General features: G+C 63.1%; 45 protein-coding genes, 1 tRNA gene and 1 pseudogene. 9 read left to right on the top strand and 38 right to left on the bottom strand.

What is annotated here, in order from left to right; translation table 11 throughout:
• Positions 1–168: 168 nt before the first annotated feature.
• Positions 169–1,446, bottom strand: a complete 1,278-nt coding sequence (gene murA, locus ACHIRB_RS23950) for a UDP-N-acetylglucosamine 1-carboxyvinyltransferase (RefSeq protein WP_395125857.1) — start codon at positions 1,444–1,446, stop codon at positions 169–171.
• A gap of 105 nt (positions 1,447–1,551) precedes the next feature.
• Here murA and ACHIRB_RS23945 point away from each other — a divergent pair, with 105 nt between their 5' ends.
• Positions 1,552–2,151, top strand: a complete 600-nt coding sequence (locus ACHIRB_RS23945) for a cob(I)yrinic acid a,c-diamide adenosyltransferase (protein WP_395125856.1) — start codon at positions 1,552–1,554, stop codon at positions 2,149–2,151.
• A 5-nt stretch (positions 2,152–2,156) separates the two neighbouring features.
• Here ACHIRB_RS23945 and ACHIRB_RS23940 read toward each other — a convergent pair whose 3' ends face one another.
• From ACHIRB_RS23940 to argS, 24 genes and pseudogenes are all read right to left on the bottom strand, one after another.
• Complete coding sequence (locus ACHIRB_RS23940) at positions 2,157–2,579, bottom strand: DUF2550 domain-containing protein (protein ID WP_395125855.1); 423 nt, start codon at positions 2,577–2,579, stop codon at positions 2,157–2,159.
• 43 nt (positions 2,580–2,622) lie between these two features.
• Positions 2,623–2,988: a F0F1 ATP synthase subunit epsilon gene (locus tag ACHIRB_RS23935; RefSeq protein WP_395125854.1), complete on the bottom strand. Its 366-nt coding sequence runs from the start codon at positions 2,986–2,988 to the stop codon at positions 2,623–2,625.
• A 36-nt stretch (positions 2,989–3,024) separates the two neighbouring features.
• Positions 3,025–4,476 (bottom strand): F0F1 ATP synthase subunit beta, encoded by a 1,452-nt coding sequence (atpD, locus tag ACHIRB_RS23930; RefSeq protein ID WP_199706065.1) that lies wholly within the window; start codon positions 4,474–4,476, stop codon positions 3,025–3,027.
• Position 4,477: 1 nt separating this feature from the next.
• Complete coding sequence (locus tag ACHIRB_RS23925) at positions 4,478–5,401, bottom strand: F0F1 ATP synthase subunit gamma (protein ID WP_199706064.1); 924 nt, start codon at positions 5,399–5,401, stop codon at positions 4,478–4,480.
• 14 nt (positions 5,402–5,415) lie between these two features.
• Positions 5,416–7,071, bottom strand: a complete 1,656-nt coding sequence (gene atpA / locus ACHIRB_RS23920) for a F0F1 ATP synthase subunit alpha (RefSeq protein ID WP_199706063.1) — start codon at positions 7,069–7,071, stop codon at positions 5,416–5,418.
• Positions 7,072–7,148: 77 nt separating this feature from the next.
• A pseudogene (locus ACHIRB_RS23915) lies at positions 7,149–8,476 on the bottom strand (F0F1 ATP synthase subunit B/delta).
• 3 nt (positions 8,477–8,479) lie between these two features.
• Positions 8,480–9,001, bottom strand: coding sequence for a F0F1 ATP synthase subunit B (locus ACHIRB_RS23910; RefSeq protein ID WP_395125853.1), 522 nt, complete (start codon positions 8,999–9,001; stop codon positions 8,480–8,482).
• Between the two features lie 6 nt (positions 9,002–9,007).
• Positions 9,008–9,262, bottom strand: a complete 255-nt coding sequence (locus tag ACHIRB_RS23905; RefSeq protein ID WP_307829734.1) for a F0F1 ATP synthase subunit C — start codon at positions 9,260–9,262, stop codon at positions 9,008–9,010.
• A 69-nt stretch (positions 9,263–9,331) separates the two neighbouring features.
• The gene (gene atpB / locus ACHIRB_RS23900) at positions 9,332–10,099 is read right to left on the bottom strand and encodes a F0F1 ATP synthase subunit A (RefSeq protein WP_199706061.1); all 768 of its coding nucleotides are present in this window, start codon (positions 10,097–10,099) and stop codon (positions 9,332–9,334) included.
• Positions 10,096–10,605: an ATP synthase subunit I gene (locus tag ACHIRB_RS23895; protein WP_395125852.1), complete on the bottom strand. Its 510-nt coding sequence runs from the start codon at positions 10,603–10,605 to the stop codon at positions 10,096–10,098. The genes atpB and ACHIRB_RS23895 overlap by 4 nt, the downstream gene beginning before the upstream one ends.
• 11 nt (positions 10,606–10,616) lie before the next feature.
• Complete coding sequence (locus ACHIRB_RS23890) at positions 10,617–10,823, bottom strand: AtpZ/AtpI family protein (protein ID WP_395125851.1); 207 nt, start codon at positions 10,821–10,823, stop codon at positions 10,617–10,619.
• 213 nt (positions 10,824–11,036) lie between these two features.
• Positions 11,037–12,209: a glycosyltransferase family 4 protein gene (locus ACHIRB_RS23885; RefSeq protein WP_199706059.1), complete on the bottom strand. Its 1,173-nt coding sequence runs from the start codon at positions 12,207–12,209 to the stop codon at positions 11,037–11,039.
• Complete coding sequence (locus ACHIRB_RS23880) at positions 12,206–13,513, bottom strand: serine hydroxymethyltransferase (protein WP_395125850.1); 1,308 nt, start codon at positions 13,511–13,513, stop codon at positions 12,206–12,208. The genes ACHIRB_RS23885 and ACHIRB_RS23880 overlap by 4 nt, the downstream gene beginning before the upstream one ends.
• Positions 13,510–14,175, bottom strand: coding sequence for an L-threonylcarbamoyladenylate synthase (locus ACHIRB_RS23875; RefSeq protein ID WP_395125849.1), 666 nt, complete (start codon positions 14,173–14,175; stop codon positions 13,510–13,512). The genes ACHIRB_RS23880 and ACHIRB_RS23875 overlap by 4 nt, the downstream gene beginning before the upstream one ends.
• Positions 14,172–15,059 (bottom strand): peptide chain release factor N(5)-glutamine methyltransferase, encoded by an 888-nt coding sequence (gene prmC, locus ACHIRB_RS23870; protein WP_395125848.1) that lies wholly within the window; start codon positions 15,057–15,059, stop codon positions 14,172–14,174. Before prmC ends, ACHIRB_RS23875 begins: the two co-directional genes overlap by 4 nt.
• 48 nt (positions 15,060–15,107) lie before the next feature.
• Positions 15,108–16,187 (bottom strand): peptide chain release factor 1, encoded by a 1,080-nt coding sequence (gene prfA / locus ACHIRB_RS23865; protein ID WP_199706055.1) that lies wholly within the window; start codon positions 16,185–16,187, stop codon positions 15,108–15,110.
• Positions 16,188–16,288: 101 nt separating this feature from the next.
• On the bottom strand, positions 16,289–16,522 hold the full coding sequence (rpmE, locus tag ACHIRB_RS23860) for a 50S ribosomal protein L31 (protein ID WP_199706054.1): 234 nt from the start codon (positions 16,520–16,522) through the stop codon (positions 16,289–16,291).
• 141 nt (positions 16,523–16,663) lie between these two features.
• Entirely contained in the window at positions 16,664–17,935 is a 1,272-nt protein-coding gene (locus ACHIRB_RS23855; protein ID WP_395125847.1) for a DUF7373 family lipoprotein, read from the bottom strand.
• A 406-nt stretch (positions 17,936–18,341) separates the two neighbouring features.
• Positions 18,342–20,486 (bottom strand): transcription termination factor Rho, encoded by a 2,145-nt coding sequence (gene rho, locus ACHIRB_RS23850; RefSeq protein WP_395125846.1) that lies wholly within the window; start codon positions 20,484–20,486, stop codon positions 18,342–18,344.
• A 355-nt stretch (positions 20,487–20,841) separates the two neighbouring features.
• Positions 20,842–21,774, bottom strand: a complete 933-nt coding sequence (gene thrB, locus ACHIRB_RS23845; RefSeq protein WP_395125845.1) for a homoserine kinase — start codon at positions 21,772–21,774, stop codon at positions 20,842–20,844.
• A gap of 23 nt (positions 21,775–21,797) precedes the next feature.
• Positions 21,798–22,877, bottom strand: a complete 1,080-nt coding sequence (thrC, locus tag ACHIRB_RS23840; protein WP_199706050.1) for a threonine synthase — start codon at positions 22,875–22,877, stop codon at positions 21,798–21,800.
• Positions 22,874–24,202, bottom strand: coding sequence for a homoserine dehydrogenase (locus ACHIRB_RS23835; RefSeq protein WP_307829733.1), 1,329 nt, complete (start codon positions 24,200–24,202; stop codon positions 22,874–22,876). The genes thrC and ACHIRB_RS23835 overlap by 4 nt, the downstream gene beginning before the upstream one ends.
• The gene (lysA, locus tag ACHIRB_RS23830; protein ID WP_395125844.1) at positions 24,199–25,620 is read right to left on the bottom strand and encodes a diaminopimelate decarboxylase; all 1,422 of its coding nucleotides are present in this window, start codon (positions 25,618–25,620) and stop codon (positions 24,199–24,201) included. Before lysA ends, ACHIRB_RS23835 begins: the two co-directional genes overlap by 4 nt.
• Complete coding sequence (gene argS, locus ACHIRB_RS23825; protein ID WP_395125843.1) at positions 25,617–27,269, bottom strand: arginine--tRNA ligase; 1,653 nt, start codon at positions 27,267–27,269, stop codon at positions 25,617–25,619. Before argS ends, lysA begins: the two co-directional genes overlap by 4 nt.
• A gap of 151 nt (positions 27,270–27,420) precedes the next feature.
• Here argS and ACHIRB_RS23820 point away from each other — a divergent pair, with 151 nt between their 5' ends.
• The 3 genes from ACHIRB_RS23820 to ACHIRB_RS23810 all read left to right on the top strand — a co-directional run bounded on the left by ACHIRB_RS23820 (position 27,421) and on the right by ACHIRB_RS23810 (position 29,309).
• Positions 27,421–28,359, top strand: a complete 939-nt coding sequence (locus ACHIRB_RS23820) for a DUF3105 domain-containing protein (RefSeq protein WP_395125858.1) — start codon at positions 27,421–27,423, stop codon at positions 28,357–28,359.
• Positions 28,359–29,102, top strand: a complete 744-nt coding sequence (locus tag ACHIRB_RS23815) for a DUF305 domain-containing protein (RefSeq protein ID WP_395125842.1) — start codon at positions 28,359–28,361, stop codon at positions 29,100–29,102. Before ACHIRB_RS23820 ends, ACHIRB_RS23815 begins: the two co-directional genes overlap by 1 nt.
• Before the next feature lie 134 nt (positions 29,103–29,236).
• A tRNA-Arg gene (locus ACHIRB_RS23810) sits at positions 29,237–29,309 on the top strand.
• A 126-nt stretch (positions 29,310–29,435) separates the two neighbouring features.
• Here ACHIRB_RS23810 and ACHIRB_RS23805 read toward each other — a convergent pair.
• Together ACHIRB_RS23805 and ACHIRB_RS23800 are read right to left on the bottom strand one after the other, a co-directional pair.
• A complete protein-coding gene (locus ACHIRB_RS23805) occupies positions 29,436–29,942 on the bottom strand; it encodes a WKL family lipoprotein (protein ID WP_199706043.1) in 507 nt (168 codons plus the stop codon).
• A gap of 92 nt (positions 29,943–30,034) precedes the next feature.
• On the bottom strand, positions 30,035–30,442 hold the full coding sequence (locus tag ACHIRB_RS23800) for a nitroreductase family deazaflavin-dependent oxidoreductase (RefSeq protein ID WP_395113227.1): 408 nt from the start codon (positions 30,440–30,442) through the stop codon (positions 30,035–30,037).
• Between the two features lie 190 nt (positions 30,443–30,632).
• Between ACHIRB_RS23800 and ACHIRB_RS23795 the strand changes: the two genes are divergently transcribed.
• On the top strand, positions 30,633–31,502 hold the full coding sequence (locus tag ACHIRB_RS23795) for an endonuclease domain-containing protein (RefSeq protein ID WP_395113228.1): 870 nt from the start codon (positions 30,633–30,635) through the stop codon (positions 31,500–31,502).
• Positions 31,503–31,568: 66 nt separating this feature from the next.
• Here the strand turns inward: ACHIRB_RS23795 and ACHIRB_RS23790 are convergent, their stop codons facing one another.
• From ACHIRB_RS23790 to ACHIRB_RS23760, 7 genes are all read right to left on the bottom strand, one after another.
• Positions 31,569–31,877: a hypothetical protein gene (locus tag ACHIRB_RS23790; protein ID WP_395113229.1), complete on the bottom strand. Its 309-nt coding sequence runs from the start codon at positions 31,875–31,877 to the stop codon at positions 31,569–31,571.
• 67 nt (positions 31,878–31,944) lie between these two features.
• Positions 31,945–33,021, bottom strand: coding sequence for a sulfate/molybdate ABC transporter ATP-binding protein (locus tag ACHIRB_RS23785; protein WP_395127787.1), 1,077 nt, complete (start codon positions 33,019–33,021; stop codon positions 31,945–31,947).
• On the bottom strand, positions 33,018–33,827 hold the full coding sequence (locus ACHIRB_RS23780; protein ID WP_395125840.1) for an ABC transporter permease: 810 nt from the start codon (positions 33,825–33,827) through the stop codon (positions 33,018–33,020). Before ACHIRB_RS23780 ends, ACHIRB_RS23785 begins: the two co-directional genes overlap by 4 nt.
• Positions 33,824–34,597 (bottom strand): molybdate ABC transporter substrate-binding protein, encoded by a 774-nt coding sequence (gene modA, locus ACHIRB_RS23775; protein ID WP_395125839.1) that lies wholly within the window; start codon positions 34,595–34,597, stop codon positions 33,824–33,826. The genes ACHIRB_RS23780 and modA overlap by 4 nt, the downstream gene beginning before the upstream one ends.
• A complete protein-coding gene (locus ACHIRB_RS23770; RefSeq protein ID WP_395125838.1) occupies positions 34,594–34,998 on the bottom strand; it encodes a TOBE domain-containing protein in 405 nt (134 codons plus the stop codon). Before ACHIRB_RS23770 ends, modA begins: the two co-directional genes overlap by 4 nt.
• 80 nt (positions 34,999–35,078) lie before the next feature.
• Positions 35,079–35,330 carry a hypothetical protein gene (locus tag ACHIRB_RS23765; protein WP_395113234.1) on the bottom strand — a complete coding sequence of 84 codons (252 nt, stop codon included), beginning with the start codon at positions 35,328–35,330 and terminating at the stop codon, positions 35,079–35,081.
• On the bottom strand, positions 35,320–35,544 hold the full coding sequence (locus ACHIRB_RS23760) for a DUF6400 family protein (protein ID WP_395113246.1): 225 nt from the start codon (positions 35,542–35,544) through the stop codon (positions 35,320–35,322). Before ACHIRB_RS23760 ends, ACHIRB_RS23765 begins: the two co-directional genes overlap by 11 nt.
• Positions 35,545–35,763: 219 nt before the next feature.
• Between ACHIRB_RS23760 and ACHIRB_RS23755 the strand changes: the two genes are divergently transcribed.
• From ACHIRB_RS23755 to ACHIRB_RS23745, 3 genes are all read left to right on the top strand, one after another.
• Positions 35,764–36,468, top strand: coding sequence for a haloacid dehalogenase type II (locus tag ACHIRB_RS23755; protein ID WP_395125837.1), 705 nt, complete (start codon positions 35,764–35,766; stop codon positions 36,466–36,468).
• Between the two features lie 85 nt (positions 36,469–36,553).
• On the top strand, positions 36,554–36,892 hold the full coding sequence (locus tag ACHIRB_RS23750; protein WP_395113236.1) for a cupin domain-containing protein: 339 nt from the start codon (positions 36,554–36,556) through the stop codon (positions 36,890–36,892).
• Between the two features lie 34 nt (positions 36,893–36,926).
• Positions 36,927–37,394, top strand: coding sequence for a MarR family winged helix-turn-helix transcriptional regulator (locus tag ACHIRB_RS23745; protein WP_395113237.1), 468 nt, complete (start codon positions 36,927–36,929; stop codon positions 37,392–37,394).
• Here the strand turns inward: ACHIRB_RS23745 and ACHIRB_RS23740 are convergent.
• From ACHIRB_RS23740 to ACHIRB_RS23725, 4 genes are read right to left on the bottom strand one after another with little or no spacing between them, the layout of a single operon-like run.
• Complete coding sequence (locus ACHIRB_RS23740) at positions 37,385–38,143, bottom strand: 3'(2'),5'-bisphosphate nucleotidase CysQ (RefSeq protein ID WP_395113238.1); 759 nt, start codon at positions 38,141–38,143, stop codon at positions 37,385–37,387. The genes ACHIRB_RS23745 and ACHIRB_RS23740 overlap by 10 nt on opposite strands.
• Positions 38,144–38,154: 11 nt before the next feature.
• A complete protein-coding gene (gene cysC / locus ACHIRB_RS23735; RefSeq protein WP_395113239.1) occupies positions 38,155–39,996 on the bottom strand; it encodes an adenylyl-sulfate kinase in 1,842 nt (613 codons plus the stop codon).
• Complete coding sequence (cysD, locus tag ACHIRB_RS23730) at positions 39,996–40,910, bottom strand: sulfate adenylyltransferase subunit CysD (protein WP_395113240.1); 915 nt, start codon at positions 40,908–40,910, stop codon at positions 39,996–39,998. Before cysD ends, cysC begins: the two co-directional genes overlap by 1 nt.
• Positions 40,910–41,887 carry an IclR family transcriptional regulator gene (locus ACHIRB_RS23725; RefSeq protein WP_395113241.1) on the bottom strand — a complete coding sequence of 326 codons (978 nt, stop codon included), beginning with the start codon at positions 41,885–41,887 and terminating at the stop codon, positions 40,910–40,912. The genes cysD and ACHIRB_RS23725 overlap by 1 nt, the downstream gene beginning before the upstream one ends.
• Positions 41,888–41,985: 98 nt before the next feature.
• On the opposite strand from ACHIRB_RS23725, the gene ACHIRB_RS23720 reads away from it, so the two are divergent.
• Complete coding sequence (locus ACHIRB_RS23720; RefSeq protein WP_395113242.1) at positions 41,986–43,152, top strand: hypothetical protein; 1,167 nt, start codon at positions 41,986–41,988, stop codon at positions 43,150–43,152.
• Positions 43,153–43,212: the final 60 nt, after the last annotated feature.

The raw sequence follows: 43,212 nt of genomic DNA, 5'->3' as shown, positions 1-43,212 counted from the left end.
GTCGCTCTGACTTGAAGAAAGTTACGCGAACAAGAACACCACGTCAAATCGCCTGGTCCAGCACAGGTTTCGCAGAAAACACGCTGGTCAGCGAGGTGCAAAATGCGGGGGCGCGGACATGAAAGCCGAAAGCGGCCCGAATTGTGGCGCAGGCCACAAATCGAACCGCTATTTGGGTCCTTCGGTACTCGAAACGCCAACCCGTTCGATGTCCGCGCCCAACTCCTGCAGGATCTCGACGAACCTCGGATACCCACGATCGATGTGATAGACGTCGTGGACCTCGGTCGTCCCGTCTGCCACCAGTCCCGCGAGGACCAAACCGGCGCCGGCACGGATATCCGAAGACCAGACCGGCGCACTCGACAGCTGCGGAACTCCGCGTATCACTGCGTGGTGCCCGTCCGTACGCGCATCGGATCCCAAACGAATCATCTCTTCGACGAATCTGAACCGCGCCTCGAAGACGTTTTCCGTGATCATTGACGTTCCGTCTGCGATTGCGGCCAGGCCGATCGCCATCGGTTGCAGGTCCGTGGGGAATCCAGGGAACGGCAGGGTCGAAAAGTTGACCGCTCGCGGACGTTCTTTCTGCACAACTCGAAAACCGTCGGGCTCGAACGACACCTGCGCCCCAGCCGACCGAAGTTTCTCCAGGACCAGCGATAGGTGTTTCGGATTGACCCCGGTGACGCGGACGTCGCCGATAGTCATGGCAGCTGCTATCCCCCACGTTGCAGCAACGATCCGATCACCGATCACCCGGTGTGTGGTCGGTTCGAGCTTCTTCACTCCCCTGATCGTGAGAGTTGTGGTGCCTGCCCCGCTGATTCGCGCGCCCATCTGGACAAGCATGTTGCACAGATCGACGATGTCGGGCTCGCGCGCAGCGTTGTCGATGACCGTTTCGCCATCAGCCAACGCAGCTGCCATCAGGATGTTCTCCGTTGCGCCGACCGACGGGAAGTCGAGACGAATCTTCGCGCCCTCGAGCTTGTCAGCCCGTGCGACAACGCAACCGTGCTCGATTTCCGCGTGCGCACCGAGCAATCTCAGTCCGGCCTGATGCATATCCAGTGGTCGCGAACCGATCGCGTCCCCACCCGGCAGCGCGACAACCGCACGCCGGCATCTCGCAACCAGTGGACCGAGCACACACACCGACGCTCTGAACTGCCGGACAGCGGGAAAGTCGGCTTGATACTTGGGCTCGGCCGGCGTCGTGATCCGGCATTCGTCGCCCTCGAGCACCACCTCGCAGCCGAGGCCACGAAGTACCTCTGCCATCAGCGGAACGTCGAGAATGTCCGGACAGTTGGTTATGACACTTGTACCTTCGGCCAACAAAGCCGCAGCCATCAACTTCAGAACGCTGTTCTTCGCGCCCCCGACAGCTACCTCGCCGGCGAGCCGATTACCGCCGGTGACTAGGAAGCGTTCACTCACAGTTGGACAGCCTAGTCAGCACTGGACCTGCCCGAGTGCCGCCTCCGCCAAAAGCCCGCAGCGGGTGTTCCCCTCCCTCAGGATGTGGGCAGTACCGTTGGCTTCATGGCCGTACATCTCACCCGGATCTACACCCGCACCGGCGACGACGGGACGACGGGTCTCAGCGACTTCTCCCGCATTTCGAAGAACGATCCGCGTTTGCAGGCATACGCCGACTGTGACGAGACGAACGCCAGCATCGGCGTCGCTGTGGCCCTCGGTAATCCATCACCGCAGATCAACGAGGTTTTGCGGCAGATTCAAAACGACCTCTTCGACGCGGGCGCCGATCTGTCGACCCCTGTCGTCGAGGACCCGCAGTATCCCCCGCTGCGTATCCACCAGTCCTACATCGATCGTCTCGAAGGCTGGTGCGACGAATTCAACGAGCAGCTGGCCCCACTGCACTCGTTCATCCTGCCCGGCGGCACTGCGCTGGGTGCGCTGCTGCACACTGCACGAACTGTCGCACGACGCGCCGAACGCTCGGCGTGGGCAGCGGTCGATGCCAATCCGGCGACGACCAACGCCCTACCGGCGAAGTACCTCAATCGCCTGTCGGATCTGCTGTTCATCTTGAGCCGCGTGGCCAATCCTGATGGCGATGTCCTGTGGAAGCCGGGCGCCGGCGACACCAAAAAGGCCGAGGCCGAAGAAAACTAGGCTGCTCAGCCGTGCCGGCCGCGCATCGACCGGCCCGACGGACGCGATTCCACCCAGGACAGAAACGCCGTCATGGCACCGCGGTCGAGCGCAACTTCCAGATTTCGGTTGGCTTCGCGGACGCTGAGCACGACGATTTCGTCGGTCATGATGTCGACCTCGCTGTCCTGCGGCGAACGGCGATTCTCGACCGCGATGTCCTGTCGGTTGATCCGAACATCCGGACCGAACCGCAGGCTCGACAGCTTGTAGAAGACGAGTGAATCCTCGCCGTATCGAATAAGTCCGTGTCGCCAACCCTGACTACCAACGCCGGGAGTCGTGCGGATGATCGCAGAGGTCCCACCGCGACGAAGAATCATCAAGCGGTAGAAGGAAATAGCAAAAAGGACGGCCAACATTGCGACCAGAATGATGAGAAGAACCATTCCGGTTTGCAACGCTAGCCGCCCTTCGCTGTTGGGAGAGCTACTAGACGGACTTGCCGACGGCGCGCAGTCGCGCTCGACCCCGAGCCTGTGCGCGCTCGTCGTCCGAATCTGCGTCCCGCTGAGCCTTGTCGACATCGATATCGTCGGACGCTTCGACGTCCTCGGCCAGGATGATGACTCCGCTCTCGCTCACCGAGAGGAACCCGCCGTCGACCGCGAACGTCAACTCTTCGCCGTCTGCGGTGTCGATCCGAACCGTCGCGTCGTCGACCAATGCCGCTACCAGCGGAATGTGCTGCGGCAGAATGCCGATCTCACCACTGATCGTGCGTGCGAACACGAATGTCGCATCGCCCGACCAGACGCGGCGATCGACAGCAACAAGCTCGACAGTCATCTCGCTCACGTCACACGCCCTTTCCGGTGTTTCAGCGACACATCGTTAGAACTTGACACCAAGTCCCTCTGCCTTCTTCTGCAGATCCTCGAGTCCACCGATGAGGAAGAACGCCTGCTCGGGAAGGTGGTCGAAGTCGCCCTTGGTGAGCTTGTCGAACGCCTCGATGGTCTCCTTGAGCGGAACGTTGGAGCCCGGCTGGCCGGTGAACTGCTCGGCAGCCATCATGTTCTGCGACAGGAAGCGCTCGATGCGTCGCGCACGGTTGACCAGCTGCTTGTCTTCTTCCGACAGCTCGTCGATACCGAGGATCGCGATGATGTCCTGCAGGTCCTGGTAGCGCTGCAGGATGCGGATGACTTCCTGCGACACGCGGTAGTGATCCTCGCCGACGATGCCCGGCAGCAGAATCGTCGAAGACGATGCCAGCGGGTCGACCGCGGGGAAGATGCCCTTCGAGAACACCGCACGGGAAAGCTCGGTGGTCGCGTCGAGGTGGGCGAACGTCGCCGCAGGCGCTGGGTCGGTGTAGTCGTCGGCGGGCACGTAAACGGCCTGCATCGACGTGATCGAGCGACCCTTGGTCGAGGTGATTCGTTCCTGCAGGATGCCCATTTCGTCAGCAAGCGTCGGCTGGTAACCAACGGCAGACGGCATACGACCGAGCAGGGTGGAGACCTCGGAACCGGCCTGGGTGTAACGGAAGATGTTGTCGATGAAGAGCAGAACGTCCTGGTTCTGCTCGTCGCGGAAGTACTCGGCCATCGTGAGGGCCGAGAGTGCGACGCGCATACGCGTGCCGGGCGGCTCGTCCATCTGACCGAACACCAAGGCGGTGTCCTTCAGGACGTTCGCGTCGGCGAGCTCGACCCAGAGGTCGTTACCTTCACGAGTACGTTCACCGACGCCGGCGAAGACCGAGGTACCACCGAAGTTGCGGGCGATACGGTTGATCATCTCCTGGATGAGAACCGTCTTACCGACACCGGCACCACCGAAGAGGCCGATCTTGCCGCCTCGCACGTACGGGGTGAGCAGGTCGACGACCTTGAGGCCGGTCTCCAGCATCTCGGTACGGCCTTCGAGCTGGTCGAATGCCGGCGGCTTACGGTGGATGGCCCACTTCTCGAAGTCCGCGCCGTAGCCGGGCTCGTCGAGGCATTCGCCGAGGGCGTTGAAGACGTGGCCCTTGACGCCGTCGCCGACGGGCACCGAGATCGGCTTGCCCGTATCGGTGACCTCGACGCCACGGACCAGGCCGTCGGTCGGCTGCATCGAGATGGTGCGGACCAGGTTGTCGCCGAGGTGCTGTGCAACCTCGAGGGTCAGCGTCTTGGCCAGCTCCGGGAAGGTGATCTCGGCGTGCAGCGCGCTGAAGAGCTCAGGCACGGCACCGCGCGGGAATTCCACGTCGACGACCGGTCCGGTGATCCGGACCACGCGACCTGCGCGCTCGGCGGCGCCGGCGTCTTTGGTTTCGGTTACGGCGGAGGTCATGTCACTCGTCACTTCCTGTTGCGGCAAGCGCGTCAACGCCACCGACGATTTCACTGATTTCTTGGGTGATCTGGGCCTGGCGAGCGCGGTTCGCTTCCAGCGTGAGCGCCTTGATGAGGTCGTCCGCGTTGTCCGTCGCAGCCTTCATGGCACGACGACGAGCGGCAGACTCCGATGCCGAAGCCTCCAGCATTGCGGCGTAGACCCGCGTTGCGAGATAGCGAGGCAGCAAGGTTTCGAACAACTCCTGCGCATTGGGCTCGAACTCGAACTCGGTGCGCTTCGGCTCCTCGGAGTACTCGACGACCATAGGAGCGATTCGGCGAGCGCGAGCCGTCTGCGTCAACATCGAGCGGAACTCGGTGAAGACGATGTGCAGCTCGTCGACGCCCGAAACCTCTTCGGGTAGCGGATCGTCGTACGGCAGATCGGTTCCGACGACGAACGCGGCGACTAGTGCATTCGCGATTTCGGTCGCGTCCGCATACGTCGGCTTCTCCGAGATGTTCGTCCATGACTGGACGACCTCGCGGCCACGGAACTTGTAGAAACCGAGTGCCTTACGACCGACCGTGTAGACGACCGGCTCCTTGCCCTCGGAGCGGAGCTGTTCGAACAGTTCCTCGCCCTTGCGCAGCACGTTGGCGTTGTAACCGCCGCAGAGTCCACGATCGGACGACACGATCAGCACGCCGGCCCGGCGCGGCTTCTCACGCTCGACGAGGAGCGGGTGGTCGAGTGTCGACTCGTCCGCCAGCGTCGTGAGCATCTTGGTCATTTCCTCGGCGTAGGGCCGTGCCGCTTCGACACGGGCCTGCGCCTTGGAGATACGCGAAGTAGCGATGAGCTCCTGGGCCTTGGTGATCTTCTTGATCGACCCCGCCGACTTGATCCTTCGGCGTAGGACACGTATTTGTGCGCCCATTTAGAATCGCACCCTTATTTCTTGTCGGGAGCGGACCGGTGGACGGTAACCGATTCTGTCTGCTCCTCTTCGGATTCCTTCGAGTCTTCCTTGGGCTCTTCTTTCTTCGCCTCGACGGAACTGCCGTCGGTGGCGGAGAAACCCTTCTTGAACTCGTTGACCGCATCTGCAAGAGCCTCGGAAGCGTCGTCCGACAGCTTCTTCGACTCGCGGATCTCGGTCAAGATGTTCTCGTGACGGCTACGCACGTTGTCGAGGAACTCGCTCTCGAAACGGATGACATCGCCGACCGGAACCGAGTCGAGGTGACCACGGGTACCGAGGAAGATCGCGACGACCTGCTCCTCGACCGAAAGTGGGCTGTACTGCGGCTGCTTGAGCAGCTCGACCAGACGGGCACCACGATCGAGCTGGGCCTTGGACGTCGCGTCGAGGTCCGATGCGAACGCCGCGAAGGCTTCGAGCTCGCGGTACTGCGACAGGTCGAGACGCAGTGAACCTGCAACCTCTTTCATCGCCTTGATCTGCGCGGCGCCACCGACGCGGGACACCGAGACGCCGACGTTGATCGCGGGACGAACACCCTGGTTGAAGAGGTCGGTCTCGAGGAAGCACTGACCGTCGGTGATCGAGATGACGTTGGTCGGGATGAACGCCGAGATGTCGTTGGCCTTGGTCTCGATGATCGGGAGACCCGTCATCGATCCGCCACCGAGTTCGTCGGACAGCTTCGCGCAACGCTCCAGCAGACGGGAGTGGAGGTAGAAGACGTCACCGGGGTACGCCTCACGGCCCGGCGGACGACGCAGCAGCAGCGAGATGGCACGGTAGGCCTCGGCCTGCTTGCTCAGGTCGTCGAAGATGATCAGAACGTGTTTGCCCTGGTACATCCAGTGCTGACCGATGGCCGAGCCGGTGTAGGGCGCGAGCCACTTGAAGCCTGCGGAGTCGGAAGCCGGTGCAGCGACGATCGTGGTGTATTCGAGCGCGCCGGCATCTTCGAGGCCCTGGCGAACGGCCGCGATGGTCGAGCCCTTCTGGCCGATGGCGACGTAGACGCAGCGAACCTGCTGGTCGGGGTCGCCGGTTGCCCAGGCCTGCTTCTGGTTGATGATCGTGTCGACGCACACCGCGGTCTTGCCGGTCTTGCGGTCGCCGATGATGAGCTGACGCTGTCCGCGACCGATCGGGGTCTGCGAGTCGATCGCCTTGATACCGGTCTGCAGCGGCTCGCTGACGCCCTGGCGCTGAACGACCGACGGTGCCTGCAGTTCGAGTGCGCGACGCGTCTCGGCCTCGATCTCGCCGAGTCCGTCGATCGGGTTACCGAGCGGGTCGACGACGCGGCCGAGGAAGTTGTCGCCGACGGGTGCGGAAAGAACGGTTCCGGTCCGCTTGACCTGCTGGCCTTCCTGGATGCCCTCGTAGTCACCGAGGATGACGGCGCCGATGCTGCCCTCGTCCAGGTTGAGCGCGACACCGAGCACGCCGCCGGGGAATTCCAGCAGCTCCTGGGTCATCGCCGATGGCAGGCCCTCGACGTGCGCGATACCGTCGCCGGTATCGGCAACGATGCCGATCTCCTCGCGGGAGGATTCGGACGAGAACGTGGCGACGTATTTTTCAATCGCGCCCTGAATCTCTTCGGTTGAGATCGTCAACTCCGCCATGGCTATCGATTTCCCTGCTTTCGAATATGGTGTTCGGCTCTAGTGTTCATGTGGTCCGGCGCGTTCGCCGCACGCACCTAACGTGGAAGTTGGCTCGCTGCGCTCGCCAGTCGTGACGCGATGGTGCCGTCGACGACCTCGTCGCCGACCGTGATCTCGAGTCCACCGAGAATCTCGGGAACAACTTCGAGCTGCACGGTCATGTTGCGACCGTAAATTCGGGACAGCACGCCTTCGAGCCGTTCACGCTGTGCATCCGACAGCGGCGAGGCGGCCTTGACATGGGCGACCGATTGTCCGCGGCGTTCGGCGGCGAGCTCTGCGAGCTCGGGCACGACTGCCTCGAAGTTCCTGCCGTGCAGACCACGAAGTGTCTGCTGCAGCAATCGATCAGTGAACTCGCTCACCTTGCCTGCGAGCACGTTGGTGAGCAACTGTGTGCGTCCGTCGAGCGGTGCGACCGTGTCGCTGAGCAGCGTCGACAGACGTGCGTTCGCGTCGAGCGTGCGGCCGAAGCGAAACAGTTCGTCCTCGACGTTCTCGATCTGACCGTCACGCTCGGCACCGATCAGGATCGCCAGGTTGGCGAGGCGCTCCAGCGCATTGGTGAAGTCGCGAGAGATCGACCAGCGCTGCTCGACGCCCGTGCGGACGATGTCGAGCGTCGAATCCGCGACCTTGCCCTCGAGCAGTGCATCGAGAACTGCGACCTTCGGCTCGGAGTCGTCGGACTTGCCTGCAAGGTGCTTCCGGAGGGTTACCTCGACAACAAGCAGGTTCGAAACGGCGGCCAATTCGTCGGCGAGCGTCGCCAGGCCTGCAGAATCCAGATCGGCAGAAACCTCGTCGAAGCGGCGCTGCACTACTTGCAGCGACTCGCGGCTTGCCGCGTGCATCAGGACACTCCCTTGTTGGATGACTTGCCGTCGCTTGCCATTGCCTCCAGCTCGTCGAGGAAGCGATCGACGCTCCCCGACTGGGCACCGGAATCGGCAAGTCGACTGCGGACGGTGTCGCCCGCTTGGGCAACTGCCGCGCTACCGAGATCCAACTGCAGCTGACGGATCAACTGCTGGCGCTGCAGCGCGAGCTGCTCAACACCGTGCTGCTTGATCCGGGCAACCTCGGCATCGGCCTGCTCGCGCAGCTGCGCGGTGATGCGCTGTGCGTCCGCACGTGCATCTTCACGAATCTGCGCAGCTTCGTTGCGTGCCTGCGAGACAGCTTCTTCGTGCGCCTTCTTCGCTTCGGCCAAACGTGCTGCCGCTGCTTCACTTTCGCTGATCTGCGTACGAACTTCGTCCTGCTGCTTGGCCATCAGCTTGCGAATCGGCGGTCCTGCGTATCGCACGAGAACGAAGACGATGACCGCGAACGCGAAGAGCTGGCCGAAAAAAGTACCCACTGATTACACCCGCCCAGTTTGGTCGGCCAACGACGCCTTGTCGGAACCGTTGGCGTCGACACCGAGAACCCGATTCGCAAGCGTGTCGGACAACGGCCCGACTCCACTCTGCAGATCGGAAGCGACCTTGCGCGCCTGAGCTTGCAGTTCCTCGTCAGCCTGCTTCTGAATGGCGTCGGATTCCTGCCGTGCCTTCGTACGCATCTGGTCGAGGATCTGTTGACCCTCGCCACGTGCTGCATCTCGGATCTTGGCAGCTTCGCCCCGAGCGTCCATCAGTTCGCCGCGGTACTTGGCATCAGCATCCGCGAACGCCCGAGCAGCCCTGTGGTTGTCGTCGGTCGTCTTCGCCACCCGTTCGGCGCGCTCGTCGAGCACAGCGCGGATCGGCGGGACAACGAACTTCCAGATAACTCCGAGCACCACGAGGAAGATGATGAGCTCGACGAAGAACGTGCCGTTGGGGATGAGGAAGTTGTTGGTCTTTTCCTCACCGCCCTCGGCGGCTAGAAGTGTGCTGTCCATAGCCACTTACGTCGTCTGGCCTGGGGTAGCGAACACGAAGAGTGCCATGAACGCGAGGTTGATGAAGTATGCAGCCTCGACCAGACCGACCGTGATGAAGAACGGGGTGAAGAGACGCGACTGTGCTTCCGGCTGACGAGCGATGCCTGCGATCAACTGGCTACCGGCGAGACCGTCACCGATACCGGCACCGATTGCGCCGCCTGCCATGATCATACCGCCACCGATAAGTGCTCCGGCGGTCACCATTTCACTTGCCATGATTTCACTTCCTTTGTTTCTCTGTCCGAGATCGGGTCTGAATTTGTTGGCTTTATTGCGCGAGAAAAATTAGTGCTCGTCTTCCAGTTCCATCGACTGACTGAAGTAGAGAATTGTCAGCAGCGCGAAGATGAAGGCCTGAATCAATCCGACGAACAAATCGAACATCTTCCAGATCGCGTTCGGTCCCCACAGAATGTAAGGAGGGAACATCGCAATCAAACCGATCATGATGCCGCCGGCAAACATGTTGCCGAAAAGTCGGAGTGACAGCGAGATCGGCTTGGCAATCTCTTCGATGATGTTGACCGGAGCGAGGATTGCGACGTGACCCTTCGCCAACTTCTTCAAGTGGGTGAAGATGCCGCGGCGCTTGGCACCGGCTATGTGGTAGAAGATGAACACGAACAGCGCGAGCGCGTAGACGTAGTTGACGTCCGATGCAGGCGGCTTGATCAGTTCGGCGCCGTGCTCCCAGTAGATCGGCCCGATATCGACCGGTCCGAATTGGAACGGAAGTACCGCGAGCCAGTTCGACACCAGAATGAAGACGAAGAGCGTTACGGCGAGCGGAAGTACGAACGGCGCAACTTTCATACCGATTGCGCTCTCGACCTGGCTGCGCATCTGAACCGTTACGCCCTCGAAGAACAACTGCACCCCGTTGGGTACGCCATTCGTGATCTTCGAGCGAAGGTAGAACGCCAGCCCTAGAACGATCGCAGCAGCGATAAGCGTTCCGTAGATCGTGTCGACATTGAAGGTGAGGCCGAAAAGCTGCCTCTCGATGTGATGACCAACTTCAATTTTGGTCTCGGCAAGAACTTGGTCAGTCATGATTGCTGGCGAAGTCCTTTCAGAACGGGCACAGTGGTTGTCAGTACAAGAAGAACCTGTGAGACGGCCAATCCGACGAACACGCCGATGCCGTCGATCCTCGGCTTCACGAGGAAACCTATCACGATCGCGATAGCGGTGATGATGAGCAATCTGGAGGCCGAGGAGAAGGCCATCCGCTGTTTACTCGGGTTGTCGTTGGCCGTCACGCGAGTAACCGCAAGCTGAACCAGCCACATATTGCCGATGCCGAGTGCAAGCCCGAGGCAGATGAGAAGGCCCATCACCAGATGCCCGAGCCAACCGGTCAGCATCAAGGCCACGATGCCGAGACCGATCGCGATAATCGTGGGAAGCCGCATGTTGAGCGGCATCGAGGACAGCAGTCCCGAGTCTTCGCCCGATTCGCTCTGCGGTAATGCGTCGCCGGTGCGATCGCCGAGCGACGTGTCGTCGTCGCTGCGCTCGCCCCGTCGGGGGGTGGAGTCCGGTGGCGCCATCGCCATCTGCCTCTTCCTCAATCTCTCATGAACGTTCTGAACTGCACTATCATTGTTGCGGTCGCGCCTACGATTCCGAGCAGCAACCCGATTGCTGTGAACAACGGCGACGTGTGCATCGCAGCGTCCAAAAGCAGACCGGCAACCAGGCCTAGAACAATGCATCCAACGAGGCCGGTACCAATTCCGATGAGCTGCCTCGGGCTGGGCGGTTCGTTCGCCACGTCCTTCGGCTAGCTTGCGGAAATCTGCGCGCAGACAACACTCACGTGCGGGCTCCTACTCGGTCTAAGCGTCTCACCCGACGCGACCGTGAGGCCGACCCGGACGAACAGCGAAAACCGTACCACAGGCATTTGTTCGTTTTCCTTGCCCACGACACAGTGTAGTAGATGCCGAGACCCACTGTCGAGTCCGGGCAAATCGGACGCTTTCCGCTACCAGTCCTCATGCTTTCGCAGAGACGGCACCGCGGTCACTACCAGCGCAAATACCAGTCCCCCAGCGAAAATCAGGACCACTATCCTGCGATCGATCAACGAGGAGCCGACCGCGCCGAAGGCAAGCACGCCAACCCACAAGTAGATGAGCAGAACGACCCTGCGATGCGAGTGCCCGATCTGCAGTAGCCGATGATGCAGATGCATCTTGTCCGGGCTGAAAGGGCTCACCCCAGCTCGGGTCCGGCGGACGACCGCGAGTAGAAGATCGAGCATCGGGATGAACATCACCGCACCGACGAGCAAGAGCGGCGTGAGCAGACCGAGGATGTCTCGAATGCCGTACGCGGTCCGACCGACCTTGCCCGATGCGCTGGTCGAGATGGTCGCAAGCATCAAACCGATGAGCATCGATCCCGAATCACCCATGAAGATCTTGGCAGGCTGAAAGTTGTGTGGGAGGAAGCCGAGGCAGGCGCCGGCGAGCGCGGCCGCAAGCAGAGCAGGCGGATAGACGCTCACGTCCCCGCCCTGTTCGCGCAACAGACCGACCGAGTAGACGAAGATCGCCAGCGCTGCGATCAATCCCATCCCCGCAGCTAGACCGTCCAGTCCGTCGACGAAGTTCATCGCGTTCACCATCACGACCGTCACCGCGATCGTCACGAGTCCCGCTTGGAGTGGATCGAGAATGATCGTGCCGCCGCCACCAGGAAAATAGATGACCCACCAGCTCACGCCCATCACAACGAGCACTCCGGCGGCGGTCACCTGTCCCACGAATTTGGTCAACGCGTCGAGACCCCAGCGGTCGTCGATCACGCCCACGAGCACTATGACCAGCCCCGATACCAGCGCAGCAGGCATATCGGGGGTGTCGTAATCGAAGCCGCGGGCCAGCGCAGGTAGTTGCTGGGCGAACAACACTGCTGCCAGCACGCCGAGATACATCCCGACCCCGCCCATACGCGGGATGGGTGCGGTGTGGACGTCGCGTTCGCGCGGGATCGCTACTGCTCCGAAGGCGATGGCCAGCATTCGGATTCCGCCGGTCGCGAAGAACGTGACGACAGCGGCGGTGAGCATCACGAGCAACAGCTCGCGAAGTGGTACACCCGCTCCGCTGCTCGATTGCGCCAGCACCACAGCGGTGGAGTCGGCGGCTATCACGTGGCGGACGCTACCCCGCGCGGATAGGCCGGCTTGGCCGCGACCAGTTCCGCAACCTCGGCGCGCACGGCATCGAGTTCGGTTCGTCCCGCCGGTGACGCCGGGTCGGCTTTGACAGCCCTGACGACGAGCCCACCGACACGGTCCATGTCGGACACGTCGAAACCTTGCGTCGTGAGGGCGGCCGAGCCGACTCGAATACCGGATGCAACGCGCGGCGGCGCGGGATCGTACGGAATTGCGTTCTTGTTCAAGGTGATTCGTGCCGCATCGCAACGTACCTCGGCCTCGGCGCCCGACACCCCGAGGGCCTGTATATCGAGGAGAGCGAGATGGGTGTCGGTACCGCCCGACACCGCACGCATGCCGTTGGACTCGAGCGACTTCGACAGTGCCGCAGCGTTCGCGGTGACGCCGGATGCGTACGCCTGGAACTGCGGAGTCGATGCTTCCTTGAACGCGACAGCCTTCGCTGCGACCGCGTGCATCAGCGGTCCGCCCTGACTGAACGGGAAGACTGCCTTGTCGATTGCCTTCGCGTGCTCGGCCCTGCAAATCAGCATTCCGCCTCGTGGGCCGCGGAGCACCTTGTGTGTCGTCGCAGAGACGACATCGGCGTACGGCACCGGGGACGGAATCGCCTTGCCTGCCACCAGACCGATGAAGTGCGCCGCATCGACCCAGAGGATGGCGTCGACCTCGTCGGCGATCTTCCTGAATATCGCGAAGTCGATCAATCGTGGATACGCGGTCGCGCCCGCGACGATGATTCTCGGCCGATGTGCCAGCGCAAGGTCCCTGACCTCGTCGTAGTCGATCGTTTCGGTCCGCTTGTTCACGTGGTAGGGCGTGGGCGCGAACCATTTGCCCGAGAAACTCACACGCGATCCATGGGTGAGGTGGCCGCCGTGCGGCAGGCTCATGGCGAGAATCGGATCGCCCGGTTGCGCGAACGCGGCGTACACGGCGAAGTTCGCGCTCGCGCCCGAGTGCGGCTGCACGTTGACGTGCTCGGCACCGAACAGTGCTTTCGCCCGGGCGATCGCCAACTCTTCCGCTTTGTCGACCTCAGCGCAGCCGCCGTAGTACCTGTGCCCCGGATAGCCCTCGGCGTACTTGTTGCTCAACGTCGACCCGAGCGTCGCCAATACCGCGGGGCTGGTGAGGTTTTCACTCGCGATCAGCTGCAGCCCACCGCGCTGCCGTTCGAGCTCACCGAGGACGATGTCGGCGACTTCCGGGTCGGTCTGCTCCAGTTCTCCGAAATCCGGTCCCCAGAATCGATCGTTACCGTCGGTGGTCATCGCATGGCTCCCGCCTCGAGGCTTTCGACCGATACACCGAGCACGTCCGCGATGTCGCTGCTCGCAACGGCTCCCGACCGCAGAATCCGCGGGTGGTCCGACGTGAGATCGACGATCGTCGACGCTACTGCAAGCTCCGAAGTGCCGCCGTCCAGATAGACCGTCACATCTTCACCGAGTTGTTCGCGAGCTTCGGCGGCCGTCTTCGCAGGCTGCGAGCCCGAGACGTTGGCGCTCGACACGGCAAGCGGACCGACCTCACGCAGCAGTTCCAGCGCGACCGGATGCAGCGGCATCCGCAGCATCACGGTCCCCCGCGTATCGCCGAGGTCCCACGCCAGCGACGGCGCTTGTTGCACAACAAGACTGAGGCCGCCGGGCCAGAAGGCACGCACCAGATCGCGTGCCTGTGGTCGCACCGACAACACAAGTCCGTCGATCGTGTTCCACGATCCGACAAGTACCGGCACCGGCATGTCGCGACCGCGGCGCTTGGCGCGCAACAATGCGGCCACCGCGGAACTGTCGAACGCGTCGGCAGCGATCCCGTAGAGGGTATCCGTCGGCATGACGACGAGGCGGCCTGCCTTCAAAGTGCGGGTAGCAGCGTCTATTCCGGCAGCCCGAGCCGCAGAATCCTGGCAGTCGTAGACCGTGCTCACGCGTCCATCCTTGCATTGTCGCGACGAGCGACGACAAATCGAGGTCGACCTGCGAGGTCGGGGTGCTCGACGATGTCTGCGAACGAACCGTCCGCCGCCAGCAACTGTGCGACAGCAGCGCCGTTCGAGTCGTCGTGTTCGATGGCGACCCCACCTCCGACACGCAACCAACGAGCAACGTTCGCGACCATCGGCTCGATCACGTCGAGGCCATCGGGTCCGGCGAACAACGCGATGTGGGGATCGTGCTCGATCACCTCGGGCTCGAGCTGAGCACCGACCGGTACGTAGGGCGGGTTCGCAACGATCAGATCGACTGTGCCGTCGAGTTCGGTGAGCAGGTCGGGGCGCGTGACGTCATCGTTGTGCAGGGTGATCTCGGTGTCGCCGTCGTCGGCCCGAAGCGTTGCGTTGCGTTGCGCCCAGGTCAGTGCCCGTGGATCCAGTTCGATCGCGTGCACGACGGCATCGGGTCTGGCATGGGCCAAGGCCAACGCCAAAGCGCCCGATCCTGTGCAGAGGTCGAGCACCACGGGTGGGTGCCGGTGACAGGACTCCAGAAATGCCAGGGCCCAGGCAAGCAGCAACTCGGTTTCGGGGCGCGGCACGAAAACTCCCGGACCGACTTCGAGATCGATCTCCCCCATCGGCGAAGTACCGGTGATGTACTGCAGCGGAATACGTTTGGCTCGCTGATCGACCATCTTGCGATACGCCTGGAGCACCGCGGACTCGACGAGCGGTACCAGACACAGCCGGGTTCGCTCCACACCCATCAGATGAGCCGCGAGCACCTCGGCATCGTTTCGTGCGCTGTGCACGCCCGCCGCCGCAAGTTGTTCGGTGGCCTCACGAATCGCTGTACGAACTGGCTGTCGGCTCACACTTACAGCCTGCCACGCGAAGGACGGGCGTCGACGCAGGATCCCCTGCTACTCGACGGCGAGCCGCGCTTCGCGGTCCGCTTTACCCAACGCATCGAGCAACGCGTCGAGCTCACCATCGAGCACTGCGTCGAGGTTGTGCGACTTGAAGCCGATCCGATGGTCGGTGATGCGGTTCTCGGGAAAATTGTAGGTCCGGATGCGCTCCGAGCGATCGACCGTACGAACCTGACTCGCCCGTCCCGCCGATGCCTCGGCGTTGGCAGCCTCTTCCGCAACGACCTGCAGGCGTGCCGCGAGAACCTGCATCGCGCGCGCCTTGTTCTGCAGCTGCGACCGTTCGTTCTGGCACGTCACGACGATTCCGGTCGGCAGATGTGTGATGCGGACAGCGGAGTCCGTCGTGTTGACGCCCTGGCCGCCCTTGCCGGAGGACCGATAGACGTCGATCCGCAGATCGGTTTCGTCGATCTGCACGTCCTCGACTTCTTCCGGCTCCGGATAGATCAGAATCCCCGCCGCCGACGTATGGACCCGGCCCTGCGACTCGGTCACCGGCACCCGCTGGACCCGATGCACGCCGCCCTCGAACTTCAGCCGAGACCAGACCCCGTCACGCTCCGCGGACTTCGCTTTGATGGACAACGTCGCGTCCTTGTAGCCACCGAGATCGGAGATGTTCGCGTCGAGCACCTCGACCCGCCAACCCCGACGCTCGGCATAGCGAAGGTACATCCGCGCCAGGTCTGCGGCGAACAGCGCTGACTCCTCGCCACCTTCACCCGACTTGACCTCGAGGACGACGTCGTCGCTGTCGTGCGGATCTCGCGGTGCAAGAAGATCGGTGAGCGCATGGTCCAGCTCGAGGACCTGCGCTTCCAGATCGGGGATTTCGGCCGCGAAACTGGAATCGTCGGCCGCGAGTTCCTTGGCCGCTTCGAGGTCGTCACGAGCGGACTGCAGCTTGGTGTAGGTCGCCATGACAGGTGCGAGTTCGGCGAAACGTTTGCCGACACGGCGGGCCGCTCCCGGGTCGTTGTGCAGCGCAGGATCGGAAAGCTGCAGCTCCAAGCTGGTGTGCTCGGCGAGAATGTCGTCGACCGCGGATGCAGTGTTCTTGTCAGCCATGCCCTTGCTCATCTCTCCGCTGCTCGCCTGCGATAGGTCTTGATAGAAAACAAGCCGACGCCCGGCCTGCAGCGATCACAGGACGGGCGTCGGCGAAGAAGCTAGGAGCTGGCGTCGGCTTTCTTGCCTGCGCGCTTGCCGTAGCGAGCCTCGAAGCGGGCGACGCGGCCGCCGGTGTCGAGGATCTTCTGCTTGCCGGTGTAGAACGGGTGGCACTGCGAGCAAACCTCGACATTGATGTGACCCGATGCCTTGGTGCTGTGCGTCTCGAACGTGTTTCCGCAACCGCAGACGACTGTCGTCGCTACGTAGTTGGGGTGAATTCCTGCCTTCATGGTGTCCTCTCACAGTGGTCGCCGGGTCGCCTTCGCCAATCGAAGACGTGAACCGGAACCGGACTCGACCGCTCAGTATGCCAGAGCTGATGGCGGCTTTACGAATCGTTCAACCCAGCGGGCCCGACGATTGTTCCTTCGCTACTGACTGTTGGCAAGAAGTGCGTACTGAGCTGCGGCTTTGAACCGGACATCGTCCTCGTCGCTGCTGGTGACGCTTGCCGCGTACTGCCGATAGATCACGCTGCAGCGGTAGTACAGATCGCCCGCATCGGTCTGTAGCTCCTGGCACGTCGCGTCCGGCACGCCCTCCGGTCCGTCGATCGTGTTCGTGATGTTCGGCGAATCTCCGTAGTTCGCCGCGACGAGTTGCTCCGCCGCGGCCTTGTCGCGCACCCGGTACAGGAAGGTGCCGATCTCGACGGCTCCCCAGAATTCCAGACCCGTTTCGTCGAAGAGCTTGCCGACTACTTCCTTGTTTCCCGCCGAATGCGTCGCCCCGAGCCTGCCGTACGCGATGCCGGATTCGATGCTGATGTTGCCGGACTCGACAATCGTGCTCGGATCGTCCGATTCGACGACGGGATACGGCCACACGCCGACCTGGTACGGCAGGATTCGCCGGACCATACCCTCGGCATCGAGCGGCAACGTGGCTACCTTGTCCGCCGGCGTCGCCTCGAAGCCGTCGAGGAGTGGCATCTGCGCATCGAACGTCTTCGTGACGAGGTCGGTCAGCGCGTCGATGTCCGGCGAGGTGTGTTCGGCATAGACGTTCACAACCCAGAATCCGTGCGCGATCGTCGATCCGAGCGTTGGCACGCCCGGGCGCCAATGACTCTGCGCGGCATCGTAATCCGGAATATCTACCGCGCGGTTGTCCGGGCTGAGCGCAAAGTCGACAGAGTCGATCTCCCGCGCCGCGCGTTCGGCTGAATCCTCGTCGGGGAAGCGGAGCACATTGATCGTCACCGCGCGTGCATCGCCGACCTTCGGCTTACCCTCGGCAGGAAATTCTTGGTCTCGTCCGCCGACCGCGTAGCCGGCGATCATTCCGTACTTCTCGAGCACCGGCTGCGTCGCGTCAGCGAGGGTGCCTGTCGCCGACTTTGCATCCGGCCGCGGTTCTGCCCCTGACCAGTACTTCAAGTCGGGATCGATCTTGTACGGATTCGCAACGGCGTCCGCGATTCTCACCGCTTCGATCAGCCTGCCGAACGACTCCCTGTCGTTGCGCGGTACGTCGAGCGGTTCGGTGCTGTAGTCCCCGACCTCCAGAGTGCGCACATCGACTTCGCCTGCCTTGGCAGCACCCTCTGTCGGCGAGGAGCAGCCTGCAATCTGAGCGCCGCCGACCAACACCACGAGTGCAAGCGCACCGACCCGACCGGACAACTTCACATCGAATATCACCGACGCCCCTTGGCTGCAGAGTTGTTCCGAAATGTACCGCACTCCCCCGACACTCAGCCGAAAGAATATGCCCCGCAGATCGAATCGAGTAGTCGACTACTCGTGCAGGCGCCTGCACACACTCATAGATTCGGCAGGGATCGACGACCGTGCAAGCCGATCGAAGGACCACCGGATATGAATCTCCGCTGTGCGGCCGCAGTCTTCGTATTTCTCTTCGTAGCCATCGGTCTCGGCGTCACGGCATTGCCGCAGACCACACCCGATCGGGCATACAGCTACGAGACAACGACAAACACGCGGGCACCCTACGAAGCGGTGCCCGCGGACGAACCTTCTCTTGCTCTTGCAACTGCGCTCTTGATCGCGGGCGCAGCCACGATCGGTCGAGCGTTCTTCGGTCCGACTACTCGTCTGCCAGACCTGGAGCTGTCTTCGAGACCGTCATAAGGAACTCGAGGTTGTTGCGCGACTTCTTCAGACGATCGATCAGCAGATCGATTGCCTGATGGCTGTCCAATCCGGAGAGCACCCGCCGCAACTTGTGCAGAACGGCGGCCTCGTCCGGATTGAGCAGCAACTCGTCCTTACGCGTACCGGACGGATTGACGTCCACCGCGGGGAATACCCGACGCTCTGCGATCTTTCGATCGAGCTTGAGCTCAGCATTGCCTGTACCCTTGAACTCCTCGAAGATCACGGTGTCGCCGGTCGAGCCGGTCTCGACCATCGCCGTTGCGATGATGGTCAACGAACCACCGTTTTCGATGTTGCGAGCGGCACCGAGGAAACGCTTCGGCGGGTAGAGCGCAGTCGAATCGACACCACCGGAGAGGATGCGACCCGAAGCCGGCGACGAGTTGTTGTACGCACGGCCGAGGCGCGTGATCGAGTCGAGCAGAACGACGACGTCCTTGCCCATCTCCACCAACCGCTTTGCCCGCTCGATCGCCAACTCGGCGACCGACGTGTGATCGCCCGGCGGACGGTCGAAGGTCGAGGCGATGACCTCACCCTTCACCGAGCGCTGCATGTCGGTGACCTCTTCCGGACGCTCGTCGACGAGCACAACCATGAGGTAGACCTCAGGGTTGTTGACGGCGATCGCGTTGGCGATGTCCTGCATGATCGTCGTCTTACCTGCCTTGGGCGGGCTGACGATCAGGGCACGCTGGCCCTTACCGATCGGCATGATCAGATCGATCACGCGGGTCGTGAGCTTGTTCTGCGTCGTTTCCAGGCGCAGCCGCTGATTGGGATACAGCGGCGTCAGCTTCTGGAATTCGGGACGGCGACGTGCTGCGTCGATGTCGCCACCGTTGATGGTGTCCAGTCGAACCAGCGGGTCGAACTTCTGGCGCTGATTGCTCTGCTCACCCTCACGCGGCGCACGAACGGCACCGGTGATGGCGTCGCCGCGACGAAGCCCGCTCTTGCGAACGAGGTTCATCGACACGTACACGTCGTTGGGTCCCGCGAGGTAACCGGACGTCCGCACGAATGCGTAGTTGTCCAGCACATCGAGGATTCCGGCTACGGGCTGAAGAACGTCGTCTTCGCGAATTTCGGGCTCGCGAGCATCGGGCGCCCCGCCACCTTCACCACGTTCGCGTCCACGGCGACGCTCCCGGAAGCGGCGTCCGCGACGACCGCGGCCGCCCTCTTCGTCATCGTCCCGATTGTCGTTGCGATTGTCGCCACGCGGACCGTTGTTGCCCTGATTGCTGTTGGCTTGATTGTTGTTGTTCTGGTTGCGATTTCGGTCGCCCTGGTTGCCCTGGTTACGGTCGCCGCCCTGGTTGTTACGCTCGCCCTGGTTACGGTCGCCTTGGTTACGTTCGCCGCCCTGGTTGTTGCGCTCGCCCTGGTTACGGTCACCCTGGTTGCGCTCCCGGCGGTTGCCACCCTGGTTCGCTTGCCCGTCCTGGCCGCTGCGATCGTTGTTCTGCTCGTTGCGACGCGGCTGATCCTCGGACTGGGTCGCGGGTTGCTGCGACTCGCCCTGTTCGGCTGCGGGCGATCCTGCCTGCCGCGATGCGCCGCGACGCTGGCGGTTTCGCCCGCCCTGTGCGCGCTCGGAATCGTCGTCGGTCCGCGACTCGGAAGCGTCGGACTTCGCTTCGGCTGCTGCCGGTGCGGAGTCGGTGGCTACCGACTCGGTGGCCTGCGCGGAATCCGTCTTGGGTGCCTGTGCGGGCGCCTCGACAACGGGAGCAACTGCCTCGACCTTGGCGGGTGCCTCGGTGGTTTCGACCTTCTTCGGCCGTTCGGCGACGGGTTCGGCTTCGGCCTTCTTGGCGCCAGAGCCCGACTGACGATCCTTGATCGCACCGATCAGGTCGCCTTTTCGCATTCCGGAGGTTCCACGGATACCGAGTTCTGCGGCGAGTGCCCGCAATTGAGGTAGCAACATCCCCGCCAATCCGCCGCCACGCGGCGCTTCGGTCGCTGGCGCGGCCGGTGTGGGTTGTGAAGTATCGCTCGCCTGGCTGACCGAAGAATCGGTCTTGGAATCGTCAACAGGCGTAGTGAACAGGTCCGTATCGGTCACGGAGGTCCTTTCCTTCCCTCGCTCGCGCTGTGGGCGATTCGAGGGTTCGTCCCGCAGCCCAGCTCATGTACTGGACTCGGATGTGCGCCGCACGTGCATTTGCTTTATCGGCCGGTTGCCATCCACCACCGCAAGGGGGTCGAAGGATCATTCCAGTGCGCACCGGTGACTCGAATGCCGAAACCGAACTTCTGGAGTGATTGCCCTGGTGAAGCACCGGCGTCTGAAGCGCACGATGTACGGACAACGACAAGGATAGCCCCCATGCCCAGGCACGGCAACAGGCGCCCCCTTGCGGCGAGTCGGCATCGTCATGCCTGACGTCGATGCTCGCCTGCCCCGGCGCCGACTCGGATCAAGTGACCGAAACGCCGTCCGCCAAGGGCAGGTCGAGTACGTCGATACCGTCTTGCTTCGCGAGCTCACGAAGTTCGTCGGGCAGGGGGCCTGTCATCAGAGCGAGCACAGTCGGTCCAGCTCCAGATACGGTTGCGGCGATTCCAGCGTCTCGTAGCCGCCGAATCCACAGGGTTGTCAGCGGCAGCGCGGGTGCTCGCTGATTCTGGTGCAACATGTCCGCGGTCGCCGGCAGCAGCAGATCCGGACGCTGGGTCAGCGCGACGACAGCGAGCGCGGCGCGGCTGACGTTGAAGGCGGCATCGCGGTGCGGCACCATCTCGGGTAGCAAGCCACGGGTGTGCGCGGTCGAACTGCGTTCTTGCGGAACGAACACCACCGCACGGATATCGGGATGCACCTCCAACCGAACGGCGCGATACTCGCGCTCCCCCGTGTGCGGACAGTCGGAATCGGTCCAGGACACCACGACTCCGCCGAGCACACTCGCCGCCGCGTTGTCCGGATGCCCTTCGAACTCCGAGGCGAGCTGAACGAGTTGCTCCCGCGACAGAGCGAGCGTGGGGTCGAGCTTGCTAGCAAGACCGTTGGCGGCCGCGAGGCCTCCAACGACGGCCGACGCCGACGAACCGAGACCACGAGAGTGCGGAATCACGTTGCGGCACACGACATCCAGTCCGTCCGCCCAGACGCCCGCCGATTCCAGCCCCCGCTCGACCGCCCGTACGACGAGGTGCGACGGACCCCACGGAACGTCTTCGGCGCCTTCACCCTCGACACGAATCGTGAGTCCGGATGCCGTGGTCGTCACTTCGATCTCGTCGCACAGGTCGAGAGCAAGGCCGAGCGAGTCGAAGCCTGGACCGAGATTGGCACTGGACGCGGGAACGCGAGCAGTTACCGTCAGTCCGATCGGAAGGGTCTGGGTCATCAGCGCGGGTCCGGTCGTCGTCACTACGCGAGCTCGAGCGCTGCTGCCACCGCCACCGGATCCACCGGAATCGGTTGTACCGCAGGCATTCCCAGCAACGCGGTGTCAGGATCCTTCAGTCCGTTGCCCGTGACCGTGCACACGACGGTCAGCCCGGCGTCGAGCCAGCCTTCCTTGCGCGCTGCGAGCAATCCAGCGACACTCGCCGCGGACGCCGGCTCGACGAACACACCTTCGGTCGCGGCGATGAGGCGATATGCCTCCAAGATTTCGTCGTCGGTCGCAGCGCGGAATGCACCGTCGGACTCTTCCTTTGCGCTCACCGCGCCGTTCCACGAAGCAGGAGAACCGATTCGGATTGCGGTGGCGATCGTCTCGGGGTTCTTCACAGGTGCACCGTTGACCAGCGGGGCCGAACCGGCTGCCTGCACACCGAGCATCCGTGGCCGAACCGATGTGATGCCATCGGCGAAGTACTCGCTGTAGCCACGCCAGTACGCCGTGATGTTTCCGGCGTTGCCGACCGGAAGTGCATGCACGTCAGGCGCTTTGCCGAGTGCATCGCAGATTTCGAACGCCGCCGTTTTCTGCCCTTCGATGCGGGCGGGATTGACGGAGTTGACCAGTCCGATCTCGGGGAACTCGGCGGTGGTCTTCCGTGCCAACTCGAGGCAATCGTCGAAGTTGCCCTCCACCTGGATTATTCGGGCGCCGTGCATCACTGCCTGAGCGAGTTTGCCCATCGCGATCTTGCCCTGCGGGATCAGCACCGCACAGGTCATGCCGGCTTTTGCCGCGTAAGCGGCGGCGGATGCCGACGTGTTTCCCGTCGATGCGCAGAGGACGGCGCGCTGGCCGCGAGCGCGCGCATCGGTGATCGCCATCGTCATGCCGCGGTCCTTGAACGAACCTGTCGGATTGAGCCCCTCGACCTTCAAATGCACGTCGCACCCGGTCAATTCGGAGAGATGCTCCGCGGGCAGCAGCGGAGTTCCGCCCTCACGAAGAGTGACAGGACGCCAGTCGGGACCGATTGCCAACCGATCGCGGTAAGCCTCGATCAAACCGGGCCATGGTGTGTGAACAGCGCTCGATCGGCTCATTCTTCGGTGCCTTCCAGTCTCAGGACGCTCTTCACGATTACCTCGAACTCCAACTCCGCAAGTGCTGCAACAGTTTCCGCCAAGGCCGACTCGGCTGCGATATGGGTGACCACAACGAGGCGCGCGCCCTCCCCCGCACCTTCCTGCCGAACCGTGGAGATACTGACCCCGCGCTTGGAGAACTCCGCTGCCACACCGGAAAGCACTCCGGGACGGTCAGCGACCTCCATGTTGACGTGGTACCGAGTCGGCGTATCGCCCATCGGCGCGATCGGCAATTTCGCGTACGTCGATTCGCCTGGACCGCGGCCACCGTAGAACTTGTTGCGCGCCGCCATCACCAAGTCGCCCATCACCGCTGATGCCGTCGGGGCGCCACCGGCGCCCTGGCCGTAGAACATCAGCCTGCCAGCCGCCTCTGCCTCGACGACAACGGCATTGAACGCACCGTCGACTCGAGCAAGCGGATGGGAAAGGGGAAGCAAGGCCGGATAGACGCGAACCGAGATCCGCTCCTTGCCGTCCTCGTCACTGACGCGCTCGCACAGGGCCAGCAGTTTCACCGTGCAGTCGAGGGCCTTTGCCGTCGCAAGGTCTTCGGCTGTGACATTCGAGATGCCCTCGCGGTAGACGTCGGCTGCCGTCACCCGGGTGTGGAACGCCAGGGACGCAAGGATCGCTGCCTTCGCGGCGGCGTCGTAACCCTCGACGTCGGCAGTCGGATCCGCTTCGGCGTACCCGAGACGGCTCGCCTCGGCGAGGGATTCCTCGTAGCCCGCACCCGTCGCCGCCATGGCCGACAGGATGAAGTTCGTTGTGCCGTTGACAATTCCGACGACCCGATTGACCTTGTCGCCCGCGAGCGACTGCATCAGCGGCCGCACAACAGGAATCGCGCCTGCGACCGCTGCCTCGAAGTACAGGTCGGCGCGGGTCCGCTCGGCGGCTTCGGCGATCTCACCGGTGTAGTCGGCCAGCAACGCCTTGTTGGCCGTGACGACCGACTTGCCCGAATTGAGCGCAGCAAGAATCAACGACCGCGGCTTCTCGATGCCGCCGATGACCTCGACCACGATGTCGACGTCGTCGCGAGCGACAAGTGCGTCGGCATCGGTCGTCAACAATTCCTCGGGAACGCCACGGTCGATCTCGATGCGGCGCACTGCAATTCCGCGGATCACAACAGGTGCACCGACGCGGGCCTTCAGGTCGTCGGCACGGTCACGCAGGATGCGGACGACCTCGGTCCCGACATTTCCCATGCCGAGGACCGCGACACCGATCGGCTGGTCGCCGGTGCGAGACGAATACGACGTGCTGGTCACTCGTTTACCTCCAGGCTGAGCAGGTCTTCTACGTTCTCCCTGCGAAGAATCAATCGCGATTGTCCGTCACGCACCGCCACGACCGCGGGGCGCGGCAGGAGGTTGTAGCGACTCGACATCGAATAGCAGTAGGCACCGGTCGCTGCGACAGCGAGCAGGTCGCCGGGTCCGACGTCGGCAGGCATCCAGGTATCGCGGATGACCACATCGCCACTCTCGCAATGCTTTCCGACGACACGTGCAACCACCGGATCGGCGTCGCTGTCTCGCGACACCAGACGGCAATCGTATTCGGCTTGATAGAGCGAGGTCCGAATGTTGTCGCTCATACCGCCGTCGATGCTCACGTAGCGACGCTTCGTACTCGCGCCGAGTGCAACGTCCTTGATGGTGCCGACCTCATAGAGAGTCACGGTGCCCGGACCGGCGATCGCACGTCCCGGTTCGACAGCGAGTGTCGGACGGGGCAGGCCGACGCGTGCCGACTCCGATTCGACGATTTTCAGCAGCGTCGCCGCGAGATCCTGCAGTGGTGGCGGATCGTCGCTCGGGATATAGGAAATACCTAGACCGCCACCGAGATCCACGGTCGCGATCTGCGCGGTCTTCTCGACGCCGAACTCGGCGACGGTGTCACGAAGAAGGCTGATAACCCGGTTCGCGGCGACCTCGAAACCGCTCACGTCGAAGATCTGCGAACCGATGTGGCTGTGCAGCCCGACCAGACGGAGGTTGTCGGCAGCAAAGACACGCCGCACAGCCTCGATGGCGTCTCCCCCGGCCAACGAGAACCCGAACTTCTGGTCTTCGTGTGCGGTGGAAATGAATTCGTGTGTGTGCGCTTCGACTCCGACCGTCACACGAACGAGAACATCCTGCACGACACCGGCACTGCCCGCGATGGCGTCGAGCCGCTCGATCTCGATCAGGGAGTCGAGCACGATGTGCCCAACCCCGGCGCTGACCCCGGCTTCGAGCTCGGCGATGGACTTGTTGTTGCCGTGCATGGCAATTCGCTCGGCGGGGAAGCCGCCGTGCAATGCCACGGCGAGTTCGCCACCGGAGCAGACGTCGAGCGAGAGCCCTTCGTCGGCAACCCAGCGCGCGATCTCGCTGCACAGGAATGCCTTGGACGCGTAGTGGATTCGCGCATGCGGACCGAACGCGGCGAGCATGTCGCGGCAGCGGGAGCGAAAGTCGTCCTCGTCGATGACGAAAAGCGGTGTGCCGTAGGACTCCGCGAGCTCCGTGACCGCGACACCAGCGAGGGTCACGACGCCGTCCGCACCCCGGGTGGCGCCACGCGGATACACGTGCTCGGGTAGTGCCGTCATCTCGGCGGGAGTCTTCGGACGCTCGGAAAGACCTGGAGCGTAAGCGAGTTCGGCGTGCCGCGGTCCGGCCGGATGCGCGCTCACATCTGCTCCGGAGCGCTGACGCCGAGCAAGGTCAATCCGTTGGCCAACACCTGACGGGTTGCGTCACACAGCGCGAGTCGGGCGGTATGCAATTCGTTCGGCTCCTCGTGTCCGATAGGCAAGATGCGACAAGCCGCATAGAACCTGTGATACGTCCCTGCAAGTTCTTCCAGGTACCGCGCAATACGATGTGGCTCACGCAGATTCGCCGCGCTCGCGACAACCCGCGGGTACTCGCCGATCGTCTTGATCAGCTCGCCCTCGTGGTCGGAATCGAGAAGCGCGAAGTTCGGGTCGCCCGTCCCGATTCCGAGATCCGCAGCATTGCGTGCAACCGACCGCAACCGCGCATGCGCGTATTGCACGTACAGCACCGGGTTCTCGTCGTTCTGCTTGGTCCAGAGCGCAAGGTCGATGTCGATGCTCGTGTTCACCGAGGACCGCACCAGTGCATACCGTGCCGCGTCGACGCCGATCGCCTCGACGAGATCGTCGAGGGTGATGACGGTGCCTGCGCGCTTGCTCATCTTCACCGTGACACCGTCACGGACGAGGTTCACCATCTGGCCGATGAGCACCTCGACGTTTGCCGGATCGTCTCCGGTCGCCGATGCGATCGCCTTGAGGCGTCCGATGTAGCCGTGGTGATCGGCACCGAGCATGTAGATGCACAGATCGGCACCGCGGGCGCGCTTGTCGAGGAAGTAGGCGATGTCACCGGCAACGTAGGCCGAGGTCCCGTCGCTCTTGATGACAACGCGGTCCTTGTCGTCGCCGAAGTCGGTGGTCCGCAACCACCACGCGCCCTCGGCCTCGTACAGCGTGCCCTTCGTCTTCAGCTCCTCCACCGCACGCTCGACGGCGCCGGACTCGAACATCGAGCTTTCGTTGGTGTAGACGTCGAAGTCGGTGCCGAATTCGTGGAGCGTCTTCCTGATGTGGGCGAACATCAGGTCGACGCCGGTCGCGCGAAAGATCTCGTGCTGTTCGGCGGGCGGTGCATCGAGCGCTCCGGGATGCTGCGCGACCACAGCTGCCGCGATTTCGGAGATGTAGCTGCCCGCGTAACCCTTGTCGGGTGTCGGCTCGTTTTTCGCTGCGGCAATGAGCGATTCGGCGAACCGATCGATCTGCCCGCCGTGATCGTTGAAGTAGTACTCCCTGGTCACCGCAGCGCCCTGCGACCCCAGAATCCGGCCGAGAGCGTCACCGACGGCCGCCCAACGGGTTCCACCGAGGTGAATCGGCCCGGTCGGGTTGGCCGAGACGAACTCGAGGTTGATCGTCTTGCCCGTGAGCGTGGTCGCACTTCCGAACTCGGCTCCCGCTGCCAGGACGGAGGTCAGAATCGCGCCCTGCGCAGAGGCGTCGAGTCGGATGTTGAGGAAACCGGGTCCGGCTACGTCCGCGGTCGCGATGCCGTCGGTCGCCGTGAGTGCTTCAGCCAGCCAACCTGCAAGTTCGCGCGGATTCACACCCGCGGGCTTGCCGATTCGCATGGCAATGTTCGAGGCGTAATCGCCGTGTTCCGGGTTGCGTGGACGCTCGACGGTCAGCTCTGCTGGCAGTACCGATGTGTCGATTCCACGCTCGGCAAGCACCTTCGCGGCGGTACCGCGGAGGAGTTCGGCAAGGTCAGCTGGAGTCACAGGTGTCTATCCTATGGTCTGCGGGGTAGTGCTCTTAATCCGGACCGATCGAATACGGCCGTCCGGGCCTGGGCATTTTTCCGTAGAGTGAGGGCGCTCCAGGGAGCGCAGCGATCGATACATGTCCACACGGCGAAAGAGCAGTCCACGGATGGCAAGCGGTTCGGAGAGTCCCGGCAACAAGACCGGGGCGAAATCAGCCAAGGCGATCAAGGCCGCCACCAAGAGGAAGAAGGTCGCGGGAGCCAAAGGTAAAGGACTCCCCAAGTCCCGCGAGATCCCTTGGATGCTGATCGGCGCTGTCACCGTGATCGTTGCATTGGTCGGACTTCTCGCGTGGAACCTGATTCCCAAATATCAGGAAAGGGCGGACGCCGACAAGTACGCACCGAGCGAGACCAACAAAGACCCGTCGACGGGCATCGACGGCGTGAAGGTCGAGCCCTACAAAGCCGGCTTGCACATCACCGCCCCTCAGCGTGTTGCGTACAACCAGACCCCACCGTTCGGCGGTCCGCACGACAATGCCTGGGCGACCTGCACCGGCGTCGTGTACCCGACTGCGATTCGCACCGAGAATGCTGTGCACTCACTCGAGCACGGCACCGTGTGGATCACCTACAACCCGGACGAGGTGAGCGGCGACGCCCTCGACGAACTCGCGAGTCGGGTCGACAACAAGCCGTACATGATGATGTCGCCCTATCCCGGTCAGGACAGCCCGATTTCGTTGCAGGCGTGGGGACATCAGCTCAAGCTGGACAACGCCGACGATCGCCGAATCCCGCAGTTCATCGCGGCTCTGCGCGCGAACAGCTACAACGCGCCGGAGCCCAACGGCAGTTGCGCGACGATTCCCGACGCATTCGATCCCGACAACCCGCCGCCGTTCGATCCGTCACCGCCCGGACCCGATGCTGTGCCGTTCGACGGCGCCGGTCTGACTCCGGACGCAACGGAAACAGGTGGTCAGCCGGGACTGCCACAACTGCCGCCGGGCATGGAGCTACCCCCTGAACTGCAGAATCAGTTGCCGCCCGATATCCAGAATCAGTTGCCGCCCGCACCCGCTCCCGCCCCCGCGCCCTGATGGCGGACGGGGACGAAAGCTCGACCAAGCCCCAGGAGATCGTGCTGGCCGAGGAGTCGACCGGACGCTCGCGACCGAGTCAGCGCACTGTCACCCTTGCGCTGACTCTGGTCGCGGCAATACTGCTCGGCATCGCGATCGGCTTTCTCGGCCGCTTGTGGTTCCAGGACGACGCGACGACACCGGGAGCCGATTCCGTCGACGTCGGCTTCTCTCAGGACATGACGGTGCACCACAACCAGGCCATCGAAATGTCGACGGTCGCGCTGACGAAGTCGACGAACACCGAGGTCCGCAATCTGGCGTACGACATCCTCACCACGCAGCAGAACCAGGTCGGCTACATGCAGGGCTGGCTCGCGCTGTGGGGCCAGGCACCGTTCGCCGACGACGGCTACATGAAGTGGATGGACGACAGTTCGTCCGGGCACGAGCACGGCGGCATGAGCATGGACTCGCACGACATGTCCGAAGGCATGATGGCGATGCCAGGCATGGCGACGTCGGCAGATCTCACCAACCTCCGCAAAGCCGAGGGTCCGGAGTTGGATGTGCTGTTCCTTCAGCTCATGCTGCGCCACCACCAGGGCGGCAAGGAGATGGGCGAATACGGCGCCGAGCATGCCGAATCGGGGGTCGTCAGAAACTTCGCGAACTCGATGGTGAAGACACAGGACTCCGAATCGGCGCTTATGACGGACATGCTCGCGCAGCGAAATGCCCAGCCGCTGCCGATGAACTGAGGCGGCTCCGCCGCTCGTGAGTCCTTTCGGAGGGTCCGCCCTCCGAAAGGACTCACGACCCCGAGGGCCTTTTGGTCTCGGAACGCCGCGTGCGTTAGGGTTACACCGCCCAACGGCTCACCGAATCCCGGTGCGCCCCCGTAGCTCAGGGGATAGAGCGTCTGCCTCCGGAGCAGAAGGCCGCAGGTTCGAATCCTGCCGGGGGCACTTCGATTTCCAGCCGTTCGTACGGCTTCTCCTCATCCCGCATTCAAGGCAAAGCAAAACCGCACCCCCACCTTTGGCATCGATCCCGATACGAGGTGGGGGTGCGGTCGGTTGCGGCTTGTTCGGTCAGACTGCGCAGGGTGCGCCGGCGAATGCCAGCAACGTGCATGCGGTTGCGTCCGACAGCTTCCAGGCGCCGTCGACACGCTCCCACGTCATCGGCAGCGGCGGCGAAGGCTGGCCCGGCGCGCTCGGCGATTCGATGGTGACGTTGGCCGTCGCGGTGTCGCCGGTTGCAGCGACATCGGTGACGTTGAAGATGAGCTTGCCGTAGCCGCCGAGTGCGGCATTCATCTGATCGAGGTTCGCGGTGCGTGCCTCGCCGTTGACGATCACAGCGACCTTCTCCGGGGTGGACTTCGTTGCGTCTGCGATGAAGTCCAGGTTCGCCTTCAGTTCGTCGGCGGTCGGCGCGGCCGAGGAAGCTGCCGTGGTGCTGGCAGCCGCACTCGAGCTAGCGCTCGCGGTGGTCGTCGCGGATGCCGAACTGTCGGAATCGTCGGAGCCGCAGGCGGCCAATCCGATTGCGAGAAATGCGGTACAGGAAGCGATCACAGCTTTACGGAGAATCACTGTCTACCTTTCGGATGAGCAGCCGACGCCGGTAGCGCCGACAGGTTAGGCAAGCCTAACAGCAGCTCGATTCGACCTCCGCAGCTACCCGTCTACAGCTTGGGAACCAACGCGACGACCGGGATCGTCCTTGCTGTCCGTGTCTCGTATTCGGCAAAGCCCGGATACAGCGCCGCTTGGCGACCGTAGACCGCGTCGCGTTCGGAACCGGTCACCTCGTGCGCGACAACATCGATGGTGTCGTCGCCGACTTCGATCGTCGCCTCCGGATTCGCGACCAGGTTGTGGTACCACGCCGGATTCGTCGGCGCACCAGCCTTACTCGCGAATACGTAGTACTTCTCCCCGTCGGCGAGATACATCACCGGGCTGATTCGAGGCGACCCCGACTTTGCCCCGACGGAATGCAGCAGCAGCAGCGGCGCACCTTCGAAGGGTCCGCCGACCCGGCCGTGATTCTCGCGAAACTCTTCGATGATGCGGGAATTGAAGTCGGACATCAGGACTCCTTCGTCGTCGACCTTGCAATCCTGTCACTCGTACACATTTTTGGTGCGCCGACCGGGCCGTGGCTGTGAAAGCTACTCGGCGTTTGCCGCAGCGAAAGCCCACTCGGCTCCCTGTGGATAGATATCGCACCCTGTGGATGAACGGTTTTGCCTTTCCGCTCCTGCCCGGCAGGCTCGATCGATGGGGGACTTCGACGAACCGTTCCCGGGGACGTGGGCAATCGCGGCGGGAACGATCACGAGTTGGCAACTGCGCAAAGACTTCACAAGAGTGTTTCCGGACGTGTACGTCCGCAAGGGAACTGTGGTCACCGCGCGAATACGCACGCTGGCCGCAGTCCACTGGGCGAAAGGTGACGCCATCGCGGTCGGCATGTCGGCGGCAATTCTGCATGGAACCAGGTGGATCGACGCCGATACGCCCGCCGAACTCGCAATTGCACGCCACAGGAGAACGCCACCGGGAATCAACGTGCATCGAAACGAACTCGAGTCGAGCGAAATCTGCTCTCGCGCAGACGTACTCGCAACCACCCCGGCTCGGACCGCCTTCGATCTCGGTCGCCGTCTGCCTCTCCACAAAGCTGTCGCAACAATCGATGCACTATGCAACGCAACGGGCGTGACCACCGACGACGTCGCAACTGTCGCTGCTCGCCATCGAGGGTCACGAGGACTCGTCGCGCTCCGCAAAGTTCTCGACTACGTCGACGGCGGAGCCGAGTCGCCGCAGGAAAGCGTCGCACGGATGCTACTCATCGACGATGGGTTGCCGCGGCCACAAACGCAGATTCGTATACGAGACGCTTCCGGTCGAGTCATCGCGCGCACCGATCTCGGCTGGGAAGAATGGCAGGTCGCCGTCGAGTACGACGGCGCCCAGCATTGGACCGACCCGGAACAGCACGAGTGGGACATCGAGCGCCGAGTCCTGTTGGAAGCGCTGGGGTGGCGGGTCGTTCATATCAGCGCCACACTGCTCCGCGAACGCCCACATGTCGTGATCGATCGGGTACGTGCCGAACTTGCGGCCGCTGGCGCTCGAATCTGACCCGCCGAGTGGGCCATGGCTGCGAAAGCTACTCGACGTTTGCCGCAGCGAAAGCCCGCTCGACAACTACAGCTTGCAGGGCTTCCCGAAGAGTCCGGATACCGCACAGGAGAAGCCCGACAGCGCTCCGAAGAAGGCCTTGACCTGGTCCGGGTTCTCGTTGTTGTAGTCGGTAACGCCGTCACGGATGCCTGCGCCGAGCGGCGCGGCTTGATCGCTGATGGCCGGCGGGACCTCGATGTACGGGAGGGCCTCCACGGGAATATTGATGATCGGCGGCGGATCGGCAGCTACCGCAACGGGTGCTGTCAGGGTGGCGACCGGCACCGCCAAAGCGAGTGCTGCGAAAACCGTTGCCAGCGCACGCTTGGTCATGATTCCTCCTCGATACCCGGACAAGAAAGGCCCGAAAAATCAGGCTAGCCCACGCGCCGACCAGACTTCAGGCAATCGGATAGATCGCGGTCTCGGTTGCCTTGACGACGAAGAAAACCCGCGAGCCAGGGACGAGATCCAAATCGACCGCGGCGGCGGGAGTCACGTCCGCCATCAGCCCCGCATACGGACCGTCGTCGTCGCCACGCACACGGACGACCGCTCCCCTGTTCTCGATCTCGCCGACCGCCACCTCGAAACGATTGCGTGGACTTCCGCCCGGCAACTCTGCGTAGACCGCGACGGCGGATGGGCTGAACACCGCGACCGCCCGCTCGCCGACCGCCGCCTGTTCGTCGCTCGACCCGTGCACAAGCAACCCGCCACTTCCGCGAAGCACACCCGGACCCTCGATCACGCCTGCGCACAGGTTCATGCCCGCGATCCGTGCGGCGAAGGCACTGCGCGGTCGGGCAAGCACGTCGCGAACCGGACCTTCTTCGACGACTCGGCCACCATCGACCACAACGACCCGGTCCGCAAGCGCCAGAGCGTCGAGCGCATCGTGTGTCACCAGGACCGCGGTCAGTTCGGAGTCGGCGAGAACTTTCCGCAGCAACCGCCGGATCGCCGGAGCGGCACCAACATCCAACGCCGCCAACGGTTCGTCCAGCAGCAGCAGCTGCGGATCGGCAGCGAGCGCACGTGCAACTGCGACGCGCTGCGCCTGGCCCCCGCTGAGTTGAGCGGGCTTGCGGTCGGCCAACTCTGCTGCGTCGACGGCGGCGAGCCACTGCCCCGCTGTGACCCTCGCCTGGCGTCTCGAAGCACCTGCGCTTCGCGGCGCGAATTCGACGTTCGCCTCGACGGTCAGATGTGGAAACAGCATCGGTTGCTGTGCAAGCAAGGCGATTTCACGTTTGTGCGGCGCCACGTTCAGGTTTCGAGACGCATCCGCCAACTCCCGACCGTTCAGTGTGACGCCACCACGGTCGGGACGCGTCAGCCCCGCTATCACCGAGAGCACGGTGGACTTGCCCGCCCCGTTCTGCCCGAGGATCGCGGTTACCGAGCCTTTCGCCACCGTTACCTCGACATCGATGGCACGCGACTCGACGACCGCATGAACCCACAGGCCGCTCACAGCGCACCGGCCGAACTTCGGCGCCGCACGGCGACGACTATGACGATCGCGACGACGACCAAGACAAGCGAGAGGGCAACGGCCGCATCGGGATCGGATTCACGTTGGAGGTAGATCTCCAGCGGCAGCGTTCTCGTGACGCCTTCCAAGCTGCCCGCAAATGTCAGCGTCGCACCGAATTCACCGAGCGCACGGGCGAACGCCAGCACAGCACCCGACACCAGACCCGGCAGCACCAGCGGCAACGTGACCCTACGCAGTACGGTCGTCGGGCGTGCCCCGAGTGTGGCGGCGACCGCCTCGTATCGTTGGCCGGCGGTTCGCAGCGCTCCTTCGAGACTGACCACGAGAAACGGCAGTGCGACGAACGTCTGCGCGAGAACAACTGCCGTGGTGGAGAACGCGATACGAATGCCCATCATCTCTAGATGTTCGCCGAGCAGTCCTTGCCGACCGAACGTGTAGAGCAATGCGATGCCGCCAACGACGGGTGGCAGCACCAGGGGCAGCAGAATCAGCGAGCGCACCACCGAGAGTCCGCGAACGTTGCTGCGTGCAAACACAATTGCCATCGGCACGCCGAGAATCACACACAGCACGGTGCTTGCGAAAGCAGTACGAAGGCTCAATTTCAGTGCAGCGACTGCAGATTCGGACGTGACCAGCTGGACAAAGCTCCCCCAGTCGACCTTGGCTCCCATTGCGACCAACGGCAGCACGACGAGCAGGCAACCTACCAAGGCCGGCAGGTAGATCCATAGTGGCAGCCCGACCCGAACGTCGGCCTGGCGCCGCTCGGTTGTCATGGTGCTTGAAAACCGGCCTTCAGCAGGATGTCGCGTCCCTTCGGTCCCGACACAAGCTCGACGAATTTCGTTGCAAGATCAGGATCTTTTGTGCCTTTCACCGTCACGATCGGATAAGTGTTCACCGCCTTCGCCGCCTCCGGAAACGACACCGCGGTCACCTTGTCACCGGCGACAGCAGCATCGGTGACGTAGACGACGCCGGCGTCGGCCTGTCCAGAGGTGACCTTGTTGAGCACGTCGGTGACCGACGATTCCTCGCTGACAGGGGCGAGGTCGGTTCCTGTTGCGTCTTCGACCTTCTTGGTGGCAGCTCCACACGGCACCTGCGGCGCGCAGACGACGAGTTGAGTTCCCGCTTCAGCGAGGTCGGCGAACGACGTGATGCCCTTCGGGTTTCCGGGAGCAGTGACGATCGTGAGCGTGTTGGTCGCAAAGTCGACGGGTGCGCCTGCGGCAAGTCCGGCGTCGGTCAGTTTGGTCATGTTGGCGGTATCCGCAGACGCAAACACGTCCGCCGGTGCGCCCTGCGTCAGTTGTGCGACGAGATCCGACGATCCCGCGAAGCTGAATGTGACGTTCGCCCCTGGGTTTTCAGCTTTCAGGACGTCGCCGAGTTCGGTGAAGGTCTGCTTCAGCGACGCCGCGGCGAACACTGTTATCTCACCCGAGGTGGAACCGGGGGTTGTGTCGTCCTGCGACGACCCGCAACCACCGACGAACCCAATGGCACCTGCGCACGCCACAACCGCGGCCAAAAGACGTTTCACGAAATTCCCCCAGGAGTCTCGACGATGACCGTAGTGGCTTTTACGACGGCAACTGCGAGGCTGCCTGGCTCGAGCTGCAATTCACGAACTGCGTCAGCACTCATCAAGGAGACAACGGTGAAAGGGCCGCATTGCATTTCGACCTGAGCCATGACCTTGTCCACGACGACTTTGGTGACGAGGCCGACAAACCGGTTCCGGGCGGAACTCCCGCCGCCGACCGGATCGTGTGGCGGATTGGCATTCGAACGCGCGAACTCGGCAAGCACATCGCCTGCGATGACTTTGCGACCCGAGTCGTCGGTCGTCGCCGCCAGGGCGCCGTTGTCGACCCATCGACGCACCGTGTCGTCACTTACTCCGAGGAGTTGGGCCGCTTCGCGGATTCGGATACTGGGCACAGGACGATACTAGAACCGCAGACGCGCGCAGAACAACCGATCCGATCCGCAGCTGCGTGCACAGCCCCGCTTATCAGTCCTCAGCCGCGGCCGGAAACGAGGTCGGAAACTGCTCCGACTCGAGTGTTCACGTTCCACACGTTCGAGCACTGCGGGCATTGCAGGAACACCCGCGGACCGTCGTTCCCGAGCAGATATTGCCAGTGCGAAGCACAGTTGCTGCCGTCGAAGCACGAGATGCAGCCCGAATCCTTGGCGCAGTTCGCGCACGGCAACCACGCTCGGCGCGCAGCGTCGGCGCACGGGTCGATCGGCATTGCGTCAGACAGCATCGCGCGCTCCAGGATCGGGCAACACGCCGGCGACGACGAGCTCGTCGTAGATGCGCTGCTGCTCGTCATCGAGACCGCTGTACAACATGTCGTATGCCAGTTCCTCTTCGCGAAGCACTGCGACAGGGTCCCAATCGTCGCCGAGCGCTTCCAGCACAGCGGTTCGCCGCAGCACCTCGTCCAGCGTGAGGTCGAGGGCGAACGACATTTCCATTTCGCTACTCACCTGATCACCCTCGTTCCTGCAGTATCGACATCGAAAAGTTAGGGTCGCTTAACCTGCATCATGATCACAATGACGTGGATCACGTTTTGGAAATAGTCTGGAGAGCGCGATGAAGTTCACAGCAGTCCTGGAAGGCGCAGGCAAGACCGCGACGGGCATCGAGGTGCCGGTAAGCGCCGCGAATCGGACGTCGGCGGGGGTGTCGGCGTGATCAGACCGAAAGCACTGCTGTTCGACGTCCAAGGCACCGCGACCGACTTCTTCACAACGGTCACCTCGGAGGCCCTCCGGATCGATCGTGGTCGCAACGACGGCGTCGACTGGGCTGACTTCGTCAATCGTTGGCGCGCAGCGTATTTCACTGCAGTCGCAGCGACGCCAACCCCAGCCGGAACGTGGACCTCGGTCCACTCGATCTACCGGCGCACGCTCGACGCTCTCCTCCGCGACGCGGGCGTCGAGTACACCGACGCAGACGCGGAGGACCTGACACTCGCCTGGCAGCGGCTCGTCCCATGGCCGGATGCAGTACCGGGCCTACGGCGGCTGAGCACCAAGTACACCCTGGCAACGCTGTCGAATGCTGATGTCAGTGCCGTGGTGAATCTGTCGAAACGAGGCGGATTGCCGTGGGACGCAATCTTCACCGCCGAGATGGTCGGCGCCTTCAAGCCCGACCCCGCGACCTATTCGACGGCCGCGCGCTACCTCGGCCTGCCGCACGGCGAGATCATGATGGTCGCCAGCCACAAGTACGACATCAGAGCTGCCGCAGCCCTCGGCTTCCAGACGGCGTTCGTTGCCAGACCACTCGAATTCGGTCCCACCGCACAGGCCGACACCGAATACGACGACGCCTTCGACCTCAATGCTTCCGACTTCATCGACTTGGCCGACCAACTGGGCACCTGACGCAAAAGTCAACTTGGTTGACTTATCGGGAGAGATGCGACATCCTCAAGAAGTCAACCCAGTTGACTTAATCGAAGGGACCACCATGGCAGTCATCACCGCACCCACAGGCCCGACTCACGAAGTAGGCGGCACCCGCTTCACGTCGTTGGCAACACCGAGCCGAGGTTCCACCGACACCAGCGTGTGGCGGGTCGAAATTGCACCGGGAACACCCGCGACTCCGCATCGCCTGACGAAAGAGGAAGTATTCGTCGTCCTTGCAGGCACAGCCGCAACACGTATCGACGGACTCGACGCAGAGGCCGCAACCGGCGAGTCGTCGTCGTTGTTCCGCCTGGCGTCGACTTCGAAATCACCGCAGCAGGCGACGAACCACTACAAGCACTGTGCTGCCTTCCGGTGGGCGGGCAAGCGCTCCTAGGAGACGGCAAAGCTTTCAACCCACCGTGGGCGCAATGACCGTGGGACAGCCACCCCCACTTGCCCGTCTGTTCGCCATCGCCTATCGCTCGTTTATCGACGGCCTGCACACCCGTCTCGCCGAACGCGGCTGGTCGGACGTCCGGCCCAACTACGGTTTCGTTCTGATTGCCGCTCGGGACAACGGAATTCAATCGTCGGAGATTGCAGTTCTGATGGGCGTATCCAAACAGGCTGCCTCGAAGTTGATCGAGGCGATGGAGGCCGCCGGCTATGTCCGACGCGACCCGCACCCCGCCGACCAACGCGCGAAGATCATTCACCTGACCGCGCGCGGCACCGAACTCCTCGTTGCGGTCGAAGAGATTTACGAGGAGCTCGAGCAAACGTGGGCGGACGCGATCGGCCGCAGGCAGGTCGAGACCGTTCGCACCGGAATCACGAAAGCGCTCATGGAGACCAACGACGGGAAGCTACCTGCCATCCGTCCGCCTCAAACCTGAGAAGCAGCAAGAACCTCGAGTATGGACGCGGCGAGCTCGCGACGGCAGATCACCAGGTCGGGCAGGTACGGATGCGATTCGTTGTAGCGCAACGGACTTCCGTCGATTCGAGAGCAATGCAGACCGGCCGCCAACGCCACGCCGACAGGTGCGGCCGAATCCCACTCCCACTGACCTCCCGCATGGACGTAGGCGTCGGCGTCACCTCGAACGACCGCCATCGCCTTTGCTCCGGCAGAACCCATGCCGATGATGCGGGCGCCCAGACGCGCTTCCAGGTCGACGGTGAACGCGGGCGGCCGACTGTCGCTGACAACGATTCGGATCGGTCTGTCGACGGGACCGGAAAGTACGGCGACATCGTCGCTCGCATGGACCGTTCCGAGGACAGGCATCGCGACCGCCGCAGCCGTAATCCCCTGGCCCGCTTCCCATAACGCGACGTGCACGGCCCAATCACCGCGGCCTGGCATGCTGAACTCTCGGGTTCCGTCGAGCGGGTCGATGATCCACACGCGCGACGCGTTCAACCTGGATTTGTCGTCCACCGATTCCTCCGACAACACGGAGTCGTTCGGCCGATCGACCGAAAGCCGATCGAGCAGAAGCACATTCGCCAGTTGATCACCCTTGCGACCGAGCGCCTTACCGTCGATCAACTCCTCCTCGGCGGCACGCAACGTCAGCAGCAATTCACCCGCCTCGGCAGCGAGTTCGGCAGCAAGACGCGCATCGGAGAGCGTGTTCATAGGCACAGTATTCACAGGTTCAGGTATTCCATGATTCGGGCCGCCTGCGCAACCGGGTTCCCGTCGGAGGGTCGCAGGACGAGCTCAGCGTGCGCCGGTTGCTCGTACGGATCGTCGATGCCGGAGAAACCACGGATCTCACCGGCTCGTGCCTTTGCATACATCCCCTTCGGATCGCGACGCTCACACATCTCGATGGGGGTGTCGATGAAGACCTCGACGAACCGCAGGCCTGCCTCCTCGTGCTGAGCTCTGATCCGATCGCGATCTGCCGCATAGGGACTGATCAACGACGCGACAGCGACGGTTCCGGCATCGGCGAGCAACTGCGCGACCGCACCGACGCGGCGCACGTTCTCCGACCTGTCCGCGGCGCTGAAGCCGAGGTCCGCGTTGAGTCCGTGTCGAAGATTGTCACCGTCGAGCCGATAGGCCGGATGGCCAGCAGCGACCAGTCGGCGCTCCAACTCCACTGCGACCGTAGACTTTCCACTTGCCGACAGGCCGGTCAACCACACCGTGGCACCCCGTGTTGCGCGCTCGTCCCGGGCAAGTGCCGATGCATGCCACACGACACGCGACGCGGACAGTGTCGGTCCGGTGATCATCCCCGCGGCAACCGTGTTGTTGGTCGATTCGTCGACAAGGACGAAGCTTCCCATCACCCGATTACGGCGATACGCATCGAAGAGAACCGGCTGCTGCAGCTTCAGCTGCACGCGACCGATCTCGTTGCAGGCCAGCGAGTCCGCTGACTCGTCGCGGTGGAGGGTGTTGATGTTCAGTCGGTAGTCGAGCCGGACGACCTGCGCCCTGACCGCGCGGGTCGTGTGCAGCATCGTGTACCTAGCGTCCTTGCTCAGCGTCGATCGATCGGCGAACCAACAAACGAGCGCGTCGACCTCCTGCCCGATCAGAGGCCGATTGTTCGGACGCGCCAACACGTCTCCGCGTCCGACGTCGACGTTGTCGGCCAACTCGATGCACACCGCTGCCGGCGCGAACGCCTCCTCGATCGGCCGACCACCCGGTCCCCAGATCGCTTTGACCCGTGTGGTGAAACCGGAAGGGAGCGCGACGACTTCGTCACCGGGTTTGAAGATGCCACTTGCGATCGTCCCGGCGTACCCGCGGAAGTCGTGCAGGTCAGCACCAGCTTGCTGTGGTCTGATCACGTGCTGCACGGGGAAACGCGCATCGATCAGGTTTCGGTCGGAGGCGATGTGTACCTGCTCCAACGTGTGCAGTAGCGAACCACCCTCGTACCACGCCATATTCGTGCTGCGCTCGACGATGTTGTCGCCGAGCAACGCAGAAACCGGAATGAAGGTCAGGTCGGGAACATCCAGCTTCATCGCGAATTGCCGGAACTCCGAGCAGATCTCGTCGAATCGTTCCATCGACCACTCGACGAGGTCCATCTTGTTGACGCACAGCACCATGTGCGGAATGCCGAGCAGGCTTGCGATGAAGGCGTGGCGGCGCGTTTGTTCGAGAACACCTTTGCGAGCGTCGATCAGCAGCAACGCAAGGTCAGCTGTCGACGCGCCCGTCACCATGTTCCTGGTGTACTGCTCGTGGCCTGGCGTGTCCGCAATGATGAAGCGCCGGTGCGGAGTTGCGAAGTAGCGATGTGCGACGTCGATGGTGATGCCTTGCTCGCGTTCGGCGCGCAGTCCATCGGTCAGCAGTGCGAGATTGGCGTATTCGTCACCGCGTTCTCTGCTGGTCCGCTCGATGGCCTCCAGCTGGTCTTCGAAGATCGACTTGGAGTCGTAGAGCAGGCGCCCGATCAGGGTCGACTTGCCGTCGTCGACGCTGCCCGCAGTCGCGACTCGAAGCAATTGCGGCATCAGAAGTAGCCTTCCTTCTTGCGATCTTCCATACCCGCTTCCGAGATCCTGTCGTCGGCGCGGGTCGCACCACGTTCGGTGACGCGACTGGCCGCCACCTCGGCGACGACCTCCGCCGATGTCGCCGCCGACGATTCGACGCAACCGGTACAGGTGGCGTCACCGACTGTCCTGAAACGAACCGTCGCTTCGTGTTCCGTCTCGCCGGGTAGCAAGGTCAGAAACCGGGTGCTGGCCAACAACATTCCGTCGCGGGCGACGACCTTGCGTTTGTGCGCGTAGTAGATCGACGGCAGGTCGATCTGCTCGGCGTGGATGTATTGCCAGATGTCGAGTTCGGTCCAGTTCGACAGGGGAAAGACCCGTATGTGCTCGCCTTTGCGGTGCCGTCCGTTGTACAGGTTCCACAGCTCGGGTCGTTGCGCGCGGGGATCCCACTGGCCGTATTCGTCGCGGAAGCTGAACACTCGTTCCTTCGCCCGTGCCTTCTCCTCGTCTCGCCGTGCGCCTCCGAACACAGCGTCGAAACCGTTTGCGGTGATCCCGCGGAGCAATGCCGTTGTCTGCAAACGGTTTCGACTTGCTCGCGCTCCGGATTCCTCTATCGAACGACCCGCGTCGATGTCGTCCTGCACGCTCGACACAACAAGCCGCAATCCACGTTCCGCCGCGGTCCTGTCTCGGAATTCGATGACTTCGTCGAAGTTGTGGCCGGTGTCGATGTGCATCACTGCGAACGGAACAGGGCCAGGCCAGAACGCTTTTGCCGCGACGTGCAACATCACGACCGAGTCCTTACCTCCGGAGAACAGCAGTCCGGGCCGCTCGAACTGCGCGGCTACCTCTCTGAAAATGTGAACCGCTTCTGCTTCGAGGGCTTCGAGGTGGGTCAGCTCGTAGCTTGCACGTGTCATCACAGCACCCCTGCTCTTGGTTCGACGGCCTGAGTTTCGACGGGTTTGATCCCACCGACCTCGTTGGTGATCGCGTCGGCCGCTTCGATCAATGCCCTAGCCCGCAAATCGATTTCGGCGCGGTCGATGGCCGACCCGACGAACAGGGTCAGCACCATGGATTGGCGCGCATCGGCGTCGTAGGTCGGCGCGGCGATGAGGCTCACCGGGTGCCGGTCGTCGTCGACACCGTCCTCGAGATAGACACGCTCGCCGAGGATCGTTGCCATCTCACCGATGATCTCGCGCAGCTCCTTCGGTATTTCGTCGGCCGCGACCCCTGCGAGCACCGTGTGCAGGCGTTGCCCCAGTGCCGTCATCGTCTCGACCAAATAGCCTGTGCGGCGGCAGTGTTCGACTACCTGCCGCAAGCGTGTGCGGTCGATCCGCATGGGCAGCGTCGGCTCGCGATCGAGCCAGCGGTCGAGTTCGGTGTCGCCGCCCCACAACACGTACATCAGGCCGACCGGCGGAGCGAACGGGTAGAGCTGTCCGACTCGGGCGTTGGGCCGGACGCCGGGCGGCGCGGTCAGTTCGACGACGGCGATCCGGTCGCCGATCACGGTCGACGCCGAGCACGTCGTGCCGAACCGGTCGCTGAGTTCGGCGAGGTGGCGGCGCGCGATCGGACCGACAGCAAGTCCTTCCTGCGCTGCCCGACCCGCGCTGATGAGCGCCGGACCCAACCCGTAGCGCTTCGCGACCGGGTCACGCGTCAGGTAGCCGCCGTCGACGAGGGCGGACACGATCCCGAGACAGGTCGGCTTCGACAGCTCCAGACGACGAGCGAGTTCGGAAAGCCCGTATCTGCGGTCCTTGTGTGCGACAAGGAAGTCGAGCACGGCGACGACCCGCTCGGTTGGCGGTGAGCGACGACTACCTGCATCCGACGGCGGCGGGTCGGGTGGACCGGCAAAAGCGGGAGCCCCAGAAATCATTGACCATTCCTTAGAACACGTTCTAGTCTGCTTACAGCTGTTGTACCACGCAGGTACATATTTGGACCAGCCCCAATCAGGGCGAACGAGGAGCACACGTGCTGACCGATCCACTGGCAGAAGCCATCGCCGAAGCGGAGAAGTTGATCGAAACCGCCCCGCACATTCAGACGCCGCAAGACCTCCATGAGGGCTACCAATATCTGGCAGGCGGAATCTTGGCGACGATGCACGCGACCTGGGCAACCGAACGCGACCATCCCGGCTTCGTCCAGGGCACCGGACCGTTTATGAAGATGGGACTCGACAATCCCGACACGCTCTACTTCGGCGCACGGATCAACGACGACCACGAATACATCGTGACCGGAAAGCGTGGCACCACCGTCGACCTCAGCTTTCAGGTCCTCAACGGCAACTACACCAGCGCGAACGTGCCCGGCAGCGTCACGGCCTTCGACGACCGTGAACTACAGATCGACGCAGACGGATCCTTCCGGGCACACTTCGGTCCCGAACCGGCAAACGGCCGCACCAATTACTTCACCCTGGCGCCGGGTTCGGCTCAGCTGGTGGTGCGCGAGGTCTACAGCGACTGGGAGGCCGAACGCGGGACTCTGCGCATCGAACGTGTGGACACAGCGGGCACCGCGCCGCCACCGCTGACCGCTGAGCTGGTCGAGAAGCGCTTCGCCAGAGCCGGAAAGGCTTTGGTGACCCGCGTGCAGACCTGGCTGAAGTTCCCTGAGTGGTTCTATCTGAACCTCCCGGTCAACACGATGACCGAACCTCGGCTCACGCCAGGAGGATTGGCGACGCAGTACTCGTCGGCGGGGCATTTCGACATCGATGAGGACCAGGCCTTGATCATCACCGTCCCGAGATCGGATGCGCCGTATCAGGGTTTTCAACTCGGCAGTCGGTGGTACATCTCGCTCGACTACAGCAATCATCAGACCTCTCTGAATGCCCATCAGGCACAGACGGATCCGGACGGCAACATCCGGCTTGTCGTCAGCGAGCGCAATCCAGGGATCACCAACTGGATCGAGACGACGGGCCATCGGCGTGGGTATTTGCAGTTCCGGTGGCAGCGCGTCGACAGACGGTTGACCGAGACCGACGGCCCTACCGTCGAGGTCGTGGATTTTGCCGACGTCGAATCGAAATTGCCGTATTACCAAACGAATACGATCACACCCGAAGAATTTCGGGCCCGTATCGCAGCGCGTCAAGCCGCTGTCGCCAACCGGATGCTCGGGTGAACCGATGACACTCCCTGTGTCAACCTCAGGCGGCAGAAGCTGCCTGGTGTTGATCGATGA

It is taken from the genome of Antrihabitans spumae (genome assembly GCF_043944905.1).
Taxonomy (GTDB): Bacteria; Actinomycetota; Actinomycetes; order Mycobacteriales; family Mycobacteriaceae; genus Antrihabitans; species Antrihabitans spumae.
Note: the sequence above shows the minus strand (reverse complement) of the source record. Positions and strands in the feature narration are given on the sequence as shown.

Excerpts from the sequence above, each read along its gene's own strand:
- ACHIRB_RS23945 (WP_395125856.1), top strand. The coding sequence starts at position 1,552 with ATGGCCGTACATCTCACCCGGATCTACACCCGCACCGGCGACGACGGG.
- ACHIRB_RS23940 (WP_395125855.1), bottom strand. The coding sequence starts at position 2,579 with ATGGTTCTTCTCATCATTCTGGTCGCAATGTTGGCCGTCCTTTTTGCT.
- atpD (WP_199706065.1), bottom strand. The coding sequence starts at position 4,476 with ATGACCTCCGCCGTAACCGAAACCAAAGACGCCGGCGCCGCCGAGCGC.
- ACHIRB_RS23925 (WP_199706064.1), bottom strand. The coding sequence starts at position 5,401 with ATGGGCGCACAAATACGTGTCCTACGCCGAAGGATCAAGTCGGCGGGG.
- atpA (WP_199706063.1), bottom strand. The coding sequence starts at position 7,071 with ATGGCGGAGTTGACGATCTCAACCGAAGAGATTCAGGGCGCGATTGAA.
- ACHIRB_RS23910 (WP_395125853.1), bottom strand. The coding sequence starts at position 9,001 with ATGGACAGCACACTTCTAGCCGCCGAGGGCGGTGAGGAAAAGACCAAC.
- ACHIRB_RS23905 (WP_307829734.1), bottom strand. The coding sequence starts at position 9,262 with ATGGCAAGTGAAATGGTGACCGCCGGAGCACTTATCGGTGGCGGTATG.
- atpB (WP_199706061.1), bottom strand. The coding sequence starts at position 10,099 with ATGACTGACCAAGTTCTTGCCGAGACCAAAATTGAAGTTGGTCATCAC.
- ACHIRB_RS23895 (WP_395125852.1), bottom strand. The coding sequence starts at position 10,605 with ATGGCGATGGCGCCACCGGACTCCACCCCCCGACGGGGCGAGCGCAGC.
- ACHIRB_RS23880 (WP_395125850.1), bottom strand. The coding sequence starts at position 13,513 with ATGACCACCGACGGTAACGATCGATTCTGGGGACCGGATTTCGGAGAA.
- prfA (WP_199706055.1), bottom strand. The coding sequence starts at position 16,187 with ATGGCTGACAAGAACACTGCATCCGCGGTCGACGACATTCTCGCCGAG.
- rpmE (WP_199706054.1), bottom strand. The coding sequence starts at position 16,522 with ATGAAGGCAGGAATTCACCCCAACTACGTAGCGACGACAGTCGTCTGC.
- thrB (WP_395125845.1), bottom strand. The coding sequence starts at position 21,774 with ATGACCCAGACCCTTCCGATCGGACTGACGGTAACTGCTCGCGTTCCC.
- thrC (WP_199706050.1), bottom strand. The coding sequence starts at position 22,877 with ATGAGCCGATCGAGCGCTGTTCACACACCATGGCCCGGTTTGATCGAG.
- ACHIRB_RS23820 (WP_395125858.1), top strand. The coding sequence starts at position 27,421 with ATGGCAAGCGGTTCGGAGAGTCCCGGCAACAAGACCGGGGCGAAATCA.
- ACHIRB_RS23815 (WP_395125842.1), top strand. The coding sequence starts at position 28,359 with ATGGCGGACGGGGACGAAAGCTCGACCAAGCCCCAGGAGATCGTGCTG.
- ACHIRB_RS23800 (WP_395113227.1), bottom strand. The coding sequence starts at position 30,442 with ATGTCCGACTTCAATTCCCGCATCATCGAAGAGTTTCGCGAGAATCAC.
- ACHIRB_RS23795 (WP_395113228.1), top strand. The coding sequence starts at position 30,633 with ATGGGGGACTTCGACGAACCGTTCCCGGGGACGTGGGCAATCGCGGCG.
- ACHIRB_RS23790 (WP_395113229.1), bottom strand. The coding sequence starts at position 31,877 with ATGACCAAGCGTGCGCTGGCAACGGTTTTCGCAGCACTCGCTTTGGCG.
- ACHIRB_RS23780 (WP_395125840.1), bottom strand. The coding sequence starts at position 33,827 with ATGACAACCGAGCGGCGCCAGGCCGACGTTCGGGTCGGGCTGCCACTA.
- ACHIRB_RS23765 (WP_395113234.1), bottom strand. The coding sequence starts at position 35,330 with ATGCTGTCTGACGCAATGCCGATCGACCCGTGCGCCGACGCTGCGCGC.
- ACHIRB_RS23760 (WP_395113246.1), bottom strand. The coding sequence starts at position 35,544 with ATGGAAATGTCGTTCGCCCTCGACCTCACGCTGGACGAGGTGCTGCGG.
- ACHIRB_RS23750 (WP_395113236.1), top strand. The coding sequence starts at position 36,554 with ATGGCAGTCATCACCGCACCCACAGGCCCGACTCACGAAGTAGGCGGC.
- ACHIRB_RS23745 (WP_395113237.1), top strand. The coding sequence starts at position 36,927 with ATGACCGTGGGACAGCCACCCCCACTTGCCCGTCTGTTCGCCATCGCC.
- ACHIRB_RS23740 (WP_395113238.1), bottom strand. The coding sequence starts at position 38,143 with ATGAACACGCTCTCCGATGCGCGTCTTGCTGCCGAACTCGCTGCCGAG.
- cysC (WP_395113239.1), bottom strand. The coding sequence starts at position 39,996 with ATGCCGCAATTGCTTCGAGTCGCGACTGCGGGCAGCGTCGACGACGGC.
- cysD (WP_395113240.1), bottom strand. The coding sequence starts at position 40,910 with ATGACACGTGCAAGCTACGAGCTGACCCACCTCGAAGCCCTCGAAGCA.
- ACHIRB_RS23725 (WP_395113241.1), bottom strand. The coding sequence starts at position 41,887 with ATGATTTCTGGGGCTCCCGCTTTTGCCGGTCCACCCGACCCGCCGCCG.